The organism is Streptomyces sp. NPDC002206, assembly GCF_053593595.1.
Window position 1 is genome coordinate 1 of sequence record NZ_JBSFCW010000022.1, and the last position, 55942, is coordinate 55942.

The window sequence follows — 55942 nt, forward strand, 5'->3', positions numbered from 1 at the left end:
TTCCGCCGTGGTGAGGTCGTGGGACTCCGCTGGGAAAACCTCGACCTCGACAAGCGAGAGATCCGCGTCCGCACCCAACGCCAGCGTGTCCGTGGTGAGGCGTACGAAGACGATCCGAAGGGACGACGCAGGAAGCAGACACTCCCCCTGCCCGCGATCTGCCTCGCTCCCCTGCGCTGGCAAAGGATGCGGCAGACAGCCATGCGCAACGCTGCCGGTGACCAGTGGAAGGAAACCGGTTACGTCTTCACCACCCGCACCGGCCGGCCGATCGAGCCGCGCAACCTGTACCGCTCGTTCACCCGAGTCGCCGGGACCGCCGGGCTCCGCGTGATCCGGCTGCACGACGCCCGCCACGGCTGCGCAACCCTGCTGACCGCCGCCGGGGTCGCTCCCCGCGTCGTCATGGAGATCCTCGGACACAGCCAGATCGCCGTCACGATGAACATCTACGCCCACGTCGTCCAGGACACACAGCGCGAGGCCGTGAGCCACCTGGACCGCATGCTCAAGCGGCGTCCCGACCGTGAGTGACCGCACCCGTTGATGTCAAAACTGGATGTCAAAGGCCCCCAACCATGATCGGTTGGGGGCCTTTGTACTGGTGGGCGCGGACGGTTTCGAACCGCCGACATCTGCTTTGTAAGAGCAGCGCTCTACCCCTGAGCTACGCACCCGTGGATGAAGGAACAGCGTACATGGCGTATGGCCCATGCTCACAAACGGTTGACCGGGCCGGCGAAGAGCGGGGGATTCGGGGGATATCCCCACCCCGCATACGGTAGCCGTCCGGATTCTCCCCGGGCTGCCACGCTCCCTACGGTGGTCCCACACCGGTGGGAGAGGCCCCCCGGACCGGACGGGGGATCGATCATCGTGGCACTCCATACCCGCACTCGCACACTCGTCGCGTCCGTCGGCGCCGTAGTCGTCGCCCTGGGTCTGTCCGGTTGCGGAAGTGCGGATGTGGATGACGCACCGGTCGAGCACAAGTCGTTCGCGTTCGAGGGGAAGTCCCTGACGATCGACTCCGGCGATACAGCCGTGGAGCTCGTACCGGCCGATGTGGACAAGGTCGAGGTGACGCGTCGTGTCGACGGGTGGGTGGTGCTCGGGAACGGGCCCGACGCGCGTTGGACGATGCGGGACGGCAAGCTCACCCTCCGGGTGAAGTGCACGGCGGTCGTCAGCAACTGCGAGGCCCTGCATCAGGTGAAGGTGCCGCGTGGGGTCGCGGTGACGGTGGACGGTGACAACGGCAGGGTCGTCGCCTCCGGGTTCGACACTCCTCTCACCCTCCGCTCCGACAACGGGAAGGTGACCGTCCGTGACTCCAGTGCGCCGCTGAAGCTGGAGAGCGACAACGGGGACATCGTCACGGAGCGGATCTCCAGCACGTCCGTCTCCGCGCAGTCGGACAACGGGGAGGTCCGGCTCGGGTTCACGGCCGTGCCGGATCGGGTGGACACCGTCAGTGACAACGGTCGGGTGACCATCGAGCTTCCGAAGGGGTCGCAGGCGTACGCGGTGACCGCTGTCGCCGACAACGGGGACATCTCGGTGCGGGTGCCGCGCAGCGACAGCAGTCCGCATGTGGTGAAGGCCCACAGCGACAACGGGGAAATCACGGTTCGAAGCGCGAACTAACGGGCCCGTGTGTTCGTCCTTACCTGGTGGGAGAATGAACCGGGCAAGGCGATACGGCACGGGAGAGGGATGTGACGGCGACACACGCGCGGCCGCAGGCAAGAGCGGGTGGCAGAACCGCCGTCAGGGACGTCCTCGGATTGATGCTGCTGCCGGTGCCGTTGCTCGCCGCGGCGTTGCCGGCTGCCTTCGCCGGTGGTGGTACGCGGCGCTGGTTCGGCGGTCGCGGGGAGAGTCAGCGCGCCGATGCGCAGGCGGCGAAGGACGCGGCCGCGGAGGCCTTCTACGAGCTGGACACGGCTCAGCGCGATCTGCAGATCTCGATCGAGACGATCACCGCGGTGGACAGCTCGCCCGCCGCGCGGAAGGCCGTGGACGATTTCGCCGCGCTGGGGCGGCGGATCGACGAGGCCAGCCATACGTACATCACGGCGGTCGACGCCCACGACCTCGATCGCGACGATCTTGAGCCGGCGGTCGCGGCACGTGCCCGGACGGAGCTGACCGGCGCCAAGGACGAGCTCGTGCGGGTCAAGGGCGAGCTGGAACGGTTCGCGCAGGGACTCGGTCCGCTCCTGGGGAACGCCGAGACGCAGCTCGCCCGGCTCGCCCCCGCCGTCGAACGGGCGCGACAGGCGCTCCTCGGTGCGAGCAATGCTCTCGATGCAGCGCGCGTGTCCGGACTGCGGGCGGACGATCTCGCCGCACGCCTGGCGGCCCTCGCCCCCGAACTGACCAAGCTCAACCAGGGCGCCGGCCGGCACGGCGTACCGGAGACGCTGCAACGCGCCGATCACGTGCTGCGTGGCGCCGAGGCCGTGCGGGCCGAGGCGGCGCAGCTTCCCGAGCGCGCCGCCGAGATCGACCACCGGCTGGTGTCGCTGCGCACGCGCGCCCAGGCGCTGACGACACGCGCGGGCACGGTGGAACCGGTGCTGAGCGAGCTGCGGCGGCGGTTCACCGCTGCCTGCTGGCAGGACCTCCAGACCGTGCCCGAGCAGGCCGCGGTCAATGTGCGGCAGGCCGAGGAGAAGCTCAAGGAGGCCACCAAGGCGCGGGACGAGCAGCGCTGGGCCGATGCGACGTCGCGACTGGCCACCGTACGGGCCCTGCTGAACGCGACGGACGAGGCCGTGTCCGCAGCCGGTGACCGGCTGCGCCGCCTCGACGACGTTGCCAAGGACCCCCAGCACGAGATCCAGCGGACCAGGTTCGCCATCCGCGACGCCCAGCGACTGGCCATGGCGGGGCGCAACACACCCGAGCCACGCCACGCCCGGCCGCTGGACGATGCCGTGGCCCGGCTGGAGCACGCGATCGCCGGGCTGGAGGGTCGTCACCCCGACTACTGGCACTTCCTGACCGAGACCGAAGCCGTGCGGCAGACGGCGGCGCGGGTGGTCTCGGATATCCGTGAGGAGCGGGGCGCCGGCGGCTGAGCCGAGTTGTCGCGGCCGTGCGCGGGGCGGATCCTGGTGGTATCGCGAAGGAGGGCGCCATGGCCACCCATGCAGTGCATCCCCCGCGGCGACGTGCACAGAAGCCCGCACGGCGCAGCAGAGCCGCCCGGCTCGACGACCATCTCCCGGTCGATCACCGGCTCAACAGCGTCTACCGCATAGGGGCGGGGTTGATGGGGCTGGTGCTGCTGGCCTTCGGGATCCTGGGAGTCATCGACGAAATCGGCTTCTTCAACACGGGTGACGCCACTGTCGCGGGCCTGAACACGAACGGGGCGCTCAGCGTCCTCTCCATCTGCGTCGGCCTGCTCCTGTTCGTCGGGATGGTGATCGGCGGCAACTTCGCCTCGACGGTCAACATGGTCCTGGGCATCGCGTTCATCCTCAGTGGCTTCATCAATCTGGCGCTGCTCGACACCGACTTCAATTTCCTCGCTTTCCGCATGCAGAACGTCCTGTTCAGCTTTGTCGTCGGGCTGATGCTGATGATGTTCGGGATGTACGGAAGGGTCAGCGGTGGGCTCCCGCACGACAACCCGTACTGGCGCGCCCGCCATCCCGAGGAGGGCGCCGTGGCACAGCGCCACGGCCGGAGTTCGTCGATGCCGGTCGCCGGCCGGAGCCGTATGACGCGGTAGCCGTGGTGCCCACCGGTTAGCCTGGGGCCATGCCTCGTTACGAATACCGCTGCCGCTCCTGCGGAGACACGTTCGAACTCAGCCGTCCGATGGCCCAGTCGTCGGCCCCTGCCTCCTGCCCCGCCGGGCACGAGGACACGGTGAAGCTCCTCTCCACGGTCGCCGTGGGCGGGGCGTCGGCCAAGTCCGCGCCCGCCGCCCCGTCGGGCGGCGGCGGATGCTGCGGTGGAGGCTGCTGCGGCTGACCCGGCCGGGCGGGCGGCCGCTACCGCTTACGGGAGAGGGTCAGTCCGTCCGCCACGGTGAGCATCACGCTGTCCATCCGCGGATCCGCGGCCACATGCTCGTTGAACTCCTTGATGGCCGCCGCTCCACCGGTCGCCCGTGGGTCGGTCACACCGCCGTGGAACAGCACGTTGTCCGTGACGATCAGGCCGCCCCGGCGCATCCGGGGCACCAGCTCTTCCCAGTACGGGATGTAGTTGCCCTTGTCCGCGTCCAGATAGGCCAGATCGATGTGCGGCTCGGACGGCATCGCTCCCAGGGTGTCGAGAGCGGGGGCGATGCGCAGCTCGATCCGGTCGGCGACGCCCGCCTTCTCCCACGCCTCGCGGCCGTAGGCGGTCCACTCCTCCGAGATGTCGCAGGCGATCAGCCGTCCGTCGGCGGGCAGTGCCTGCGCCATCGCCAGGGCCGAGAATCCGGTGAACGTCCCGACCTCGACGATGTGCCGGGCACCCATCAGCCGTACGAGGAAGGCGAGCAGTGGGCCCTGCTCCTCGGCGGACTGCATCCCCGCCTGTTCGGGAAGGTGCGCGTACGTGGTCGCGACGAGTTCACGCTGTACCGCGTCGAGCGGCGGGTTGTGCGCCAGCATGTACGCGTACAGCTCGTCCGTGATCTTGGTTTCGTTTCCCTTGCTCATCGCGCACTCCCTCTGTGCCTGCCGGGCAGGCGGTCACCTGCCCGGCACGCTGGTCACCTGCCGGGCAGACCGGTCACGGCCTCAGGTACCACTGTTCCCTGCCGGAGGCCCTGCTGCGGGACGGAAGCCCGAAGGAAACGCCGGAGGATCTCCTCACCTGCCACCACACCGTTCTCCGTCAGTACGTCGATGTGCGGGGCGCTCCAGTCGGTGTCGGCGAGCTCGCCGTGGCCGGGGCGCCAGGCGTGGTCGGCGGCGAGAAGCAGATCGGCGTCGAGCAGCGAGTCACCGGCAGCGAGGGTGAGCGTGGCGCCGGCGCGGCGGGCGACTTCGTTCATCGCGGCGCTCTTGGTGAGCGGCTTGGGCACGGCGTAGATCTTGCGGCCCTGGAGCGACACGGTCCAGCCACGGGGTTCCGCCCACTCGGCCAGCTCCCTCACCCAGCCTGCGGGCAGCAGCGAGCGTTCGACGACGAGATAGGCGAAGAGGTCCTCGGCGACCCGTTCCTTGAGGAGCCAGGCAGGGTCCGCAGCGGCGACGAGGTGGGCGCGGACTTCGGCGAGCGAGGCGCATTCGTCGGCGAGCCGGCGGGCCACCTGTGTCTGCCAGCCGGGGTCGGACACCCCGTCGACCAGGAGGTGTCCCCCGTTGGCGCAGATGGCGAACTTCGGTGCGGGACCGGGGAGCCTGATGCGGTGGTACTGCTCACGGGTGCGGGTGGTCGTGGGCACGAAGACCGTGGTGCGGGCCAGCTCGTCGAGGAGTGCGGCGGCCGTCTCCGTGAGATAGGAGAGCGGCTTGTGGCCGTACACCTCGACGCAGAGCAGCCGGGGGGCTTCGGCGTCCGGCATGGAGAGCTGGAGCGCCGCTGTCGAATAGATGAGGGTGCGGTCCAGGTCGCTGGCGACCAGCGTCACGGGGCCGGCCCGAGCGATCGGGGCGGCCGTGGGGGCCGGGGCTGCCGTGGGCGTCGGGATGGTCACGGAGCCCGGGGTGGTCAGGGAGCTCGGGGTGGTCACTGTGACGCCACCGCCTTGCCGTCCGCGCCGGTCGCTCCCCGGGTGTACTTTGGGTGGATCAGTCCGACGCAGGTGTACGGGAGTTCGTCGACCTCTTCGACCGGCACTCCGCGCTGCTGGGCCAGCAGTCTGATGTGCTCGAGGTCGGGCCCGGCGCCGCGCTTGGCGAGGATCTTCCACGGGACGCGTCGCAGCAGTACGCGTGTGGTCTCGCCGACGCCCGGCTTGACCAGGTTCACATCGTGGATGCCGTACTCCTCGCTGATGCGCTCGACGGCCGCCCAGCCGTCCCAGGTCGGGGCGCGGTCCGCGGCGAGCAGCTCCTTGACCTCGGCGTCCACCGCGTCGACGACCTCGTCGAAGTGCTCGGCGACGGTGTCGAGGAAGTGGCCGGACGCATCGGCGTCCGCCAGCTCCCGGTAGAACTTCGCGCCGTGGAAGTCGTGCGGGCCGACCAGATCGGAACGGAGCACCGTGCGCGAGATCAGACCGGAGACGGTCGAGTTGAGGCAGGCGGACGGGATGAGGAAGTCCTCGCGGGTGCCATAGGTGCGGACGCAGCCGCCCGGGTCGGCCAGGACCGCGATCTCGGGATCGAAGCCCTCGAACTCGGCGAGCGCCGCCGACAGTTCACGGGTGATCGCCCCCTTGCCGGTCCAGCCGTCGACGAAGACTACGTCCGCCGGGTCGTGGTGGGCGGCCAGCCAGCGCAGGGCATTGGCGTCGATGCCCCGTCCGCGCACGATGGAGACGGCGTAGTGCGGCAGATCGAGTCCGTGCCGGTGCTGCGCCCAGCGGCGCATCAGCACACCGACCGGGGTTCCGGCCCGGGCGAGGGAGACGAGAACGGGACGGGGGCTGCGCTCGGCGAGAACCGTCTCGGTGACGGTGCCGACGGCCCGCGCGATGCGGGCGGCCGACAGGTCCAGGGCCGTCTTGAACAGGTCCTGGTACTCGGCGGACGGCTGGTATTCGACGGGCAGCGACTCGGCGTAGTGCGCGCCACCGCTCTGTATCGCTTCCTCCCGCTCCTCGGTGGGGGCCTCCAGCTCGGTGTCCGAGAGGTCCTGGAGCAGCCAACCGACGTCGTCCGGCTCGTAGGAGGAGAAAACGGGGCCGCGAAGGGGCTCGGGCAGCACGGGGGGTTCCTGCCGTTCGGGGGCGGGTGAGGGGACGTACGAGGGAACGACGGCCAGCAGGACGTGGGAGGTGTGCGCGGCGAGCTCCGCCAGCAGGCCGCCGGGGGCGTGCAGCTCCGGAGTGTCGGCAGCGGAGTCGACGACCACCACCACCGCGTCGAAACCGGTACCCGCGACGTTGTAGGCGAAGCGGTCGCCGGGGCCGTCGGCCGGGTTGTCATGGGCCGGGAAGACCAGACGGCTGCGTATCGCGTAGCCGGGGTCGTCGACGGCGAGAACGGGGGAACGCGTGGTGGTCGAGTACCGCACCTCGGCGTCGGTGTGGTCCTCCAGGGCCGTGCCGAGCCGGAGCGGTGCGTACATCAACTCCTCGAAGCCGAGGACCAGTACGCGGCGGGCGTCGCCGTCCAGGGCGTCGGCGATGCGGGCGGCCATGGCGGGAAGGGCCGATTCCAGGGTCGCGCGATGTGCGGGGGTGAAGCCGTGCCGGCCGCCGTCGGGCACCCCGGCCGGCCACTCCAGCTCCACTCGGGTGCAGAAGGTGTCGGCCTCTCGCCCCGGTACCGACGATCCGGCCCCGGCTGCAGCAGCCGCGCCGCCGTCGTCGCTTGCCTCGGCGGCCCGCTCATGGGCGGCGACCAGCGCCTGTCCCTTCTCCAGGACCCCGTCCGGGAGGCGGACCGTGCCCGTTCCCCTCGCCACCAGGTCGACGCGTGCGCCGATCTCCGCGGCGAACTCGGTCAGGCGTCCGCGGTCGGCCGGCGACCGCATGTCCACCAGGGCCACGATCACGTACCGGTCGCGCGGGTACAGCTCGTGCAGCGCGCGGATCGTGTTGAGCACGGTGTTGCCCGTGGAGAACTCGTCGTCCACCAGCACGAGCGGCTCTCCCGCCCGCCCGCTCCCACCGCCGGTCCCGAGCAGCGTCGGGTCCTCCGGCAGCAGCAGATGCGAGGTCGCGTGCGAGTGCGACTCCTCGAAGCCGCCCGCCCGGGCCACGCCCTCGACCGGGCGGCGCGTCGAGTGGAGATACGGCGCCACGCCCAGCCCGTCGGCGACCGCGTGGCCGAGACCGGTGGCCGTCTCCGCGTACCCGAGGACCACCGACCGGCGGGACAGCGCTTCCCCGAGGAGCTCGCGCACCCGCAGGCCGAGTTCGAAGCCCGCCCCGTACACCACGGACGGCCTCTGCGGCACGTGCTTGCCCAGCACATTGGAGACGAGCAGATGGGCCCGCTTGGGGTTGCGGCGCAGAGCGAGGCCCAACAGCTCCCGGAGCTCCCCGTCGCCTCCGGGCACCCCGTTGCCGACGAGCTCGACGCCCAGTCGCTCCGCCACCCAGCTACCCGACCACACCACGTTCGCCGTCTCTTTCCTTGATGCGCGCTCGCTCATCGAGACGCGCTCATTCCGCGAGGCCCGCGGCCAGCAGATCCACGAACCCGACGTCTTCCTTCGCCACGCCGAAGACCTCGGCCCGCAGCAGGGTGCGCTCGGCCCAGGCCCGGTGGGGCTTCACTTCGTTCATCTTGTTCGTGTACGCGGAGCGCATGACTCCACCGCCTCCCCGCTCCGGCCGCAGGATGTCCTGTGCATCACTGAACTCCTCGTGGCTGACCACGGACAGTGCGTGGACGGGCGCGACGTGCGTCGGGTGGATGCAGGTCTTGCCGAGCAGCCCGTTGGCCCGGTCGAGCTCGATCTCCCGCAGCAGCCCGTCCAGGTCGTGCTCGATCAGCTCCGTGCGCAGCTCCTCGGCCCGGCCCTCCAGGAAGGGGCTGCGGCGCAGCTGCGGCTTGAACATGCGCTCCTGGAGCCGGAAGTACTCCCACACCGGGCCGGTGATGGTGAAGCCGGTGCCGTCCGCCCGGCCCAGCACATTGACCACGTCGGCGATGACCGCGGCGACGAGCTGCACGTCGTACGCCGTCGTGTCGGGCGCCCTGCGCAGTCCGTACGCCGAGCAGAAGTCGGTGACCCCGAGCCGCAGTGCGAGCACCCGGTCCCGGTACCTGTCAACGGTACGGGCGATTCCCTGCAGCGTCGCGCTGCGGGACTCCAGATGCAGCAGCTCCGGGGATTCGAGGACGGGCATCGCGAAAAGCCGCTGGCTCCTGGCCGTCTCGGCCTTGGTGAGTGCCTCCATAAACGGCACACCACGCTCTTCCGTGAACTTCGGAAGTACAAAACCGGACAACAATCGGGCGGAGCTGCCGAGCCGGTTCACCAGGTCCGTTATCTGCTCCGGCTCACGGACCCGGATGAAGAGCAGCGGCACCTCGACGCCGCGCGCCGCGAGGTCGGCGAACTGCCTGACCAGGTTCTCCTCGGCCTCCGCCACCTCGGAGTCGTCGATCGAATCCTCAAGGCACAGCACCATCGAGACGACACCGCGCCCGGCCTGTTTGATGATGTCGTCCGCCAGCCGCGGCCGGGTGGCCGGGGAGTAAAGGGTGGCGCCCAGGGCAGCCGAAAGCATGCCGGCGGGCGAGTCCGCATCGAATTCGGCCGGCTCCTGGTGGAACAGGCCCTTCCGCGCAGCGGGCGAGATGTGCCCGAAATGACGCATGTGATTCCCCCGAACTGCCTGACCGGCCGGACAACGTATGGCCGGTAATAGTACGTACGGACTGGTGTCGACAGTTCCCTGCGCGCATGAATTTCGGGTAACTCGTCCATTTCCCGACGGTTCCACAGGCCGCGGAGGGCGTGGTTCCGACGCACTGCCGAGACATGGGTTGCGACCCCCGCGTTGTCTGCGCGGGCTGCCAGCAGGCAGGATGACCGCCATGACGCACGCGATGCTGAAGGGCTCGAACGTCCCCCTCGATGCCACGGCCGTACGGGCCGTGCTGCGCTGGACCCCGGGCGCAGGGGTCCCCGATGTGGACGCTTCGGCCCTGCTTCTCGGCACCGGTGGCCGTGTGCGCTCCGACGAGGACTTCGTCTTCTACAACCAGCCCAGGCACCCCTCGGGCCTGGTACGACGGCTGCCGAAGCGCAGTGTCGCCGAGGGGCTGACCGACACCATCGAGGCCGACCTGGGCGCGCTCGACCCCTCCGTCGAGCAGGTGGTCATCGCCGCGTCCTCGGACGGCGCGGCCTTCCAGCAGGTCCGCGATCTGCGCATCCTGCTGTACGACGCGGGCTCGGCGGGCGGGGATCCGCTCGCCGTGTTCGATGTGCGGCCGGAGACCGGTGAGGAGACCGCGATCATCTGCGGTGAGCTCTACCGGCGCGGCGATGGCTGGAAATTCAGGGCGGTCGGCCAGGGCTACCCGACGGGTCTGGTGGGTCTCGCGACCGCGTTCGGCATCTCGGTCGACGAGGCGGAGGCCGCGGCAGAGCCCGATGCGTTCGCATCGTCCAGCCCTTCGCCCGCCTCGGCGCCGGTCACCGGGCCGGCTGCCGCACCGCCCGCCCCTGTGTTTCCCCCCGCCCCGGCGCCCGGCCCCGACCCGCAGGCCACGGTCCAGCACCAGCAGCCCGCGTACGGCTACCCGCAGCCGACAGCGGTTGCAGCGCCCGTCCCGGCTCCCCAGCCGGCCTATGGCTACCCGCAGCCGGCCTCCGTACAGCCCGCGTACGGCTATCCGCAGCCCGCGGCGGCTGCGCAGCCCGCCCCGGACCCGAATTTCGTCCTGCCGCCGCAGGGCCCGCAGTTCGTCCGGTCCTGACCGGCCCGGCGCCGCGGGCCGGAGCCGGGTCCGAGGACCGGCAATCGGTCTCAGCCGGTACTCGGGGCCGGTACTCGGGTCTCAGGCCCGGGAGTCGAGGACAGCCGGCCTCAGGCCCGTGACTTGTAGCCTCGGCCCCACTGCATCCCCCAGCCGTACAGCCGGTCCAGCTCCGACTGGAAGCCGTAGACGAATTTCACCTCGCGCCGCACGATCAGCTCGTCCTTGACGTTCTCGACGGTGAACACGGCGCACGAGCGGGCCTGCGGGGCCCTCTCGTCGAGCTCGATCTCGATCCGCGGCCCGTTGCCCGGGTAGAGCGTCACCTTGGCGTGCGTACGGTCGAAGGCCGGCGTCTGGTCGTAGATGTAGACGAAGAACAGCAGCCGCTTGATCTGGTCCCGCTGATCGAGGTTGACGTACACGGTCTCCCCCGACGGCGCCCCGAAGCGGTCGTCCCCGCTGAGCCTGATGTACGGCGGCCCGTTCAGGTCGCCGATCAGGTTGCCCAGCGGCTGCACGACGCCCTTGGTGCCGTCCTTCAGCTCGTACATGCAGCCCAGGTCCAGGTCGACGTTGACCACGCCCTGGGTGTGCGCCTGGACCACATCGGGCTGGAAGAGCTTGAACGGCCGCAGCAGCCGGCCGCTCTGCCGCGATCGGCCCTCGATGTCGGACGTACGCATCCGCCAGGAGAGATTGACCCGGAGGTTGCCGGTCAGCGCGCCCTGTTTGGTCAGCGAGACCGTGGCGTGCCGCTTGGAGAGCACGATGGAATTGGTCGCCGCGTTGCCCGACTCGAACTGCGCTTCGCGCCTCGGCCACAGGCCGTCCCAGAACGCCATCCCCAACCCCCACACGTCTCGGTACTGCCCGGCCCCGTGCGCATCACTGCGGGGCGGCCCCCGGGCCGGCTCCGGGTGTCCCCGGGGAACCGTCGCCGTACGGACCGCCCCGCTGAGAGCGTTCCTCAATCCCTACCGGGTCACACCCCGGACGGGACTTCCGCCTTGGAGCCCGAGTTGGCGTCGCCGCCTCCGGCCTCCAGCGCCTTGTTGCGCCGGACCGAGGACCAGAAGGACCAGGCGATCAGCACCACGCCGACGAGGCCGGTGATGATCTCGTTGATCTGGTACTGGATGGTGACGAGCAGGATGACGGACAGCGCACCGATGGCGTAGTGCGCGCCGTGCTCCAGGTAGACGTAGTCGTCGAGGGTGCCCTGACGGACCAGGTAGACCGTGAGCGACCGGACGTACATGGCGCCGATACCAAGGCCGAGGGCCATCAGCACGATGTTGTTGGTGATGGCGAAGGCGCCGATGACACCGTCGAACGAGAAGGACGCGTCGAGGACCTCGAGGTAGAGGAACATGAAGAACGCGGCCTTGCCGGAGAGGACCACCGCGGAGAGCTTCTTGCCGCTCTTCCTGGCCTCTTCCTCGGCCTCGTGCTCGCGCTCCTCCTCTTCCTCGAGCTTGTTCTCGAAGTAGCCGGAGAGGCCGCCGACGATGAGGTACGTGATCAGACCCGCGACACCCGCGAGCAGAACGGTCTCCGCCTTGTCCGCGTGACCGCCGCCGTGCTGGTGCGCCTGGGTCGCGAAAGTAATGGCCGAGATCAGCAGCACGACGAGCGCGATGCAGACCGACAGCATGTCGACCTTGCCGAGCTTGGCGAGCGGACGCTCGATCCAGCGCAGCCACTGGATGTCACGCTCCTCGAAGATGAAGTCGAGGAAGATCATCAGCAGGAACATGCCACCGAAAGAGGCGATCGCCGGGTGGGCGTCCGTGACCAGTTCCTGATAGCGGTCGGGCTGGTTGAACGAGAGATCGACCGCCTCGATGGGACCCAACTTGGCGGTGATGGCCACGATCACGACAGGGAAGACCAGCCGCATACCGAAGACCGCGATGAGGATGCCGACGGTGAGGAAGATCTTCTGCCAGAAGGCACTCATCTTCTTCAGGATTCCGGCGTTGACTACCGCATTGTCGAAGGACAGCGAGATCTCCAGGACGGAAAGGATCGCGACCACCCCGAGGGCCTCCCACCCCCCGTAGAACACCGCTGCGACCAGGCCGAGCGCGGTAATCGCGAACGACCAGCCGAAGGTTTTCAGAAGCACTGGCTACCCCATCGTGTGTGTAACGGGTCTCCCCCGGGTGTGTGCGGGGCTCCCCCGCGCCGTGCGCGGCTTTACGAAACGTTGACCCCGAAGTCTAGAGCGATGCCTCGCAGCCCCGACGCGTACCCCTGTCCCACCGCACGGAACTTCCATTCGCCGTTGTACCGGTAGAGCTCGCCGAAGATCATCGCGGTCTCCGTCGAGGCGTCCTCACTGAGGTCGTAGCGCGCGAGTTCCTGGCCGTCCGCCTGGTTCACCACACGGATGAACGCATTGCTGACCTGGCCGAAAGTCTGCCCGCGGTTGTCGGCCTCATGGATCGAGACCGGGAAAACGATCTTGTCGCAGTGGGCGGGCACCTGGGTGAGATTCACGATGACCGACTCGTCGTCGCCCTCGCCCTCACCGGTGAGATTGTCGCCCGTGTGCTCCACGGAGCCGTCGGGGCTCGTGAGGTTGTTGTAGAAGACGAACCACTCGTCGCCCAGCACCCGGCCCGACTGGCACAGCAGCGCGCTGGCGTCGAGGTCGAAGTCGGCTCCGGTGGTGGATCGCGCGTCCCAGCCGAGGCCGACGAGCACCTGGGTGAGGTTGGGTGCGGCCTTGGAGAGGGAGACATTGCCTCCCTTGGCGAGCGTGACGCCCATGGTGTGTGTCCTCCCCGAGTCGATGAACCGTCTGTCAGTGACCGTCTATCGATGAACCGACCGTCGACGGACCGTCTGTTGTGCGCGTCCGGCGCCGCACTGGGTGCGGCGCCGGACGGGGACGTGCTGGACGTGGCCCGGGCAGTGCCTTCGCAGGCGCCGCCCGGTCACGCCTTCTGGGCCGTGCTCAGACGTTGACGCCGAAGTCCTGCGCGATGCCGCGCAGGCCCGAGGCGTAACCCTGACCGATGGCACGGAACTTCCACTCCGCACCGTTGCGGTACAACTCGCCGAAGACCATGGCGGTCTCCGTCGAGGCGTCCTCGCTCAGGTCGTACCGCGCGAGCTCGCTGTTGTCGGCCTGGTTGACCACGCGGATGTACGCGTTGCGCACCTGGCCGAAGCTCTGCTGGCGGGACTCGGCCTCATAGATCGAGACCGGGAAGACGATCTTGTCGACATCGGCCGGAACGCCGGCCAGGTTCACCTTGATGACCTCGTCGTCGCCCTCGCCCTCACCGGTGAGGTTGTCACCGGTGTGCTCGACGGAGCCGTCGGGGCTCTTGAGGTTGTTGAAGAAGACGAAATTCCCGTCGTTGCCGACCTTGCCCGCCACGTTCGTCAGCAGGGCGCTGGCGTCGAGGTCGAAATCTCCGCCGGTGGTGGTACGGGCATCCCAGCCGAGACCGACGATGACCGCGGTCAGGTTGGGCGCGGCCTTGGTCAGCGAGACGTTGCCGCCCTTGCTGAGGCTGACTCCCACGAGTCCTCCCATTGGTTTCATTAGAGGCCGACAGGTGCCGGCGCCTCCATCGTGCGTTGGCATCGGATCAACGAGTGGATCCTAGTGACCGGTTCCCGGCCAAAACAGGCTTTTGGCCGGGAGGCCGGGAGATCGCCCGGATCGTCGCCGGAAGACCCGCCGGATCCGGATCAGATCGCGTCGAGGGCCTTGATGTAGTCGTTGAGGTCGCGCGCGTCGGGCAGGCCGTTGACGACGGTCCAGCGCACCACGCCCTCCTTGTCGATGATGAAGGTGCCGCGCACCGCACAGCCCTTCTCCTCGTCGAAGACGCCGTAGGCCCGCGAGGTCTCGCCGTGCGGCCAGAAGTCCGAGACCAGCGGGTACTCGAGGCCCTCCTGCTCGGCGAAGACACGGAGGGTGTGGATGGAGTCGTTGGAGACGGCGAGGAGCTGCGTGTCGTCGTTCTCGAACTTCGGCAGCTCGTCGCGGAGGGCGCAGAGCTCACCCGTGCACACGCCGGTGAAGGCGAACGGGTAGAACAGCAGGACCACGTTCTTCTCGCCGCGGAAGTCGGAGAGCTTCACGGTCCGGCCGTGATTGTCCTTGAGCTCGAAATCCGGGGCCTTGGTGCCGACCTCGATCGCCATGGATACGCGTCCCTTCACTGCTTCACCGGGCTGGGCTGTCCGGGTGGACTCCCACCCTACGCAGAGCCCTCCCGCAGGGACCTGGGCGGGCCACGCGCCGCCCACGTACCGGTGCCTGCGGGCCCGCTCCCGGGCATACGAAGGCCCCCGCCGGTGCACGACCGGCGGGGGCCTCGTGGTGAGTGCGGTTCAGCGCTTGGCTTTGGCCGACTTCGGGGTGACAAGACGGCTGCCCGTCCAGTCCTTGCCCGCATTGATGCTCTTGGTCTGGGAAAGACCGGCTGTCTGTGCAGCCTCGTTGATGTCGCTCGGTTCGACGTATCCCTCGCGGCCGGTCTTCGGCGTCATCAGCCAGACCGCACCGCCGTCCTCGATCAGACCAATGGCATCCACCAGCGCGTCCGTAAGGTCGCCGTCCTCGTCGCGGAACCAGAGCAGAACGACGTCAGCGACGTCGTCGTAGTCCTCATCGACGAGTTCCTGGCCGGTAGTGGCCTCAATGCCCTCACGGAGCTCCTGCTCGACGTCGTCGTCGTAGCCGATCTCCTGGACCACCTGTCCGGGCTCGAACCCCAGCCGTGCAGCCGAGTTGGTCCGTTCCTCCGCGTGGTCCGCGGTCGCGCTCACGGGTTGCCTCCTGATCATGTTTCGGAAAATGCTTCAGCCACGCGCGTGCGCGGGGCGTTGGCCGTAGTCCACACGGGCGCGGCGGATCGCGCAAGTACCCAGCGTGCGAGACCGCCTAAACGGTGACGTTCCCTGCCACGTCGCCGCACGATCGGCATGTCCCTTGCGGGGCCCGGCGCTGCCGTCCGCACCCTTTACGTGCTTGAACAGCATTACGTCCTTGAACAGCTTATGCCGTTTCGGTCCGCCAATCGGTGTCGAACAGCCTTTGGGAACGCTTGGACGGGTTGGGCGTATGGTTGCGGTTTGGTCCCACCCGTCTGCCGCACCGTCCTCGCGTACCGGACGTGATGTCTCACAACCTGACGGTTACCCCTGGGTAGAGATGACGTTTGCGTCCTCGCGGTACACGATGGTGATGACGTACATGCATACATCCCGGGGGCATGCCTCCCGTTATCAGGCCCCGTAGAGCACCACCGAACAGCGAAGGAACAGCGTGGCTTCCGGATCCGATCGCAACCCGATCATCATTGGCGGCCTTCCGAGCCAGGTCCCGGACTTCGATCCCGAAGAGACCCAGGAATGGCTCGACTCCCTCGACGCCGCCGTCGACGAGCGCGGCCGTGAGCGGGCCCGCTATCTGATGCTCCGGCTCATCGAGCGCGCGCGCGAGAAGCGTGTCGCCGTGCCGGAGATGCGCAGCACGGACTACGTGAACACGATCGCCACGAAGGACGAGCCGTTCTTCCCCGGCGACGAGGAGATCGAGCGCAAGGTCCTCAACGCGACGCGCTGGAACGCGGCCGTGATGGTGTCGCGCGCCCAGCGCCCGGGGATCGGCGTCGGCGGCCACATCGCCACGTTCGCCTCCTCCGCCTCGCTGTACGACGTGGGCTTCAACCACTTCTTCCGGGGCAAGGACGACGGCCTCGGCGGCGACCAGATCTTCTTCCAGGGGCACGCCTCCCCCGGTATCTACGCCCGCGCGTTCCTCCTCGACCGGCTGAGCGAGGCGCAGCTCGACGCCTTCCGCCAGGAGAAGTCGAAGGCGCCGAACGGCCTGTCCAGCTACCCGCACCCGCGGCTGATGCCGGACTTCTGGGAGTTCCCGACCGTCTCGATGGGCCTCGGTCCGCTGGGCGCGATCTACCAGGCCCGGATGAACCGGTACATGGAGGCGCGCGGCATCGCCGACACCTCCCAGTCGCACGTCTGGGCCTACCTCGGTGACGGCGAGATGGACGAGCCCGAGTCGCTCGGCCAGCTCTCCATCGCCGCCCGTGAGGGCCTGGACAACCTGACCTTCGTGGTCAACTGCAACCTGCAGCGCCTCGACGGCCCGGTGCGCGGCAACGGCAAGATCATCCAGGAACTGGAGTCGCAGTTCCGCGGTGCCGGCTGGAATGTCATCAAGCTGGTCTGGGACCGCTCCTGGGACCCGCTGCTGGCGCAGGACCGCACGGGCATCCTGGTCAACAAGCTGAACACCACGCCGGACGGCCAGTTCCAGACGTACGCCACCGAGTCCGGCTCGTACATCCGTGAGCACTTCTTCGGGGACGACCCGCGGCTGCGCGACATGGTCAAGGACATGACCGACGACCAGATCCTGCACCTGGGCCGCGGCGGACACGACCACAAGAAGGTCTACGCGGCGTACGCGGCGGCCAAGGCCCACAAGGGCCAGCCGACGGTGATCCTCGCGCAGACGGTCAAGGGCTGGACGCTCGGACCGAACTTCGAGGGCCGCAACGCGACCCACCAGATGAAGAAGCTCACGGTCGAGGACCTCAAGCGGTTCCGCGACCGGCTGCACATCCCGATCACGGACAAGCAGCTGGACGAGGGCTACCCGCCGTACTACCACCCGGGCCGCGACTCGGAAGAGATCCAGTACATGCACGACCGCCGCAAGGGTCTGGGCGGCTATGTGCCGACCCGTGTGGTGCGCGCGAAGCCTCTGGTCCTCCCCGAGGACAAGACGTACGCGACCGCGAAGAAGGGTTCGGGCCAGCAGTCGATCGCCACGACCATGGCGTTCGTCCGCATCCTGAAGGACCTCATGCGGGACAAGGAGATCGGCAAGCGTTTCGTGCTGATCGCGCCCGACGAGTACCGCACCTTCGGCATGGACGCGTTCTTCCCGAGCGCGAAGATCTACAACCCGCTGGGGCAGCAGTACGAGGCGGTGGACCGCGATCTGTTGCTCGCGTACAAGGAGTCGCCGACCGGTCAGATGCTGCACGACGGCATCTCCGAGGCCGGCTGCACGGCGTCGCTGATCGCCGCGGGTTCGGCGTACGCCACGCACGGCGAGCCGCTGATCCCGGTGTACGTCTTCTACTCGATGTTCGGTTTCCAGCGCACCGGTGACCAGTTCTGGCAGATGGCCGACCAGCTCGCGCGCGGCTTCGTACTGGGTGCGACCGCGGGCCGCACGACGCTGACCGGTGAGGGTCTGCAGCACGCGGACGGCCACTCGCAGCTGCTCGCCTCGACGAACCCGGGCTGCGTCGCGTACGACCCGGCCTTCGGGTACGAGATCGCGCACATCGTCAAGGACGGTCTGCGCCGGATGTACGGCGAGAACAGCGAGGACGTCTTCTACTACCTCACCGTCTACAACGAGCCGATCCAGCACCCCGCCGAACCGGAGAACGTGGACGTCGAGGGCATCCTCAAGGGTGTCTACCGCTTCAAGAGCGGCGAGCGGGGCATGATCCCGGCCCAGATCATGGCGTCCGGTGTGGCGGTCCCGTGGGCGGTCGAGGCGCAGCAGATCCTCGCCGACGAGTGGAGCGTCAAGGCGGACGTCTGGTCGGCGACCTCCTGGAACGAGCTGCGCCGCGAGGCCGTGGAGGTGGAGCAGTACAACCTGCTGCACCCGGAGGAGGAGCTGCGTGTCCCGTACGTCACGCAGAAGCTCTCCGGCTCCGAGGGCCCGTTCGTGGCGGTCTCGGACTGGATGCGTTCGGTGCCGGACCAGATCGCACGCTGGGTGCCGGGCGCGTACCAGTCGCTGGGTGCGGACGGCTTCGGCTTCGCCGACACCCGTGGCGCGGCCCGCCGGTTCTTCCACATCGACGCGCAGTCGATCGTCCTCGCGGTGCTCACCGAGCTCGCAAAGGAGGGCCGGATCGACCGTTCGGTGCTGAAGACGGCGATCGACCGGTACGAGCTCCTGGATGTGGCCGCGGCCGAGCCCGGCGCGGCCGGCGGCGACGCGTAGGCACGACCGGCGGACGAGCCGAGTCGAAGGGCGGCGGACCTCTCGGTCCGCCGCCCTTCGGCATTCTCCGGTCGGTTCCCCGTTCGGCTCTGCGGTCAGTTCTCCCAGATCTTGAATGCCCTGACCTGGTACGGGGACTGCGGCACCCAGGTCCCGCTGCCCGGATACGTCTCGAACTCGCCGGTCTCGGCGCACTCCGCGGACTGGTAGGTGGTGACGGGACGGCCGGTGCGGTTGGCGAGCGCCTGGGCCTTGCTGCCCGGCGGCAGCGGGACACAGCTCTCGATGTCGGTGCCGGACAGTTCATGGATCTGCCGGGCGCCGGTGAAGTCCGGCTTCGCCCAGAAGCAGAGCTGACCGCTCTCGCATGTCCCGAGGCGGACCGGCGCCGCGTGCGCGGCCGGTGCGGTCTGTGACGCCGAAACGGCCGGCGGGATCAGGGCGGTGGCGGTCAGTACGGCGGCAACAACGGTCGTACGCATATCAATCAACCCCCGTGGTGGTGCGGATCAGTTGCACGCACCCTGACCTGCGGGGCAGCTTCACCGGAAGGGGCTCCGGACCACACCACCCGGATAGGCGACAGCCCCGCCGGAGAGGTCCGGCGGGGCTGTCGTATGCGCTGTGTTGACGCTCGGGCGTCATCGGCGCGATGGGCCGGCGAGGACCGGCAGCGGGGTCAGATGTGGCCTGCGCCCGCGCCTGCCTCGGCGTTCTCACCGCGCTTGGTGAGCGTGGCGACCAGCGCCGCGACCACCGCGACGATGCCGGCGACCATGAACGCGGTGCTCATGCCGGACACGAACGTGTCATGTGCGACGCTCGTGATCTTCTCCACGACCGGCGCGGGCACGCCGGATCCCACCGGCGGAATGCCGACCTCGACGGCCGAGGACGCCTGGTCCAGCTGCTGGGGCGAGAGCGGTGGAAGCTTCGCGTCCGCCCAGTTGCCGGCGAGGTGGGAGTCGACCTGGGAGGCCATGACCGCGCCCAGCACCGCCGTACCGAGACTGCCGCCGACCTGCATGGAGGCCTGCTGCAGACCGCCCGCGACACCGGAGAGCTCCATCGGGGCGTTGCCCACGATGACCTCGGTGGCGCCGACCATCACCGGGGCGAGGCCGAGGCCGAGCAGACCGAACCAGATGGACATCGTCGCCGTGCCGGTGCCGGTGTCCAGCTGCGACATCCCGAACATGGCGACCGCGGTGCACACCATGCCGCCGACGAGCGGGACGCGCGGGCCGAACTTGGTGATCAGCACGCCCGCGAGCGGGGAGCCGACGATCATCATGCCGGTCAGCGGCAGCAGGTGCAGACCCGCGTCGACGGCCTTCATGCCGTGCACGTTCTGCAGGTAGAAGGTGACGAAGAACAGTCCGCCCAGGAAGGCGAATGCCATCAGCACCATCAGGACCACACCCGCGGACAGCGGCACCGAGCGGAACATCGCCAGCGGGATCAGCGGTTCCCTGACGTTCTTCTGCGAGAAGGCGAACACCGCGAACAGGCCCACGGCGGCCACCAGGAAGGCGACCGTCTTGAAGTCGCCCCAGCCCCACTCGGCACCCTTGATGAGGGCCCAGATCAGGCAGAACATCGCCTGCGACAGCAGCACGATGCCGCCGATGTCGAAGGAGCGCGGGGCGTTCTCGGCCCGGTGGTCCTTGAGGATCACCACGCCGAGCAGGAGTGCGATCACACCGACCGGCACGTTGATGAAGAAGACGGACTGCCAGCTGACGTGCTCGACGAGCACACCGCCGAGGATCGGGCCGCCCGCGGTCGAGGCACCGATGACCATGCCCCAGATACCGATCGCCATGTTCAGCTTCTCGGCCGGGAAAGTGGCGCGCAGCAGGCCGAGCGCGGCCGGCATCAGCAGGGCGCCGAAGAGGCCCTGCAGCACCCGGAACGTGATCACCAGGGCCACGCTGTCGGAGAGGCCGATGGCCCCCGAGGCCGCGGCGAAGCCCACGACCCCGATCAGGAAGGTCTGGCGGTGGCCGAACCGGTCACCGAGCTTGCCCGCGGTGATCAGGGAGACCGCGAGTGCGAGCATGTAGCCATTGGTGATCCACTGGACCTGGGCGAGCGAGGCGCCCAGGTCCTGCTGGATGGCGGGGTTGGCGATCGCGACGATCGTGCCGTCGAGCGCGACCATCATCACGCCGATGGCCACGGAGAAGAGCGTCAGCCAGGGGTGGCCGCGCAGCCCCTTGGCCGGGGCGGGAGCGAGGGTGTCCTGCGGCTCCCGCGACGCCTTTTCTACGGTGGTCTGACTAGTCATGCCCGGGAGATTAGTGTCAGTCGCTGACAGTTGACAAACCATTTCACAAGTCGGTAACTGTCTCGTAGCTCACAGGTTCACCGAGTTGGACAAAATACCAGAAAGAGGACCAGTTCAGTGACCGACGGGCAGCGAGCCGTGGAGCATCCGACCGGGCTGCGCGAGCGCAAGAAGCGACGCACCCGGGACGCCTTGCTGCATGCCGCTCTCGAGCTCTTCACCACCCAGGGGTACGAGGAGACCACCGTCGACGAGATCGTCGACGCCGTCGACGTCTCCCAGCGCACCTTCTTCCGCTACTTCGCCAGCAAGGAGGAGACCACCTTCGCCGTCCAGGAGATGGTGGAGTCGCGTTTCCTCTCGGAGCTGCGCCAACGACCTGCCGCGGAAAGCCCGTTCGAAGCCATGCGCAGCGCGGTGCTGTGCGCCTGGGACAGCATCGGCGAGGCGATCGAGGAACTCGTCACGGTCGAACTCCACATGCGTACGTACCGGATGATCGAGTCGACCCCCTCCCTGCTCGCGGCCCATCTGCGCCGCAGCATCGATCTGGAGAACCAGATCGCCGAGGTGATCGCCGCGCGCGAGGGTCTCGACATCGAGACGGACCCGCGGCCGCGGGTCGCCGTCGCCGCATTCTCGGGGGTGATGCGGGTGACCGGGCAGCTGTGGGGGCAGGGGCGGGAGACCAGCGTCGACTCGCTGCGGACGCTGACCGAGACCTACCTGGACCATCTCGGAGCGGCGCTCGCGGGGAACTGGCGCACACCGGTCGAACGGACGGCCGAGACACCTCACACCTCCACGGGGTAGTTCCGCACCCCGATGTGCCGAATACCTCAAAGAGGAAGATGACGGACTTCACAACAGCCGTGCCACGACTGCCACATGCGGCGTCCGCGAGGCGTGGGAGTTCGCCGGAGCGTGCGCGACGCGGCCACGGAGCGTAAGGAAGCGCCCCTCCAATTCCCCATCGGCGGGTGACGTGCGTCACCCGCTTCACAGCTGCCGTCGCGCGTCTCCTAATGTGGGCGGCAGTGACTTCCTTCGACTCCTCCCCCACGCTCACCGCATGGCGCGCACTTCTCGCCGTCGCGGTCGTGTTTGTGATGCTGGCGACCACAGGCTGGACCGCCGTACGTCACCAACGCTCCGACGAGCCACGCGACATCGCACTCACCTCCTGGGCGCGGGGCCGGATAGCGGGTCACCCCCTGCCGGACGTCGATGCATCCCCGTACCGGCTGGCCCATTTCTTCGCCTCGCTCACCGCCGCGCAGCGCACCGCTCTCGCCGACAAGTACCCCTTGGTCGTCGGCAATCTGAACGGCGCCCCGGTCACCCTGCGCTACCACGCCAACCGGCGGGCCCTGGTGCAGGCGCGGGCGGTCGAGCAGCAGCGCATGCACGACGTCCGGCTCTCCCCCGACGGCCGCAGCGACGCGCTCCGTCGGATGGAGCGCTTCCGGTCGATGCTTGCCCACGGCCGGCACTTCCTGGCCTTCGACCCGTCCGGGAAGGGCCACGCCGCCGAGGTGTTCGGCGACCTCGACAAGGCCGAGCGGGTCTCGCTGGTCGTGCCCGGTGTCGACACCAGCCTGCTGACGCTGGAGCGGACCGGGCCCAAGGTCAACGCCGCACCCGTCGGCATGGCGAAGTCGCTGTACGCGGCGGAGCGCGCCGCGAGCCCCGGCACCCGGACCGCCGTCATCGCCTGGGCCGACTACACCGCGCCCGCCGGCATCGGGATGGACGCGGCCCTGGGGAACCTCGCCCGGCGCGGGGCCGTCCGGCTCACCGCGCTGGTCGACGCCCTGCCCGGCACGTCGAAGATCTCGTTGTTCTGCCACAGCTACGGCTCCGTGCTGTGCGGTGTCGCCGCCAACGAACTGCCGTCCAGAGTCGCCGACATCGCGGTCGCGGGCAGCCCCGGCATGCGGGCGAAGAACGCCGCGCAGCTCCACACCACGGCCGATGTCTGGGCGATGCGGGACCGCGACGACTGGATCCAGGACGTGCCGAACATGGAGGTCGGCGGGCTCGGCCACGGCGCGGATCCGGTGGACCGCGGCTTCGGTGCGCGCATCCTCTCGGCGGGCGACGCGATCGGACACAGCGGCTACTTCGAGCCGGGCACCGAGAGCCTCAGCAACTTCGCCGCCATCGGCGTCGGTGCATACGGTTCGGTGACCTGTGCGAGCGCCGACAGCGCCTGTCGCGACGGAATTTCCGGCAGCGAGGTCGTCTGACGCGCGTAGAGCACCGCAACCGCCGGTGAATTGCGGTCCGCTCGGAGGGGGGACGTGCGGACGAGTGCCGCATACGATGAGGCACATGGGTGATGTGCTGGCCGGAATTCATGCCACCTGGGAGTTCGACACCGACTCCGTGCTCATCCGCTTCGAACGGGGAATCCGCACGCCGAAGCTCTTTCAGAGCCTGCGTGAACGCCGCATCCCGCACGCGGCGTTGTCGTCGGTGACACTGACCCCGGGCAAGCGAGGCACGGTGGTTCTGCATGCGGTGCCGAGACCCGGTGCCGATCCACTGCTGGAGGCCGCGGCCGGGCAGCTGAAGGACGGCAGCGATCCGTACCGGCTGGTGCTGCCCGCAGAACGCGAGACGCTCGCCGAGTACTACGCGGACGAGCTGCGCGCGCTGCTCGGCCCGGGCGCGGCGGAGCCCGCCGAAAGGTTCCTGGTCGCGGCCCCCGAGGCGCCGATGCACTTCAAGGCGTACGACGGCAGGGCCAGCTTCGACGGGCACCGGATCTCCTTCCGGTGGTTCTGGACGGGTGCCTCCACGGCGAAGTGGAAGGCGGGCGACCAGACGTTCCCGGTCGGCGAGCTGAGCGGGGTCGAGTGGCGCTCGCCGGAAGCCTTCGACGGCTATCTGCGGCTGGTGCCACGGGGCGCTCGGAGCACGGACGCCGGGGCGGGCACGGGCCTGTCTCCCGTTGCGGGCAACGGTGCGGCGGTGCTCCGTACGGACACTGCGCCACCCGGTCCGCAGGCGCCGGCCCCACGGCCCACCCAGGCCGACCAGGACCCGGCCGCGGTGATCTTCGGGCTCGGCTACGGCCCGGTGCACGAGTCGCTGCCGTTCGCCGCCGCCGTACTGGAGTCCGTGCGCAGGAAACAGTCCACGCCCGTCGCCGTGCCGGCGAGTGCGGTGCGGCGTGATCCGGCGGACATCGCCGAGCGGATCCGGCATCTCGGGGAGCTGCACCAGGCGGGTCTGGTGACGGACGACGAGTTCAGGGCCAAGAAGGCCCAGCTGCTCGCGGAGCTGTAGCCGGACGGACGGGAGAAGACCAGCCCGTCCGGCACTTACGGAGAGAACGGGTCCAGGGCCGCTCCGGACCTCCGGAAACGGCTACTCGCGCGCCGCCGATGTCGAGCTCATGTCCGGGTAGCGGTCGCCCGCCACCTGGCCGGCGACCGGCTCCAGCACGGCCAGTTCCTCCGGCGTGAGGGTGAGCCGGGTCGCCCCGACGTTCTCCAGCAGCCGGCTGCGCCTGCGGGTGCCGGGGATCGGAACCACGGTCAGACCGTGCACCTCGGCGCGCTGCTGCACCCAGGCGAGCGCCACCTGCGCGGCCGTCGCCCCGTGCGCCGCCGCGATCTTGTGGACGGGTTCCAGGAGGGCGGCGTTCGTCTTCGCGTTGTCGCCGGTGAAGCGGGGCTGGTACCGACGGAAGTCGCCCTTGGACAGGTCCTTGGCGGCGTCGGCGAACGCCCCGGTCAGGAAGCCGCGGCCGAGCGGCGAGTAGGGCACGAAGGTGACCCCGAGTTCGACCGCCGCGGCCACGGCGCTGCGCTCGACGTCCCGGCTGAAGAGCGACCACTCCGACTGCAGGGCGGCGATCGGGTGCACCGCGTACGCCTCACGCAGCTCCGCGCCGGTCACCTCGCTCAGCCCGAGCTGCTTGACCTTGCCCTGCTGCACGAGCTCGGCCATCGCGCCGACGGACTCGGCCAGCGGCACGGAGGGGTCGCGACGGTGCATGTAGTACAGGTCGATGACGTCGGTGTTCAGTCGGCGCAGGCTGTCCTCGACGGCCTGGCGGATGTACGCGGGGTCGTTGCGCACCGCCCGGTACTGCGGGTCGTCGTCCTTGCGCTCGATGGCGAACTTCGTGGCGAGCGTGATCTCGTCCCGGTGCGCCCCGACGAACGGGGCGAGGAACGTCTCGTTGGCACCGCTGCCGTAGATGTCCGCGGTGTCGAAGAGCGTGACGCCCGCCTCCAGTGCGGCCTCCAGGGTGTCCCGGGCGGCCGCTTCGTCGGTGTCCCCGTAGAACTCGCTCATGCCCATGCAGCCGAGTCCCTGGACGCCCACCTGCGGGCCGCCGTTGCCGAGCTCCACAGTTGCGATCTTGTTGTCGGTCATCAGGTTCAAGGCCTTTCCGACGCCCGCCGGGCGCCCGCATAAAAGTCGATCTTGTAATCGAGGACGGCGAGGGTGTCCTGGAGCTCCGCGATCCGCGTCTTCACATCGCGGCGGGTCGCCTCCAGCAGCTCCTGCCGCTCCTCGAAGGTGTGCTCGCCCTCGCGCAGCAGCTCCGCGTACCTGACCATGTGGGCGACCGGCATCCCGGTCAGCCGCAGCTTGCCCACGAAAGCAAGCCAGTCCAGATCGCGATTGGTGAACCGGCGCTGGCCGGTGTGCGACCGGTCGACGTGCGGCATCAGGCCGATCCGCTCGTACCAGCGCAGAGTGTGTGCGGTGAGCCCGGTGAAGGCTGCGACCTCGCTGATGGTGTAGCGGTCCTGGCCCTCGGGGCGTGGATGCGCCCGTGGAGCCGATGCACAGGCGTCGGTCGTCGCGGTAGTGCTCTCCATCACCGTCATGACCTCCACGCTAGAACCTTGGAGTGCACTCGAAGCAAGCGCCATCAGCAACAGGTTTTCCGGCCACCGGCCGGATGACGGGTGTTCGGCGGCAGGTCTTAGTCTCGTAGTCATGCAGAGCCTGGCGATGATCGAGAACTGGCCCGTCCCCACCGCGGCGGCCGCCGTCGTACGAGCGGACGGCACTGTCGTCGGCAGTCACGGGCCGACCGCGCACCGTTTCCCGCTCGCCTCCGTCACCAAGCCGATCGCCGCCTATGCCGCGCTCGTGGCGTACGAGGAAGGCGCGGTGGAGCTCGACGAACCGGCCGGACCCGAGGGTTCCACGGTCCGGCATCTGCTCGCGCACACCAGCGGGCTCGCCTTCGACGAACACCGGGTGACGGCCGCTCCCGGAACCCGGCGGCTCTACTCCAACGCGGGGTTCGAGGTGCTCGGCGACCACATCTCCAAGGCCACCGACATCCCGTTCCCCGAGTATGTGCGCCAGGCGGTCCTGGAGCCGCTGGGCATGGCGTCGACGACGATGGACGGCTCGCCCGCCCGGGACGGCGTCTCGACCGTCGACGACCTGGTGCGGTTCGCGGCGGAGGTGCAGGCCCCGCGGCTGCTCGATCCGCGTACGGTGCTGGCCGCGCGGACCGTCGTACACCCCGGCCTGAAGGGCGTCCTGCCGGGTTACGGCCACCAGAACCCCAACGACTGGGGGCTCGGCTTCGAGATCCGGGACCACAAGTCGCCGCACTGGACGGGCGGTTCCTCGTCACCCGCGACCTTCGGGCATTTCGGACAGTCGGGAACGTTCCTGTGGATCGATCCGGCCGCGGGTGCGGCGTGCATCGCCCTGACCGACCGGGCCTTCGGCCCGTGGGCGGCCGAGGTCTGGCCGCCGTTCACGGACGCGGTGCTCGCGGAGCTCGTACGTTCAGCGGGGTAGTGCCCTCAGCCGGCTCCGGCCGAGGTCTCGCTCAGCCCGACAACTCCCACACCAGCACCTGCGCCGGCACCTCGGCCACCAGCTCCAGCCCCACCGCCCCGGTGATCCGCGCCGCGTCCCCCGGACCGAGCGTCTCGCCGTCGAGCCGCACCTCGCCGCCGATCACGTGCACATACGCCCGCGCCGCGTCCGGCACCGCCGTGCGCTCCCCGGCGGCCAGCCTGCGCACATGCAGCATCGCTCCGGCTTCCGGGAGGGCGTACGGGGTGGAGTCGGCGATGCCGGGGACGGTCGTGTACGAGGGTTCGCCGCCCGGTTCGAGCGGCGCCAGCCACATCTGAAGAAACGTCAGCGGTATGTCCCCGTCGTTGCGCTCGACGTGGCGTACCCCGGCCGCCGAGCTGAGGTGCTGGACGTCCCCGGCCCGTACGACCGTGGCGTGACCGGCCGAGTCACGGTGGGTCAGCTCGCCCTCGACGACCCAGGTGACGATCTCCGTGTGGCTGTGCGGGTGTTCGTCGAAGCCCGCACCGGGCGCCAGCCGCTCCTCGTTGCAGGCCAGGATCGCGCCGAAGCGCAGGTTGTCCGGGTCGTAGAAGGAGCCGAAGGAGAAGGCGTGCCGGGACAGGATGCCCGCGGCCCCGTCGCCGCCCGTATACCGGTCGTCCGCGCGCTGTACCGAAATCACGGGTCCACGGTAGCCCGGCCGGGCGCCCCTGTGTCCCGGTCGGGACACGGCCGAATCCCGGTCCGGGACCGGCCGTGTCCCGGTCGGAAACCGGCCGTCCGCTACTCGGCAGTACGACCCGCGGCCGCCCCGGCCCTCCGTGCCCGTGGTCCGATAAGGCAGTCTTGTGTTCGTGCCCCGATCCGATCCTGAGCAGCCCGCTGCGAATGACGCCCACCTGCATGCCGCGACCCTGAAGCGACTGGAGCAGTCCTCCGGCCGGCTGGCCGCGAACGCGATCGCCCGCATGGACGAGTCGCTGCCGTGGTACCGGGCGATGCCACCGGAGAACCGGTCCTGGATCGGCCTGGTGGCCCAGGCCGGAATCGCCGCCTTCACCGAGTGGTTCCGCCACCCGGAGACCCCGCAGGCCATCTCCACCGATGTGTTCGGTACGGCCCCGCGCGAGCTGACCCGGGCGATCACGCTGCGCCAGACCGTCGAGATGGTGCGGACGACGATCGAGGTGATGGAGGCCGCGATCGAGGAGGTCGCCGCGCCCGGCGACGAGTCGGTGCTGCGCGAGGCGCTGCTCGTCTACGCGCGGGAGATCGCCTTCGCGACCGCGCAGGTGTACGCGCAGGCCGCCGAGGCGCGCGGCGCCTGGGATGCCCGGCTCGAATCACTCGTGGTGAACGCGGTGTTGTCCGGCGAGGCCGACGAGGGCGCCGTGTCGCGGGCCGCCGCACTCGGCTGGAACTCCCCCGAACATGTCTGTGTGGTCCTCGGCACGGCCCCCGACGGCGACAGCGAACTGACCGTCGAGGCGATCCGGCGGGCCGCCCGGCACGCCAAGCTCCAGGTGCTGACCGGGGTGCTCGGCAACCGGCTGGTCGTCATCGCGGGCGGCAGCGACAACCCACTGCATGTCGCGAAGGCCCTGATCGGCCCGTACGCGGCCGGTCCCGTCGTGGCCGGACCGGTGGTGTCGGACCTCCTTGCGGCCACCCGGTCCGCGCAGGCCGCCGCCGCCGGGCTCAAGGCGTGCAGCGCCTGGCAGGACGCCCCGCGGCCGGTCCTGGCCGACGATCTGCTGCCGGAGCGCGCCATGGCGGGCGACCCTGCCGCGCGTGACCAACTGGTGGAGGAGATCTACAGACCACTCGAAGAGGCGGGCTCCGCGCTGCTGGAAACGCTGAGCGTGTATCTGGAACAGGCGAGCAGTCTGGAGGGCGCCGCCCGGATGTTGTTCGTCCACCCCAACACCGTGCGCTACCGGCTCCGACGTGTGACGGACGTCACCGGGTGGTCGCCTTCTGATGTCCGCTCCGCGTTCACTCTGCGCATCGCCCTGATTCTGGGGCGTCTGGCCGACAGAGATCCCCAGTCCTAGACTTTTGTCGGACATCAACAATTCCCCCTACGGTTCTTCGTCCCTGTCCCCACGGGTGTTCCGGACCGTTCACAAGAGAGAGTGTGAGGGTGCTCGTACTCGTCGCTCCCGGCCAAGGCGCTCAGACGCCCGGCTTCCTGACTCCCTGGCTCGACCTCCCCGGTGCCACCGACCGCATCGCGGCATGGTCCGACGCCATCGGGCTCGACCTTGCCCACTACGGCACCCGGGCCGACGCGGACGAGATCCGCGACACCGCGGTGGCACAGCCGCTGCTGGTCGCCGCGGGTCTGCTGTCCGCCGCCGCGCTTGACGCGTCGCCCGGTGTCGTCGCAGGTCACAGCGTCGGTGAGATCACCGCCGCAGCTCTCGCGGGCGTTCTCGACGACGAGGCCGCGCTCCGTCTCGTACGCACCCGTGGGCTCGCCATGGCCGATGCCGCCGCGATCACCGAGACCGGCATGGCCGCGCTGCTCGGCGGCGAGCCCGAGGTGACGGTCCCTCACCTGGAGAAGCTCGGTCTGACCCCGGCGAACGTCAACGGGGGCGGACAGATCGTCGCCGCCGGCACCGCCGCGCAGATCGCCGCGCTGATCGAGGACAAGCCCGAGGGCGTGCGCCGCGTGGTGCCCCTCAAAGTCGCCGGCGCCTTCCACACGCACCACATGGCCCCTGCGGTCGACCGGCTCCGCGAGGCCGCCGCGGCGCTGACGGTCGCCGATCCGACCGTGACATATGTCTCGAACGCCGATGGAAAGACGGTCGCCACGGGCGACGAGGTCATCTCCCGGCTGGTCGGCCAGGTCGCCAACCCGGTCCGCTGGGACCTGTGCATGGAGACCTTCAAGGCGCTGGGCGTCACCGCGCTCATCGAGGCCTGCCCGGGCGGGACCCTCACCGGTCTCGCCAAGCGCGCACTGCCCGGGGTACAGACCCTCGCGCTGAAGACCCCCGACGACCTCGACGCGGCCCGCGCGCTCATTTCCGAGCACGCAGACGCCTAAGGAGCCCGAGAGCATGTCGAAGATCAAGCCCAGCCAGGGCGCCGCGTACGCACGGATCATGGGTGTCGGCGGCTACCGCCCGACCCGTGTCGTGCCCAACGAGGTGATTCTCGAGAAGATCGACTCGTCCGACGAGTGGATCCGCTCCCGGTCCGGCATCGCCACCCGCCACTGGGCCTCCGAGGAGGAGACCGTGGCTGCGATGTCCGTCGAGGCGGCCGGCAAGGCCATCGCCGACGCCGGGATCACGCCCGAGCAGATCGGCGGGGTCATCGTCTCCACCGTCTCGCACTTCAAGCAGACCCCGGCCGTCGCGACCGAGATCGCCCACAAGGTCGGCGCGGGCAGGCCCGCCGCCTTCGACATCTCCGCCGGCTGCGCGGGCTTCGGCTACGGCCTGACCCTCGCCAAGGGCATGATCGTCGAGGGCTCGGCCGAGTACGTGCTGGTCATCGGCGTGGAGCGGCTCAGCGACCTGACCGACCTGGAGGACAGGGCAACGGCCTTCCTCTTCGGCGACGGCGCAGGCGCGGTCATCGTCGGCCCCTCCGATGTGCCCGCCATAGGCCCGACGGTCTGGGGCTCCGAGGGCGACAAGTCCGACACGATCAAGCAGACCGTGGCGTGGGACGAGTTCCACGCCGAGCGTCCCGAGAAGTTCCCGGCCATCACGCAGGAGGGCCAGGCGGTCTTCCGCTGGGCCGTCTTCGAGATGGCAAAGGTCGCCCAGCAGGCGCTGGACGCGGCCGGGATCGCTCCGGAAGACCTGGACGTCTTCATCCCGCACCAGGCCAACATGCGGATCATCGATTCGATGGTGAAGACCCTGAAGCTGCCGGAACACGTCACGGTCGCCCGCGACGTGGAGACCACCGGCAACACCTCCGCCGCCTCGATTCCGCTCGCTATGGAGCGGCTTCTGGCGACCGGTCAGGCGAAGAGCGGCGACACCGCGCTCGTCATCGGCTTCGGGGCGGGTCTCGTCTACGCCGCGACGGTCGTTACTCTCCCCTAGGCACACCGGACCTTCCGGTCCGGACGTCCGAACCCTGCTGAAATACATCGAAGGAGCGCCAACATGGCCGCCACCCAGGAAGAGATCGTCAACGGTCTCGCCGAGATCGTCAACGAGATCGCCGGTATCCCGGTCGAGGACGTCCAGCTGGACAAGTCCTTCACCGACGACCTGGACGTCGACTCGCTGTCCATGGTCGAGGTCGTCGTCGCCGCCGAAGAGCGCTTCGACGTGAAGATCCCCGACGAGGACGTCAAGAACCTCAAGACGGTCGGCGACGCTGCCGACTACATCCTGAAGCACCAGGCCTGATCCAGCCGGCTCGTGTGTCGCCACCCGGCGGTGGCGCCGCTGATTCACGACCCTCTACACGTGGAGAAGATTTTCCAGTGAACTCGACCAATCGCACCGTGGTCGTCACCGGTATCGGCGCAACCACTCCGCTGGGTGGCGACTCCGCGTCGACCTGGGAAGGTCTGATGGCCGGTCGTTCCGGCGTCAAGCCTCTCGAGGGCGAACGTTTCGCCGAACTGCCCGTCCGGATCGCTGCCCTCGCGGCCGTCGACCCGGGCGACGTACTGCCCCGCCCTCTCGCCCGCAAGCTGGACCGCTCGGCGCAATTCGCGCTGATCGCGGCCCGCGAGGCATGGGCGGACGCCGGCTTCACCGGCAAGGCCGGTGAGGACGACGCGATCCAGCCCGAGCGGCTCGGCTCGGTCATCGCCTCCGGCATCGGTGGCGTGATCACCCTGCTCGACCAGTACGACGTGCTGAAGGAGAAGGGCGTACGCCGCGTCTCCCCGCACACCGTGCCCATGCTCATGCCCAACGGCCCGGCCGCCAACGTCGGCCTGGAGGTCAACGCGCAGGCCGGTGTCCACACCCCGGTCTCCGCCTGTGCATCGGGTGCCGAGGCCATCGGGTACGCCGTCGAGATGATCCGCACCGGCCGTGCCGATGTGGTCCTCGCCGGTGGCACCGAAGCGGCCATCCACCCACTGCCGATCGCGGCGTTCGCCAACATGATGGCGATGTCCAAGAACAACGACGAGCCCCAGAAGGCGTCGCGTCCGTACGACACGGGCCGTGACGGCTTCGTGCTCGGCGAGGGTGCCGGTGTCGTCGTCCTGGAGTCGGCGGAGCACGCGGCCGCGCGTGGTGCCAAGGTCTACTGCGAGGTGCTGGGCCAGGGCCTGTCCGCGGACGCCCACCACATCGCCCAGCCCGAGCCGACCGGTCGCGGGATCGCTGCCGCCATGCAGAACCTGCTGGACCAGACGGATCTCAAGCCGTCGGAGGTCGTGCACCTCAACGCGCACGCCACGTCGACGCCGCAGGGCGATGTCGCGGAGCTGAAGGCTCTGCGCAAGGTTCTGGGCGACGACCTCGACCATGTCGCGATCTCCGCGACGAAGTCGATGACCGGTCACCTGCTCGGTGGCGCGGGCGGCATCGAGACCGTCGCGACGGTTCTGGCGCTGCACCACCGGATGGCTCCGCCGACGATCAACGTGGAGAACCTCGACGAAGCGGTGGAGGCTGACATCGTGCGCGATGAGCCGCGGCCGCTGCCGGAGGGATCGATCGCTGCGATCAACAACTCGTTCGGGTTCGGGGGGCACAACGTGGTGCTGGCGTTCCGCAGCGTCTGATCCCCACCGCCCAGGCTGTACGACGAAGCCCGCCTCCCCGCTCGACCGGGGAGGCGGGCTTCGTCCGCTTGGTTCTCGGCCTCGCCGGCGTTCGAGGCGCGTGGTCCCGGTTCGGGAAGGAGCGGCTGGGGGAACAGGCCCGCCCGCAGGCGCCCCTCACCGCAGGCGCCCCTCACACCACCTGGTGGAGCCAGCGGACCGGGGCGCCCTCGCCTGCGTGCCGGAAGGACTCCAACTCGTCGTCCCACGGCTTGCCGAGGAGTTTGGCGATCTCCGCCTCCAGGTCCGTCTCCCCGCGCACCGACCGCGCCAGCGCAGCCCGCAGCCGGTCCTCCGGCACCAGGATGTCGCCGTGCATGCCGGTGACCGCGTGGAAGATGCCCAGCTCGGGCGTGGAGCTGTAGCGCTCGCCCTCGGCCGTGGCACACGGCTCCGCCGTCACTTCGAAACGCAGCAGATCCCAGCCGCGCAGCGCGGAGGCAAGCTTCGACGCGGCGCCCGCGGCGCCCTTCCAGGAGAACTCGGACCGCCAGGTACCGGGCGCGGCCGGCTGTCTGATCCAGTCGAGCTGGACCCGCGCACCGAGGACACCCGCCACCGCCCATTCGACATGTGGGCAGAGCGCGCGCGGTGCGGAGTGAACGTACAGAACTCCACGTGTCGTCACCGGGACCTCCAGTGTGGGACGAGCTTCGCCTTCCCCAGCGGCCTCGCGCCCGTACCGCCTCTTCCTGGCCGGCTCCCGAGGTTGCCATCAGTAAACAGCATCGGGAGTGAATATCCTGAAAAGGGACAGTATGTGACGTGATGTGATTTTCCGATACCACCCAATTGGAGCCGGATGGCGGAACGTGGCGCTGGTTCGACGGGGAAAAGCTACCGTGCGGCGGCGCCCCAGGTGTGACGTACTGTCGGTCCCGGTCCCATGATTCGCTCAGCATTCACCCGGCAGGGCGCCCGGGCCTGCCGCCTGGGGCTACGAGGAGTTGCCGGGGGCATAAACGGGAGGGCACGAGGGATGCAGAATCGTTTCGCAAGCCACCGCTCGCGCACCGCTGCCGCCGTGCTGACGGTGCTTCCGGTCATCGCCGTGGCCGCGCTGACCGGCTGTGACGCCGGGCAGGACGGGACGACGAAGGGGACGGCCGCCGCGAAGCACCGCTCCTCCGCTGTGCATGCCCCCGTCTGGGACCGCAGTCCCGAGTCGGTCGCCGCCGTCGGGGACTCCATCACACGGGGGTTCGATGCCTGTTCGGTGCTGACCGACTGCCCGGAAGTGTCCTGGGCGACCGGCACGGACAGCGAGGTCCGGAGCCTCGCGGTGCGGCTGCTCGGCACCTCGCGCGCGGCCGCGCACAGCTGGAACCACGCCGAGACGGGAGCCCGGATCGCCCAGTTGCCGGAGCAGATGGCCCTTGCCGCGCAGCAGAAGCCGGATCTGGTGACGGTGATGATCGGCGCCAATGACGCCTGCCGGGACTCGGCGGAGATGATGACGCCGGTGGCGGACTTCCGGGCGTCGTTCAAGGCGTCGATGCGTCAGCTGCGCAGCAGGGCGCCGAAGACGCAGGTCTACGTGTCGAGCGTGCCGGATCTCAAGCGCCTCTGGTCGACGGGGCGCGGCAACCCACTGGGCAAGCAGATCTGGAAGCTGGGGATCTGCAGGTCGATGCTGGGCCAGGCGGATGACATGAGTGCCGCGGCCGTGGCACGCCGCGCCTCGGTGCAGAAGCGGGTCGTCGCCTACAACAAGGTGCTGCGGGACGTGTGCGCGAAGGATCTGCGCTGCCGGTACGACGGCGGTGCGGTCTTCGGCTACCGGTTCACCGGCAAGCAGCTCAGCCAGTGGGACTGGTTCCATCCGGGGCGCAACGGACAGGCCCGGCTGGCGGAGATCGCGTACCGCAATGTCACGGCGCGGAGGCCCCCGGCGTAGCACAGCCACGTGGTCTAAGGTCCGTGATCATGGAAACGGGTTTGAGCACGGCGATACGTACGGAAGTCTTCGGCACCCTCGTGGACGGCACCGCCGTCCACCGCTGGACGCTGGAACGGGCCGGTACGCGCGTACGCGTCCTGACGTACGGCGGCGTCGTGCAGTCGGTCGAGGTGCCCGGGCGGGACGGCATACGGGCACCGGTGGCGCTCGGGCTGCCGGATCTCACGGCGTACGAGAAGTCCTCCGGTCCGTACTTCGGGGCGCTGGTCGGGCGGTACGCGAACCGGATCGCGCGCGGCTCCTTCGTACTCGACGGGCAGACCCACCGGGTGACCCGGAACGAGGGGCGCAACCATGTGCACGGCGGGGCCCGTGGCTTCGACAGACGTGTGTGGGAGGCGCGGGAACTCACCGACGGTGTGGAGCTCTCCCTGATCGCGGAGGACGGCGAGGAGGGCTTCCCGGGGCGGCTGGCGGTCTCGGCCGCGTACACCCTGGACGAGGACGGGGCGCTGCGCATCGCATACCGGGCGACGACGGACGCGCCGACCGTGCTGAACCTGACCAATCACACGTACTGGAACCTGGCCGGCGCCGACAGCGGCAGCGCGGTCGGGCACACGCTGCGGATCGCGGCGGGGCGGATCACGCCGACGGACGCGGAGTCGCTGCCGACGGGTGAATTCCTGCCGGTGGACGGGACCCGGTTCGACTTCCGGGAGCCGAAGACCGTCGGTGGGGGGTACGACCACAACTTCGTTCTGGACGCCGCCGCCGACGGTCCGGTCGCCGAGCTGTGCGACCCCGTGTCGGGGCGCGTCCTGACCGTCACGACGACCGAGCCGGGGCTGCAGCTGTACACCGCCGACCACTTCGACGGGCGGCCGTACGGGCCCTGCGACGGGATCGCGCTGGAGACGCAGCACTTCCCGGACTCGCCGAACCGGCCGGATTTCCCGAGCACGGTGCTGCGGCCGGGCGAGGAGTACGTGTCGACGACGGTGTACGGGTTCTCGGTGCGCTGACGCGGGAACGCGGCGGTCGACGGGCAGGGGAAGGGCCCCGGGGCCGGGTCAGGTGCCGCTCCGGGGCCCTTCCGTCCGAGTGGCGTTACCCCTTGATCTCCGTCGTCGCCGTCAGGCGTTCGTCGCCGAGCGAGCGTGCCGCCTGCACCTCGTAGTTGCCGGGCACGAGGGTCCGCGGGTGCGGTGCCCGGCCCGCCTTCTCCCAGGCCCGGTAGCCGACGAAGACACCCTCGTCGTAGTGGAGTTCTCCGTCGGTGGGAGTGGTGGTGGAGACCGGGACGTCGGCGAGCGCGACCGGCCAGGTGGTGGGCAGGCGGCCGCCCGGTTCGGCGGCACCGGGCCAGGACGTCGGCGAGGGCAGCGCCGCCCTCCTGGCCCGGGAACCGGCTGAGCAGCACCGCGACGACCGCGTCGCGTCAGGGAAGCTCCACCGGGGAGCCGGAGTTGACGACCACCACGGTGTTCGGGTTGACCGCGGCGACGGCCCGGACCAGGTCGTCCTGGCGGCCGGGGAGCCTCAGGTCGGTGCGGTCGAAGCCCTCGGATTCGACGCGTTCGGTGGTGCCGACCACGACGACCGCGGTGTCCGCGGCGCGGGCCGCTTCGACGGCCTCCTGTTATGCACGGGGATGGCGTACGGTCCTGCTGGCAGGGACGAACAGCACCGAGTGGCTGCTCGACCCCGGAGCGGTGGACATGCCGGCCGCGTTCCAGGACTTTCTGCGACTGTTGCGGCCGGAGCCCGCGGACGCCCCGGACGAGCCCGACGTGCACAGCGGCTGACCGGTATGCGGCGGGCGTCGCTCAGCGGGCGAGGCCCAGCGTGACGCCCAGCCCGATGAGCACCGAACCGATGCCGCGGTTGAGGACCTTCTGCCACCGCAGCATCGCGGTGCGCAGCTGCTCGTGCGAGAAGAACAGCGCGACCAATGCGAACCAGCCGAGGTGGGCGGCGGACATGAAGAGCCCGTAGCCCGCCTGCTGCCACAGGCCGGTGTCCTCTCCGACGACCTGGGTGAAGGTCGACACGACGAAGAGTGTGGTCTTGGGGTTCAGCGCGTTGGTCAGGAAGCCGGTGCGCAGAGCCCCGAGCCGGGTCAGGGCCGGCTTCGACTCCAGATCAACGACGAGATCGTTACGGGCGAAGAACGTCCGTACCCCGATGTAGACGAGATACGCCGCGCCGGCCAGCTTGATCGCAGTGAACAGAGCGGTCGAGGACGCGATCAGCAGCCCGACGCCGAGCATCGTGTACGTGACATGGACGAGGACGCCCGCGGCGACTCCGGTGGCCGCGAGGAGACCGGTCGTCCGGCCGTAGAGGTAGCTGTTGCGCACGACCATCGCGAAGTCGGCGCCCGGGCTGATGACGGCGAGGACGGTGATGACGGCGACGGCGATGATCTCGGTCATGGCTCGGGGTCCCCTCGGTCCTCAGTCCTTGTTGAGGGTGTACGGGGAAGGGGCCGCGTCCTCGTCGTCGGCGGGCGGCGCCGTCAGGTCCCGCGCGAGCAGGGTGGCTCCGGCGACGGCGCCCGGCATCAGGAACACCGCGACGAACGGGAGCAGGAAGGCGAGTCCCAGCGGTACTCCGAAGCCGAGGGTCAGCATGCGGCGGCCGCGCAACAGGACGAGCCGGTCCGCCAGGACCAGGCCGCGGCGCTGGAGCGCGACCGCGGTGAGCTCCTCGGCGAGGAAGTAGCCGGTGACACAGAATCCGATCGCGGGGACCACGGTCTGGCCGACGACCGGGACGAACCCGAGGGCGAAGAGCAGTACGGCGTACAGCGAGACGCGCATGAGAATGCGGAGGCTGTCACGGGCGGAGATCCATAGTTCACGCCAGAGCGGCAGCCCGGACTCGGGGACGTCGCCGCCCTCCGACCGGTCCACCTGCTCGGAGAGCGACTCGTAGAACGGCTGGCCGACCAGCAGCGTCACGGCGGTGAACGTGATCACGGCGAGGAACAGCCCGAGGGCGAAGACCAGCACGGTGAGCGTGACCCGGAGCAGGCCGAGCCAGGGCGAGGACCAGTCGTCGGCGAACGGGGTCGCCCAGGCCACGAAGTCGTCGGCGCCGTAGCCGAGGCCGACCAGCACTGCCGCGTACACGACGAGCGTGACGAGGCCGGGGATCAGGCCGAAGCCGAACCAGCGTCCGTGTCGGCCGACCCAGCGTTGCCCCTTGATCAAATAGCTGAAACCCACCCCTAGATCGCGCATGGCGTCAGCGTAACGGGGGCGGTAGGGGTTGCGTTGACCGGGGAGTTGGGGCCGGCCCGGACTCCCCGGACGTTCTGTCCGCGATCTCCGGGCGGTCGGATCCGTCCGCGGTCAGGTCAGGCGGATCACGTTCCAGGACATGGGTTCCGGTGTCGCCCTCAGCACTGAACGTCCGACATGCCGAACGAGGTTGAGGGCGGTACGCAAGTGAGGGCCGCACCCCGGCGGGGTGCGGCCCTCACTTGCGTGCAGGCAGTGCGGGCGATCAGACGACCGACAGCTCGACCTTGATGTTGCCGCGCGTGGCGTTCGAGTACGGGCACACCTGGTGGGCCTTCTCGATGAGCGACTGCGCGGTGGCGGTGTCGACGTTCGGGATGGTCGCGGAGATCGCGACCTCCAGGCCGAAGCCACCCTCGGCGGTCTTGCCGATGGAGACCGCGGCGGTCACGGTGGAGCCGGAGATGTCGGCCTTCTCCTGACGGGCCACCACACCGAGCGCGCCCTGGAAGCAGGCGCTGTAGCCTGCCGCGAAGAGCTGCTCCGGGTTGGTGCCCGCGCCGTTGCCGCCCAGCTCCTTCGGCGGGTTGACGACGACGTCGAGCCGGCCGTCGTCGGAGGAGACGCGGCCGTCACGGCCGTTCTCCGCGGTGGCGACAGCGGTGTACGCGACGGTTATGTCCTGAATGGCCATGCTGAGGTTTCCTCTGCTGTAGCGCCGCAACTCGCGCCCACGATCGCGACGGCCTGCGGATGAGACTAACGGTGACGGCGAACCGCTGTCAGCCGAGGGAGACGATCATCTTTCCGGTGTTCTCGCCGCGCATCAGGCCGAGGAACGCATCGAAGCCGTTCTCGATGCCCTCGACGACGGTCTCGCGGTACTTCAGCTCACCGGAGGCCAGCCAGCCGGCGACCTCCTGGACGAACTGCGGCTGGAGCGCGGCGTGGTCGCCGACGAGCATGCCCTGCAGACGCAGCCGCTTGCCGATGACGAGCGCGAGGTTGCGCGGGCCGGGGGTCGGCTCGGTCGCGTTGTACTGGGCGATCATTCCGCAGATGGTGGCGCGGCCGTGCACATGGAGCGAGGAGATCGCCGCTTCGAGGTGCTCGCCACCGACGTTGTCGAAGTAGACGTCGATGCCGTCGGGGGCGGCCTGGCGCAGCTGCTCGGCAACCGGGCCGTTCTTGTAGTTGAAGGCGGCGTCGAAGCCGTACTCCTCGACGAGGAGCTTGACCTTCTCGTCGGATCCGGCCGAGCCGATGACCCGCGAGGCACCCCTGAGCTTCGCCATCTGGCCGACCTGACTGCCGACGGCACCGGCGGCACCGGAGACGAAGACGGCGTCGCCCTCCTTGAAGGACGCGACCTCGAAGAGGCCCGCGTAGGCGGTGAGCCCGGTCATGCCGAGCACGCCGAGGTAGGCGGAGAGGGGGGCCAGGTCCGGGTCGACCTTGACGGCGTGCTGAGCCGGGACGTCGGCGTACTCGCGCCAGCCCAGACCGTGCAGGACGTGGTCACCGACCGCGATCCCCTCGGCGTTGGAGGCGATGACCTCGCCGACCGCGCCGCCTTCCATGGGGTGATCCAGCTTGAAGGGCGGGGTGTACGACTTCACGTCGTTCATCCGGCCCCGCATGTACGGGTCGACCGAGAAGTGCAGATTGCGGACGAGGACGCGACCCTCGGCGGGAGCGGTGACCGGGGCCTCACGCAGCGCGAAATCCTCGGCCTTCGGCCAGCCGTGGGGGCGGGCTACAAGGTGCCATTCACGACTCGACGTGGGAAGTGCTGCAGACATGGGCTCGGGTTCTCCTCGATGTCCTACGAGTGGGGGAAGCGATCCGCCGGGTCCCGCCGGGTTCGGTCCGCCGGGTTCCGTCGCAGAAAAGCTTCATAACATGAAACAACCATGCTCCTGAATATTTCATGTTGTCAAGTAACTGGCTATCCTGGGTGTCATGGCCACCACTCGAACAGACCCACTGACCCTCGAAGTCGTCGAGCTCATCGGCACGGTCGTGGCGCGCTACTACGAGGAGTACGACCGGGCCGCGGCCGCGCACTCGCTCACCGGCGCGCAGGCCCGGGTCCTCGGGCTGCTCTCCCTGGAGCCGACGCCGATGCGCAAGATCGCCCAGAAGCTGAAGTGCGAGCCGTCGAACGTGACGGGGATCGTCGACCGGCTGGAGATGCGTGGGCTGGTGGAGCGTCGGCCCGACCCGGCCGACCGGCGGGTGAAGCTGGCCGCCGCGACGGAGAAGGGTGCCCGGACCGCGCTGCAGCTCCGCGAGTCGCTCGGCTTCGCACGCGAGCCGCTCGCCGAGCTGTCGCACGCGGAGCGTGCGGTGCTGCGGGACCTGCTGCGACGGATGCTGGGCGTGGACGCGGAGTCCTAGAGCCGCAGGCCCAGGGACTGTTCCGTAATCCGTGCCGGGCGCACGACGACAGCCACGGCACCTCACCGCACTGTCGGAACGCCCGAATACGCCCCGCACGATGACGCCCCTCCGCCTTGCGATGCACCGCACCTGACGCCGCGCGCCGATCCACCGGGGATTACGGAACCGCCCTCAGAAGCAGAAAATGAGCCAGCACGACTCGGTCTTGGTCGGGCTGGGCTTGGGCGGCGCGGGGTTCGGGGGCTGTGACGGGTTGCCGGTCGGGGTACCCGCCGGGTCGCGAGGCGATCCGGAAGGACTCGGTCCGGACGACGGATCCGTGGAGGACGTGGCGCCGCCGGAGGGCGTGGTGGTGGCCGCGGGCGGGCCGGAGCCCGCACCTCCGGGGGCACCGGCGCCGGCGCCGGTGCCGGTGCCGGTGCCGGTCTCGGTGCCCGGCCGGCCGGTGCCGGAGGTGTGCGCGTCGGTGGAGGGGACGGTGGAGGGACTGTCCACCGGTCCGGGGCTGTCGATGTCGTGGCTCGACGAGGGTTTCGGCGCCGGCGCGGTCGTGACGTCGGTGGCCTCGCGCACGTAGTCCGAGGCGCCGTCGTCCCCCTTCGGTTCGATGGCCAGCTCGGCGAGGCTCAGCGCCCCGGCGGCGAGCACGACACCGAGGACGGCGAGCAGGGCGGTACGGCCGCGACGGCGGTGCGAACGGCGGCCACGCCCTCCCCGGCCGCCACGTTGCCCCCTGGCGCCTCGTTCTTCCCGGCCGCCACGCTGATCCCTGGCGACAAGCTCATCCCTGGCGACAGGCTCGTCCCCGGCAGCACGCTCGTCCATGCCGCCTCGCTCGTCCCGGCGCGCCCGACGCGAGCCGCCCGACGCGCGTGCATTCGCGGACCCGCGTCTGCTCCCGGACCCGCGCGGACCGCGGCCGCCCGGGGCAGGCTCGGCGGCGCCGCGGGACCGGCGGCGACGTCCGCCCGGCGCTGACGGCAGGGCTTTCACACGCTCCGCGTCCGGTTCGTGGCCGGAGAGGGCGGGCGTGGCGTAGTGGCTCAGCGCCTCGACGGGGGTTCCGCACCCGGCACAGGCGAGGGCGCCGTTGAGATGCCGCTGACACGGGTGGCAGTAATCCATGGCGCCCGAAGATTAAGTGCCGATAGGACAACAGAGAAAGCCGCTCACGTGAGGATCCTGTGTGGAAACGTTAATTCCATGAGCGCCGCCCCTTTTGGTCCACTCGAGTTCCAGCTCGTCCTGCTCCGCCGGATGGCCGACCACCAGCCCGGCCTCGTCGAGGACGCCCGGCACGAACTCAGCGCCTCACTCGCCGAGATGCGAGAGGCCAACCGCCGCTGGCAGGCGATGGTGCGGGCGCCCCGCGGCCGCGGATCGTTGCGCCGCTACCGCTCGGCGCTGGGCGAACCCGAGTCCTCCGTACACCGCCGGATCGGCGATCTGGAGTGCGACGCCCTGCTCTGGCCGGTGCCGCTCTGGCCGGAGCTGCGGTTCGAGGTGATGGTCGCACCGGGCGGGGCCGTATGGAACGAGTGGCTGGTCAGAGCCCCGGGGGCGACCGGCCCCGAGCTCCGTACGATCGACGATCTGCACCCCTGGTCGTGCACCGTCGACGAGGTCGCCCGGGCCTTCCCGCCGGCCCGCCCGATGGAGGGCAGCGCGCCGACCCGGTGGGCGCTCGCGATCACCGACCCCGGGACGGGTGCGCCGTACGTCGCCGAGTTCACCTGGGGACTGTTCCAGCGAATGCTCCAGGGCACACCCCAGCCCTGACCTGGCAGTCCGCCGGCTCCGCGCCCCCTGATGGCCCATCCCAGCGGGCGGCGGCACCGCCCGCGCCGCACGATGCGAAGAGGGCCGGCCGCCGCCGGCACCCCCCATCAGCGCTCCCGGGAGACCTGCCGTGACCGTCAGTCTTGAGCAGTTGCGCCGCTGCCACGTCGCCGTCGACCTCGGGGCCGCCCGGACCCGCGTGTACATCAAAGGGCTCGGGCTCGTCGTCGACGAGCCGAGTGCCGCCGCCATCAACACCCGCAGCGGTTCGCTCATCGCCGTCGGTGAGCTCGCCGAGAAGATGACGGGCCGCACCCCCGACTACATCCGGGTGGTCCGCCCGGTCTCCGGCGGGTCTGTCATCGACATCGAAATGGCCCAGCGCATGCTCCGCCATCTGCTCGGCGAGAAGCTCCGCCGTCAGCTGCGCCGCAAGCCGCGGCTGCGCGCCGCCGCCTGCACCCCGCACGACAGCGATCCGCTCGCCCAGCGCGCCACCATCGAGACCCTGGTCGGGCTCGGCGCCCGGCGGGTCGAGCTGGTCGACACCCTGCTTGCCGCGGCGGTCGGCTGCGACCTCCCGGTCGAGCAACCGGTCGGGAGCATGATCATGGTGTGCGGGGCGGCGACCACCCAGATCGCCGTGCTCTCGCTCGGTTCGATCGTGACCGCCGTACGGATCCCGATCGGCGGCGACGCCATCGACCACGCGGTGATCCAGCATCTGCGCCAGCAGCACGAGCTGATGCTGGCGAGCCAGTCGGTACGCCCGTTGCAACTGGCCCTCAGCGGCAACGGCCTGACCCCGCACGGACCCGCCGTGACCGAGATCCACGGCCGTGACGTGGTGACCGGTCTGGCCCGCTCGGTGCAGGTCGACACCGCCGCCGTGCGGCTCGCCATCCACGCCCCGCTGACCGCGGTCCTCGACGGCCTCGGCAAGGTGCTGCGCCACTGCCCGCCCGATCTGGTGGCCGACCTCGCGGACTGCGGGATCATGATGGTCGGCGGCAGTGCGCTGCTGCCCGGGCTCGACCAGATGCTGCGCGATGCGACGAGCATGCCGGTGCACATCGCGGAGCGCCCCGATGTGTGCGCCGTCCTGGGGCTCGGCGCCATGCTGGACGGCAAGGTCGAGCCGATGGTCCTCAACCCGCTGGCCGCCTGACGACCGTCGGGGCGGCGGATGACTTACGAGAGCGAAGGCCGGGGTGCGGCGGGCGGGCCCCCGAGCAGCAGACCCCGCAAGCTGCCGACACTCCTGGATGCGGTGCTCAGCGTCGGCACCGATCTCGAACTGCGGGCCACCCTCCAGCAGATCGTGGACACCGCCACCGTGCTCACCGAGGCCCGGTACGGCGCGCTCGGTGTCCTCGGCCCCCACCGCAACACCATCACCGAGCTGTTCACCTCCGGTCTGACCGATGCCGAACGGCGGCGCATCGGCCGCTTCCCGGACGGGCACTCGGGGCTGCTCGGCGTGCTCGTCGAGGAACCCGAACCGCTGCGCTCGGACGATCTGACCGCCGACCCGCGCTCCAGCGGCGTGCCGCCCGGCCATCCACGGATGCGTTCCTTCCTCGGGGCACCCATCCGGGTGCACAGCGAAGTGTTCGGCAATCTCTATCTCACCGAGAAGCGCACCGGGCACTTCACCGATACGGACATGGCGCTGCTGCAGGTCCTCGCCGCTCAGGCCGGGATCGCGATCGGCAACGCCCGGCTGTACGAGACGGTCTGCCAGCGGGAGCGCTGGATCGAGGGCGCGGCGGCCGTCACCACGGCCCTGCTGGGCGGCACGAACGCGACGGACGCGTTGATGACCGTTGCCGAGCGGGCCCGCATTCTCGCCGATGCCTCGGCCGGGGTGATCCTCCAGCCGACCGGGGACGGCGGGATGGAGATCGTCACCGCGTCCACGCTCGACGACCCGGCCGGACTCGTCGGCACCACCATCGAGCCGGGCTCCCCCGTGCTGGTGCAGCTGCTGGGCGGTGAGCCGGTCTTCATCGACGACTCGGCGACCGATCCGCGGATGACGACGCACGTGCGGACCCGGTTCGGTCCCAGCATGATGCTGCCGTTGCAGAGCGGCGGCAGGCTCATCGGGACCCTCGCACTGCCCCGGCGGCGCGGCGGCCGCCCGTACACGGCCGTGGACCGGCTGCTGGCCTCCCAGTTCGCCTCGCAGGCCGCGCTCGCCCTGGTACTGGCGGACGCCCAGCACAACAGGGAACAGCTCGCGGTGTACGAGGACCGCGACCGGATCGCCCGCGATCTGCACGATCTCGTCGTCCAAAGGCTCTTCGCGACCGAGATGATGCTGGAGTCGACCCGTCGCCGGGCGGCCGCCCCGGAGACGGACGAGCTGCTCACCCGGGCCGTCGACGAGCTGAACTCCACCATTCAGGACGTACGGACCGCGATCTTCGCCCTCCAGCAGCCGCCCACCGAGGCACCCAGCACCTTCCGCGGCCGGGTGCTCCGGGAGACCGGGGGCGCGGCCTCCGTTCTCGGCTTCCAGCCGTCGGTGCAGTTCACCGGGGCGGTGGACTCACTCGTGCGGCAGCCCGCGGACCGGCAGCTCCTCGCGGCACTGCGCGGCGCGCTCGCGGCGGCGCACCGGCGGACCGGGGTGTCGGCCATCGAGGTGGAGGTGGACGCCACGGCGCGGCTGCCCGACGGGCGGGCCGCAGTCCGGCTGGCGGTCGCCGACGACGGCCGGAGCGACGACGGATCGCGCTCCACGACGTTCACCTGGCAGGCGCCGCTCTGAGCGCGACCCGGGTGCTGGAGTGGGCGACGCCCGCTTCCCGCTTGAGCCGGCGCAGCAGTCCGTCCAGGGCGGCGGTGTCGGCGACCGTGGCCCGTACGAGATAGTCGTGCCCGCCCGTCACGTGCACCACTTCGGTGATGCCGGGCAGGGCGAGAACCGCCCGTTCGAACACTTCGTTGGTCGTATCGATACGCAGCGTCACATCGATGAAGACGACCAGGCCCGTTCGGGTGTCGGCGGCCGGGTCGATGATCACGGTGAAGCCGCGGATGACGCCGTCGCGGCGCAGCCGCCGCACACGGTCGGCCGCGGCGTTGGCACTGAGGCCGACCCGTACCCCCAGATCGCGGTACGAGATCCGCGCGTCCTCCTGGAGGACGCTGAGGATTTCCCTGTCCAGACGGTCCATACCGCGATTGTCGCAGCTTGTGCCGGATTATGACTGCGGAGACCGCGTCGGCCGGACCGGTGGCCCGGTGACCCGCCTGGCGTAGGCCGACGGGCCCACCGGCACCGCCCGGCCTTCACTTGCAGGGTGGAAGCCGTCAAGCAGTCTCCCACTCCGGCAGGCCGGCCGTCCGCGGCCGCATACCGCAACCTTGTGGTGGCCACGATCGGCTTCGGACTCACGTTCTGGGCCTGGAACCTGATCGCACCGCTCTCCGGGGACTACAAGGAGCGGCTCGGGCTGAGCTCGTTCGAGCAGTCACTGCTGGTCGCCGTGCCGGTGCTGGTCGGTTCGCTGGGCCGGATCGCGGCGGGGGCGCTCACCGACAAGTACGGCGCCCGGCTGATGTTCCCGCTGGTCTCGGCGCTGACCATCGTCCCCGTACTGCTGCTGATCCCGGCGAGGAACTCGTACGGGGCGATGCTCGCCGTGGGCTTTCTGCTGGGACTGGGCGGCACGACGTTCGCGATCGGCATCCCGCTGGTCAACTCGTGGTTCCCGCCCTCCGATCGAGGGCTGGCGCTGGGTGTGTTCGGCATGGGCATGGGTGGTGTCGCACTCTCCGGTTACTTCACCCCGCGGATCGCCGAGCACGGCGACAACCTTCCGTTCCTCGTCGTCGCCGGTGCGCTGGTGGTGTACGCGGCACTGGCCGCGGTGCTGATCAGCGACCACCCGGACCGGAAGGTACCGACCGACTCGCTCGGCCACCGGCTGGGCGACGCCGGGCGGCTGCGGGTCACCTGGGAACTCTCCGCGCTGTACGCGATCGGCTTCGGCGGCATCGTGGCGTTCGGCGTCTATCTGCCGACCTATCTGAAGACCTGGTACGACCTCTCACCGACCGACGCCGGCACGAAAGCCGCCGGGTTCGCCCTGGTCACGGTCGTCTTCCGGCCGATCGGCGGCTGGCTCTCGGACCACATCCACCCGGCGCTGGTCACCTCTGCGGCACTGGGACTTGCCGCACTGATGGCGATCGTTCAGGCCTTCGACCCGAAACTGGCGCCGGGCGGCACGATCGCACTGCTCTGCATGGCGGCCGGACTGGGCACGTCGAGCGGCAGCATCTTCGCCCTCGTCTCGCAGGTGACACCGCAGCCGAAGGTGGGCAGCGTCACCGGAATCGTCGGCGCGATGGGCGGACTCGGCGGCTTCGTCCCGCCGTTGGTGATGGGCGCGATCTACAGCGCGAAGGGCTCGTACTCGATCGGCTTCATGCTGCTGTCCGATCTGGCACTGGCCGGGTGCGTGTACGCGTACGGGCGGATGCGGAACATTCAGCGGGACCGGAGGATGCCCGAGCCGGCTGCCTGAGGGCTGTGCCGTAATCCCTGGTGGATCGGCGCGCGGCGTCAGGTGCGGGGCATCGCGAGGCGGATGGACATCCTCGTACGGGGCGCGTGTTCACGCGTTCCGACAACGCAGCGAGGTGCCGTCGCTGTCGTCGTGCGCCCGCCCGGGATCACGGGACAGCCCTTAGGGTCGGAGGGTGACTTCTCTTCTGCCTGCGCTGCATGACGGAACCGGCCCCGCGGCCGCCCGGGAAGCCGTCCGATTCGGTGAACACACCCTGACGTACGCACAGTTGGCCGCGGCCTCCGACGCACTCGCCGCGCGGCTCGCGGGCGCGGGAAGGGTCGCCGTCTGGGCCACGCCGACCGCCGAGACCGTCGTCGCGGTGGTGGCGGCACTGCGGGCCGGGGTGCCCGCCGTCCCCCTCAACCCGAAGACCGGCACACGCGAACTGGCGCACATCGTGGCCGACAGCGCCCCGTCGGTGGTGCTGGCCCGGGCGGGCGACGTGCTCCCGCCGATGCTCGCCGCGCTGGACCGTACGGATGTCGACACGGCAGCGGTGGCGGCCGACGGCGTCGTCTTTCCCGAACCCTCCCCCGAGTCCCCCGCCCTGATCGTCTACACCTCCGGCACCACGGGTCCGCCCAAGGGTGCGATCCTGCCCCGCCGCGCCATCGCCGCCTCCCTGGACGCGCTGGCGGACGCCTGGCAGTGGACCGGCGACGACGTCCTTGTGCACGCCCTGCCGCTGTTCCATGTGCACGGCCTGATCCTGGGCGTGCTCGGGCCGCTGCGCCGGGGCGGATCGGTGCGGCATCCGGGGCAGTTCTCCACCGAGGGTGTGGCCCGGGAGCTGTCGTCCGGCTCCACGATGCTGTTCGGCGTTCCGACGATGTACCACCGGCTCGCCGAGGCGCTCGGTACGGCGACACCGGAGGCAGCCCAACTGGCGAAGGCGCTCGCCGGGGCCCGGTTGCTGGTATCGGGGTCGGCCGCACTCCCGGTCCATGACCACGAACGCATCGCGGCGGCGACCGGCCGCCGGGTCATCGAGCGGTACGGCATGACGGAGACCCTGATGAACACAGGCGTCCGGGCGGACGGCGAGCCTCGCCCCGGGACGGTCGGCGCACCGCTGCGGGGCGTCGAACTCCGTCTCGTCGAGGAGGACGGCACGCCCCTCGACGATCCGACGTCCGAGGATGCGGTGGGCGAGATCCAGGTGCGCGGCCCGAACCTCTTCGCCGGCTATCTGAACCGCCCCGACGCGACGGCGGCCGCCTTCACCGAGGACGGCTGGTTCCGTACCGGCGACATGGCCGCCCTCGACGCCGACGGCTATGTACGGATCGTCGGCCGCAAGGCCACCGACCTGATCAAGAGCGGCGGCTACAAGATCGGCGCGGGCGAGATCGAGAACGCGCTGCTGGACCACCCGGGCGTCCGCGAGGCCGCCGTCACCGGGGAGCCGGACCCGGATCTGGGCGAGCGGATCGTCGCCTGGGTGGTGCCGGCAGACCCGGCCGCACCGCCCGCGGAGGCCGAGCTCGCGGACCATGTGGCGGCCCAGCTGACCCCCCACAAGCGCCCCCGTACGGTCCGTTATCTGGAGGCGCTGCCCCGCAACGACATGGGCAAGATCATGAAGCGGTCGCTCGGTGCGTAGGCGCCTGACGGCGCGGCAGGCGATCGCGGCGGTCACCGACGACTTCACCGAGTCCGCCACCCCGTCCGGCGCGGAGATACCGGCGGACGGTCCGCTCTCCTGGTCCGGTTACGCGGACTCCCGGGCCCGCGCCACGGCACGTACCGGCGAGGAGGAGTCCGTCGTCCACGGCCTTGCCGCGGTCGGCGGCCGACCGTGTGTGCTGGTCTCGTTCGAGTTCGGCTTCCTGGGCGGATCGCTGGGGCAGCGCACCGGGGACCTGCTGGAAGCCGCCTACGGGACCGCGCTCACCCGGCGGCTGCCGCTCGTCTCGATCGTCGCTACGGGCGGCAGCCGGATGCAGGAGGGCATGATCGCGCTCACCCAGCTCCAGCGGGTGGCACGCGCCTCGGCACGGCTGCGGGCGGCGGGTCTGCCGCAGCTCGCGATCCTGCGCGATCCGACGACGGGCGGCGGCTGGGCCACGCTGGGGGCGGGCGCCGATGTGATCCTGGCGCTGCCGGGGGCCCAGATCGGGTTCGCCGGATCGCGGGTGCGGCCGGCGGACGCGGATCCGTCGGCGTACGCGGCGGAGGGCCAGCTGGCGGCGGGCCAGATCGACGCGGTCGTCCACCCGGACGAGCTGCCACGGACGCTGGGGCGGTGGCTGGGCGCGCTGGGGGCGGCAGGCGCCGACGGGTCCCGCGTCCCCGCACCGGTCCCGGGCGCTCTCGCGGTCACCGGGCTGCCGGCGACCGGCTGGGACGCGGTGCAGCAGGCCCGTTCCTCGGCCCGGCCGCGTGCCGGGGCGTATCTCGACGCGTACTTCGACCACCTGCTGCCGCTCAGCGGTGACCGGTGCGGCGGTACGGATCCGGGGCTGCTCTGCGGGGTCGGGGTGCGCGGCGGCCGGCCGATCGCGTACGTCGCCCAGTGCGGCACCGCGACCCGCCCGGCCGGCTACCGCACCGCGGCCCGGGTGATCCGGCTCGCGGACCGGCTCGGCGTGCCCGTCCTGACTCTGATCGACACCCCGGGGGCGGCGAACGACGCCGAAGCGGAACGGGCGGGCGCCGGGGCCGCCATCGCCGATGCGTTCGCGGCGATCGCCGAGGCCCGGGTCCCGGTGACGGCCCTGGTGATCGGCGAGGGCGGCTCGGGCGGCGCACTCGCCCTGGCGGCGCCGGAGAACACATACGTCACCCAGGACAGCTACTTCTCCGTCATCGCCCCGGAGCTCGCGGCAGCCATCCTCAAGCGCTCTCCCGACGCCGTGCACGCCACGGCCGACCAGTTGCGCCTGCGCCCCCAGGACCTGGTGGAGCTGGGGGTCGCCCGCGGCATCGCGGGCCCGGAGGCCACGGCCGCCGACGGGTAGTTCGGCGTGCGGGACGGCTGGCTAAGAGGGCTGTCCCGTAATCCCTGGCGGGCGCACGACGACAGCTACGGCACCTCGCCGCGTTGCCGGAACGCCCGAATGCGCCCGGTATGAGGATGCCCCTCCGCCTTGCGATGCACCGCATCCGACGCCGCGCGCCGATCCACCAGGGACTACGGGACAGCCCTTAGCGTGAAAAACCGGACCGAATCACCGAGTCAGGAGCACTGAACCATGGCTGTGGAACCAGAGGGCACCCCGTGCTGGGCGGACGCGATGTTCACCGATGTCGAGGGGGCGAAGAGCTTCTACGGTGACGTGCTGGGGTGGACGTTCGGCGAGTCGTCGTCGGAGTTCGGCAACTACACGCAGGCGTACGCGAACGGCAAGGCGGTGGCCGCCGTCGTACCCCCGATGCCCGGTCAGGAAGGCCAGTCGGCATGGTGTCTGTACCTCGCGTCGCCGGACGCCGCCGCCACCGCCGCAAAGATCCGTGACAACGGTGGCGAGGTCCTGATGGAGCCGATGAAGGTCGGCGACTTCGGCTCGATGGCGCTGGCCCGCGACCCGGGCGGGGTGGTCTTCGGTGTGTGGCAGGCGGGGCAGCACGAAGGGTTCGAGGCCAGGGCCACACCGGGCGCGTACTGCTGGGCCGAGGTGTTCACCCGGGACCCGGCGAAGTCGGACGCATTCTTCCCCGGCGTCTTCCCGTACCGTGTGAAGCAGATGCAGGACGACGCGATCGACTTCGCGCTCTACGACCTGGGCGCCGACCCGGTCCTGGGGCGGATGAAGATGACGGACGACTTCCCGCCCGAGGTACCGCCGTACCTCAATGTGTACTTCACCGTCGAGGACTGCGACGCGGCGGTCGCAAAGGCGACGGAGCGCGGGGCGATTCTCCGGTTCGGCCCGATGACCAGCCCGTTCGGCCGGTTCGCGGCGCTGAGCGACCCGCAGGGCGCGGCGTTCTCCGTGATCGACGTCAAGACGACCGAGGGCGAGATGCCGAAGTTCTCCGACGCGACCGCCTGAGCGGAGGACCCGCGCCGCCGGGGGCCGCTCGGCCCGCGTGACCGGCCCCACGCGACCGGCCGGCCCGGGCCACGGACCCGCTCCGGCCTGTCAGGGCTGCGGATACCGGGCGTCGTACCGGGCGAATCCCCGCCACTTCAGCGCGAGCAGCGACACCGCGACCACGCATGCGATGCCGCCCCCGGTGGCCGCCACCGTCGGGGACGCCAGATCGGCGACCGAACCCGCGAGGAAGTCCCCGAGCCGCGGCCCACCGGCCACCACCACGATGAACACGCCCTGCAGCCGCCCCCGCATCTCGTCCGGCACCGCCGCCTGGAGCATGGTGTTCCGAAAGACCATCGAGACGGTGTCCGCGCAGCCGGCGAGCGCCAGCAGGACCAGCCCGAGCCAGAGCTGACGGGTCAGCCCGAAGACGGCGATGGCGCTGCCCCAGCAGGTCACGGCGGCGATCACCGCGAGCCCGTGCCGTCTGATCCGGCTCAGCCAGCCGGAGAACACCCCGCCCAGAAGTGCCCCCAGCGCCGGAGCCGCGACCAGCAGCCCGGTGGTCTTCGCGTCACCGCCGTACCAGACCACGGCGACGACCGGGAAGAGCGCCCGTGGGTGGGCGAGGACCATGGCGCACAGATCGGTGAAGAAGGTCATCCGCAGAATGGGCCGCGCCGCCAGGAACCGCAGCCCACCCACCACGGACGCCCGCTTCTCGCTCCCCGCGTCGTCCCCGCGCTCCGGAAGCATCGAGGGCAGCCGCCACATCGCGTACAGCGCGGCGGTGAAGGTCACGGCGTCGACGGTGTACGCGGCCCGGTACCCCCACCAGCCGACCATGAGTCCGCCCAGCATCGGCCCGACCAGCGCACCGGTGGTGCTGGTGATGGAGCTGAGCGCGTTTGCGGCGGGCAGCTGCTCGGCCGGCAGGAGGCGCGCCACCATCGAGCTGCGGGCCGGTGAGTTGAGCGCGAAGCAGACCGCCTGCAGGGCGACGACCGCGTACAGCAGCCCCAACTGCTCGACCCCGGCGACGCTCGCGGCGACCAGTGCTACGGCGAGCACGAACGAACCGGAGGAGCTGGCCAGCCCCAGTTTGCGCCGGTCGACGGTGTCCGCGATGGCTCCGCCGTACAGCCCGAAGACGACCAGCGGCAGAAACGAACAGAACCCGATGAGCCCGACCGAGAAGGCGGACCCGGTGATGTCGTACACCTGGAGCGACACGGCGAGCGCCGTCATCCCCTGACCGATCCAGGAAACCGTGTTCCCGAACCAGAGCCGCCGGTAGTCGGGCGAGGTCCGCAGCGGAGTCAGGTCGGCGAGTATGCGTGTGCGATGTACAGGTTCTTCGGTCGTTTCGGTCACAGCGGATGGTAACGACCGGTCCGGAGGGCTCCCCCCAGGGCCCTACCGCCAATGGATTCCCGATGGGCGCGCATGCTTGGCGTGTGCGTTCACAGTGCCGTTGCGACGCGAGGGCTTGGCGTCGAACAGCGTGGCGTACAGGCCGCTCCGGTCGAGCAGTTGGGCGTGCGTGCCCGACTCCACCAGACGCCCCTCGTCCAGCACCAGGATGCGGTCGGCGTCGGCGGCAAGAGCCAGGTCGTGCGTGATGACGATGGTGGTGCGTCCCTCGGCGAGGCGCCGCAGCGGGCCGAGGATGCGCTGTGCGGCCAGTGCGTCCAGGCCGGTGGTGGGCTCGTCGAGAAGGAGAACGGGCGCGTCGCGGACCATGGCACGGGCGATCGCGATGCGCTGCAACTGACCTCCGGAGAGCCGGGACGTGCCGGGTGAGACAACGGTGTTGTAGCCGTCGGGAAGCGCACAGATGAAATCGTGCGCGTCGGCTGCCCGCGCGGCCTCCTCGATGTCACGGAGGGTCGTATCGGTGCGCCCGCACGCGATGTTCCGCTCGATGGTGTCGTGCAGGACGAGGGTGTCCTGCGGCAGCAGCGTGATGTTCCGGCGGAGGTAGGTCAGCGGCAGCCGGTCCACGGATGTGCCGTCCAGCCGGATGATGCCGGAGTCCGGGTCGTAGAACCTCAGCAGCAGAGCGGCCAGGGTCGACTTGCCGGCTCCGCTGGGGCCGGTGACGACCAGCAGTTCGCCGGGGACCGCGGTGAACGAGAGACCGCGGAGAACCGGCTCCGGGTTGCCGGGGTAGTGGAAGTCGACCTCCCGCGCCTCCACCTCGCCGACAGCGCGCCGCCGGGCCGGGGGCGCGACGGATGCGCCCGGGTCGGTGACGGTGGGCTCGGTGTCGAGGATCTCCAGAAGCCGCTCGGCTCCGGCGGTCGCGGCGGTGGCCGTCAGACCGAGCTGGCCCAGGGAGCGGATCGGCGGGTAGAGGGAACCGATGAAGGCGGCGAAGGCGAGGAGCTGCCCGAGTGTGATCCCGCCCGTGGAGATCTGCCACACCCCCAGACCGATGATCACCAGGACGCACACCGTTTCCAGGACCTCAACGAGTTGCTCGTAGAGCTCTGCGAGCCGGGTGCCTCTCACCGCCGCCTTGAACCGGGCACGCGCCTTGCCGAGGAGCCGTTCCTCCTCGTCGTGCTGCCTGTTGTACGCCTGGGTCATGACGACGTTGACCAGCGTCTCCTCGACCACGGCAGTGATGGCACCGTCCGCCGCACGTCCGCGCCGGGACACCGCGCGCAGAGGGCCCGTGAACACGCGGGTGACGAGGTAGAAGAGCGGGATCATGGTAAAGGTGGCGAGGGCCAGTTTCCAGCTCAGCCACACAGCGGCGGCAGCGTAGAAGAAGGTGTTGAAGAGAGCGGTCGCAGCCCCGACGATGCCGGAGACCACGAGGGCTTCGATGGCTTCCACATCGCCGGTGAGCCGCTCGACCAGGTCACCGCGACGATTGCGCTGGTAGAAGTGGGGCGGCAGCGTCTGCAGATGACTGAAGACGCGGGCCCGCAGCCGCATCACGAAGCGTTCGGCGGTCCAGACCGCGAGCGAGCTGCACAGATACCCCACGATCGCACCGATGATGGCCACGGTGAGCCACTGACCAGCAGGTTTCCAGAAGGCACTGACGGATCCCTGTTGCAGAGCGTTGTCGGTCAGTTCCGCGAAGAGAAGGATGGTGATGGTCTCCGCGACCGCGGTCACGCTGGCGAGGGCGCAGATGAGCAGGAGCCAGCGCCGGTCGCCGTAGGTAAGCGGCCAAAACCGTCGGAACGACCGCACCACGCTGATGGGGTCGGTACGGATCGGAACGTCCGTCACCGATTCCGGGAGCGGCTCGTCGGGGCGCGCGAGGGGGCCGAGAAGGCGCATGGGCCTCACATCACTGAGGAGTGCGGAATGCGGACCGCCGCCGGAGCCTGTTCCCGGATCGGGGCCGAATCACGGCGCGATCTGCGATGCCGTCGTGATTCAAGCCTTGAAGTGCGCCTGCGGAACGCCTGCCAGGGGGCCGCAGGTCGACATGATCCGAACGGGAGGCCCCTGGGGCGCGGGCCCCAAAACCACGAGGCGTGACCCGCGCGGTTGCGCGGGCCAGCCTCGTGTAAGGGGTTTGGGGATTCTGGGTGGTCGGGTCAGTAGCGGAAGCCGCCGTAGCCGCCGTAGCCGCCGTAGCCGCCGTAGCCGCCGTATCCACGCCGGCCGTAGCCGTAGCCGCCGCGTCCACGCCGGCCGTAGCCGCCGTAGCCGCCGTAGCCGCCGTAGCCGCCCCAGCCGCCCCAACGACCCCTGCCACCCCCATGGCGGAAGATGTCACGAACGTTCATCTTCGCCTCCTTTGGGAAGTAGTTCGGTATGCCGCTCCCTGTTTCTGCCGCGGCACTACCGACACTACGACGCCTCAATGGGACCAACAAGTCGTACGCGTACGAATTCGGGCAAAAGTCGCATTTCCTGGCAAATATTCGAGGCACCGCCCTGTACGACACGCAGGCACAAAGGGGTCTGCAGGGCGCCTCATCGGCACAACGGGGCCCACCCGCAGCACCCCTGGCGAAATCCGGCCGCAGCAGCCCCGCGCCCCCGCAGATCCAGGTCTACCAGTCGGCAGATGCCCACAGGCGCGGGCGGGGCGCGACGGAGCGGCCCCGGAGCGTGACGGCGGGCCACTGCCGTTCGAGGGCTCGCCGCGGAGTCGCGATGAGCCAGATGCGTTGCTAACGCAAAGAAAATTGCCCGTACTGGACGCCGCGGCTTCCGCACGCCCTCTCAACGCCGGTGACAGTCGGCCCACTTGACGTATGCCCGGACGAAACCGGTCGGTGCGTGCGGAATTCGGGCTCCGCGGGAGGCCTCGCACGGAGCCCCGGCCGCATGTGCGGCCGGGGCTCCGTCCTGCTCCGATCCGTCGGCCTCTGAGCCGACAGGGGGCCCTCGAAGGGCCTTCAGCGTGTCTTGCACGTTCGACGCTGCCGCGTGTGCATCCTTGTTTCCAGGAGGCTGGAACGTTCCTGCGCTGCGGCCGTCGTGGTGGGGCGGGTGGGACTCGAACCCACGGCCGACGGATTATGAGTCCGCTGCTCTAACCGGCTGAGCTACCGCCCCTTTTCGGCGTGGCGCGCACACGTGTGCGCGCCGTCTGCCGCAGCATAGCCGGTCATACGATCTCTCGCTCCGGATGGTCGGCTTCGCCTGACCTTGAGGACTGCGCTACCGGCTGCCCGGTTCCGGACAGTGCGCCGTAGACACGAAAGAGTCCGGCACCGGCCGTCGAATCAGCCTCCGGCCCGGCATGCGAAAAAGGACCCCGAAGGGTCCTCTTCCGTTCCGCTCCCCCGACTGGACTCGAACCAGTAACCCTCCGGTTAACAGCCGAATGCTCTGCCAATTGAGCTACAGGGGATCGCGCTCCCCCGACTGGACTCGAACCAGTAACCTGCCGGTTAACAGCCGGCTGCTCTGCCAATTGAGCTACAGGGGATTGCTGCGTTTGCACCGAACCCTACCTGCCTGGCTGCTGCCGGGCGGCGCGCGTTCGCTGCGACACATACATTAGCGCAAGCAGGGGGGTGCTCCGCCAATCGGTATCGCCCCGGGTGATCTCGGGCCCCGGCGGGTAGGCGGGCAGCACACGTCGCACCGACCACATACGCAGCAAGCACGGAGCAGGAGAAGGGTGGCAGCCATGCGGTACCGGCTCACGTTCATCGCCGGCCTGGCCCTCGGTTACGTCATCGGCACTCGGGCCGGACGCGAGCGCTACGAGCAGCTGAAGAAGTCCGCACGCCAGATCGCCGAGAACCCGGCCGTGCGCAATACCGCCGAGTCCGCGGCACAGAGCAGCCGCGAGTTCGCCGGCAAGGCGTACCACGCGGTGAGCGTCAAGGTCGGTGACAAGGTGCCCGCCTCGGTGGTCGAGCGGGTGCGGTCGGTGCGGGAGCGGAGCCAGGGCCAGGGTGTCGAGGACGACTGGGGCACCAGCAATACGTAACAGGGGTGGCCACCCGCCTTCCGTACGGGAAAGCTCCGGCGGTGCGGCAGAATCCTCATCATGGGCATAGTCGCCGGCTTGGACAGTTCTTCGGCCTTCACACACATCGTCGTCTGCGATGCGGACACGGGTGCCGTGCTCCGGCAGGGGTACGCCGCGCATCCCGTCGAGGCGAAGGCCACCGAGGTCGATCCGCAGGTATGGCTGCTCTCACTCGGTGAGGCAGCCACCGGCGGGTTGCTC

General features: G+C 69.9%; 54 protein-coding genes, 4 tRNA genes and 2 pseudogenes (1 of these 60 cut by a window edge). 29 read left to right on the forward strand and 31 right to left on the reverse strand.

Annotated elements, in window-relative coordinates; translation table 11 throughout:
* Positions 1–534: tyrosine-type recombinase/integrase (locus tag ACWCP8_RS29300; RefSeq protein WP_451119093.1), on the forward strand; the 534-nt coding region annotated here is incomplete at its 5' end.
* Positions 535–602: 68 nt separating this feature from the next.
* On the opposite strand, the gene ACWCP8_RS29305 is transcribed toward ACWCP8_RS29300, so the two are convergent.
* A tRNA-Val gene (locus tag ACWCP8_RS29305) sits at positions 603–677 on the reverse strand.
* Between the two features lie 199 nt (positions 678–876).
* On the opposite strand from ACWCP8_RS29305, the gene ACWCP8_RS29310 reads away from it, so the two are divergent.
* From ACWCP8_RS29310 to ACWCP8_RS29325, 4 genes are all read left to right on the forward strand, one after another.
* The gene (locus tag ACWCP8_RS29310) at positions 877–1647 is read left to right on the forward strand and encodes a DUF4097 family beta strand repeat-containing protein (protein ID WP_352261895.1); all 771 of its coding nucleotides are present in this window, start codon (positions 877–879) and stop codon (positions 1645–1647) included.
* Between the two features lie 71 nt (positions 1648–1718).
* On the forward strand, positions 1719–3086 hold the full coding sequence (locus ACWCP8_RS29315; protein WP_451119096.1) for a hypothetical protein: 1368 nt from the start codon (positions 1719–1721) through the stop codon (positions 3084–3086).
* A gap of 59 nt (positions 3087–3145) precedes the next feature.
* Positions 3146–3745: a DUF4383 domain-containing protein gene (locus ACWCP8_RS29320; protein ID WP_352261898.1), complete on the forward strand. Its 600-nt coding sequence runs from the start codon at positions 3146–3148 to the stop codon at positions 3743–3745.
* A gap of 29 nt (positions 3746–3774) precedes the next feature.
* Positions 3775–3990 (forward strand): FmdB family zinc ribbon protein, encoded by a 216-nt coding sequence (locus tag ACWCP8_RS29325; RefSeq protein ID WP_382840798.1) that lies wholly within the window; start codon positions 3775–3777, stop codon positions 3988–3990.
* A 20-nt stretch (positions 3991–4010) separates the two neighbouring features.
* On the opposite strand, the gene ACWCP8_RS29330 is transcribed toward ACWCP8_RS29325, so the two are convergent.
* The 4 genes from ACWCP8_RS29330 to ACWCP8_RS29345 are packed head-to-tail and all read right to left on the reverse strand — an operon-like array spanning position 4011 to position 9397.
* On the reverse strand, positions 4011–4670 hold the full coding sequence (locus tag ACWCP8_RS29330; protein WP_352261902.1) for an O-methyltransferase: 660 nt from the start codon (positions 4668–4670) through the stop codon (positions 4011–4013).
* A 53-nt stretch (positions 4671–4723) separates the two neighbouring features.
* Positions 4724–5689 carry an HAD family hydrolase gene (locus tag ACWCP8_RS29335; protein ID WP_352261904.1) on the reverse strand — a complete coding sequence of 322 codons (966 nt, stop codon included), beginning with the start codon at positions 5687–5689 and terminating at the stop codon, positions 4724–4726.
* The gene (locus tag ACWCP8_RS29340) at positions 5686–8223 is read right to left on the reverse strand and encodes a phosphoribosyltransferase (RefSeq protein ID WP_451119098.1); all 2538 of its coding nucleotides are present in this window, start codon (positions 8221–8223) and stop codon (positions 5686–5688) included. Before ACWCP8_RS29340 ends, ACWCP8_RS29335 begins: the two co-directional genes overlap by 4 nt.
* Before the next feature lie 10 nt (positions 8224–8233).
* Positions 8234–9397, reverse strand: a complete 1164-nt coding sequence (locus tag ACWCP8_RS29345; RefSeq protein ID WP_352261907.1) for an HpcH/HpaI aldolase/citrate lyase family protein — start codon at positions 9395–9397, stop codon at positions 8234–8236.
* A 220-nt stretch (positions 9398–9617) separates the two neighbouring features.
* Between ACWCP8_RS29345 and ACWCP8_RS29350 the strand changes: the two genes are divergently transcribed.
* On the forward strand, positions 9618–10505 hold the full coding sequence (locus ACWCP8_RS29350; protein ID WP_352261909.1) for a TerD family protein: 888 nt from the start codon (positions 9618–9620) through the stop codon (positions 10503–10505).
* 110 nt (positions 10506–10615) lie between these two features.
* Here the strand turns inward: ACWCP8_RS29350 and ACWCP8_RS29355 are convergent, their stop codons facing one another.
* From ACWCP8_RS29355 to ACWCP8_RS29380, 6 genes are all read right to left on the reverse strand, one after another.
* Positions 10616–11350, reverse strand: coding sequence for a TerD family protein (locus tag ACWCP8_RS29355; protein WP_030925925.1), 735 nt, complete (start codon positions 11348–11350; stop codon positions 10616–10618).
* A 140-nt stretch (positions 11351–11490) separates the two neighbouring features.
* Positions 11491–12636, reverse strand: a complete 1146-nt coding sequence (locus tag ACWCP8_RS29360; protein ID WP_352261911.1) for a DUF475 domain-containing protein — start codon at positions 12634–12636, stop codon at positions 11491–11493.
* A 71-nt stretch (positions 12637–12707) separates the two neighbouring features.
* Positions 12708–13283, reverse strand: coding sequence for a TerD family protein (locus ACWCP8_RS29365; RefSeq protein WP_266733268.1), 576 nt, complete (start codon positions 13281–13283; stop codon positions 12708–12710).
* 187 nt (positions 13284–13470) lie between these two features.
* Positions 13471–14046, reverse strand: a complete 576-nt coding sequence (locus tag ACWCP8_RS29370) for a TerD family protein (protein WP_352261913.1) — start codon at positions 14044–14046, stop codon at positions 13471–13473.
* Positions 14047–14216: 170 nt separating this feature from the next.
* Positions 14217–14675: a peroxiredoxin gene (locus ACWCP8_RS29375; protein WP_277326039.1), complete on the reverse strand. Its 459-nt coding sequence runs from the start codon at positions 14673–14675 to the stop codon at positions 14217–14219.
* 189 nt (positions 14676–14864) lie between these two features.
* Positions 14865–15302, reverse strand: coding sequence for a DUF3052 domain-containing protein (locus tag ACWCP8_RS29380; protein WP_030925917.1), 438 nt, complete (start codon positions 15300–15302; stop codon positions 14865–14867).
* A 499-nt stretch (positions 15303–15801) separates the two neighbouring features.
* On the opposite strand from ACWCP8_RS29380, the gene aceE reads away from it, so the two are divergent.
* Complete coding sequence (aceE, locus tag ACWCP8_RS29385; RefSeq protein ID WP_352261915.1) at positions 15802–18534, forward strand: pyruvate dehydrogenase (acetyl-transferring), homodimeric type; 2733 nt, start codon at positions 15802–15804, stop codon at positions 18532–18534.
* A 95-nt stretch (positions 18535–18629) separates the two neighbouring features.
* Here aceE and ACWCP8_RS29390 read toward each other — a convergent pair whose 3' ends face one another.
* Together ACWCP8_RS29390 and ACWCP8_RS29395 are read right to left on the reverse strand one after the other, a co-directional pair.
* On the reverse strand, positions 18630–19016 hold the full coding sequence (locus ACWCP8_RS29390) for a peptidase inhibitor family I36 protein (protein WP_352261917.1): 387 nt from the start codon (positions 19014–19016) through the stop codon (positions 18630–18632).
* A 197-nt stretch (positions 19017–19213) separates the two neighbouring features.
* Positions 19214–20824, reverse strand: coding sequence for an MFS transporter (locus ACWCP8_RS29395; RefSeq protein ID WP_451119103.1), 1611 nt, complete (start codon positions 20822–20824; stop codon positions 19214–19216).
* 117 nt (positions 20825–20941) lie between these two features.
* Between ACWCP8_RS29395 and ACWCP8_RS29400 the strand changes: the two genes are divergently transcribed.
* From ACWCP8_RS29400 to ACWCP8_RS29410, 3 genes are all read left to right on the forward strand, one after another.
* Positions 20942–21637 (forward strand): TetR/AcrR family transcriptional regulator, encoded by a 696-nt coding sequence (locus ACWCP8_RS29400; RefSeq protein ID WP_356001095.1) that lies wholly within the window; start codon positions 20942–20944, stop codon positions 21635–21637.
* A 224-nt stretch (positions 21638–21861) separates the two neighbouring features.
* Entirely contained in the window at positions 21862–23073 is a 1212-nt protein-coding gene (locus ACWCP8_RS29405) for an alpha/beta hydrolase (RefSeq protein WP_451119105.1), read from the forward strand.
* A gap of 85 nt (positions 23074–23158) precedes the next feature.
* Positions 23159–24118 (forward strand): DUF4429 domain-containing protein, encoded by a 960-nt coding sequence (locus ACWCP8_RS29410; protein ID WP_451119107.1) that lies wholly within the window; start codon positions 23159–23161, stop codon positions 24116–24118.
* A gap of 81 nt (positions 24119–24199) precedes the next feature.
* Here ACWCP8_RS29410 and ACWCP8_RS29415 read toward each other — a convergent pair whose 3' ends face one another.
* Together ACWCP8_RS29415 and ACWCP8_RS29420 are read right to left on the reverse strand one after the other, a co-directional pair.
* Positions 24200–25216, reverse strand: a complete 1017-nt coding sequence (locus ACWCP8_RS29415; protein WP_352261926.1) for an aldo/keto reductase — start codon at positions 25214–25216, stop codon at positions 24200–24202.
* Positions 25217–25221: 5 nt separating this feature from the next.
* Entirely contained in the window at positions 25222–25677 is a 456-nt protein-coding gene (locus tag ACWCP8_RS29420; protein WP_030925902.1) for a MerR family transcriptional regulator, read from the reverse strand.
* A 112-nt stretch (positions 25678–25789) separates the two neighbouring features.
* On the opposite strand from ACWCP8_RS29420, the gene ACWCP8_RS29425 reads away from it, so the two are divergent.
* On the forward strand, positions 25790–26614 hold the full coding sequence (locus tag ACWCP8_RS29425) for a serine hydrolase domain-containing protein (RefSeq protein ID WP_451119110.1): 825 nt from the start codon (positions 25790–25792) through the stop codon (positions 26612–26614).
* A 31-nt stretch (positions 26615–26645) separates the two neighbouring features.
* Here the strand turns inward: ACWCP8_RS29425 and ACWCP8_RS29430 are convergent, their stop codons facing one another.
* Positions 26646–27302, reverse strand: a complete 657-nt coding sequence (locus ACWCP8_RS29430) for a pirin family protein (protein ID WP_352261930.1) — start codon at positions 27300–27302, stop codon at positions 26646–26648.
* Between the two features lie 172 nt (positions 27303–27474).
* On the opposite strand from ACWCP8_RS29430, the gene ACWCP8_RS29435 reads away from it, so the two are divergent.
* From ACWCP8_RS29435 to fabF, 5 genes are all read left to right on the forward strand, one after another.
* On the forward strand, positions 27475–28674 hold the full coding sequence (locus tag ACWCP8_RS29435) for a PucR family transcriptional regulator (RefSeq protein WP_267005324.1): 1200 nt from the start codon (positions 27475–27477) through the stop codon (positions 28672–28674).
* A gap of 89 nt (positions 28675–28763) precedes the next feature.
* Positions 28764–29678 carry an ACP S-malonyltransferase gene (locus tag ACWCP8_RS29440; RefSeq protein ID WP_328627902.1) on the forward strand — a complete coding sequence of 305 codons (915 nt, stop codon included), beginning with the start codon at positions 28764–28766 and terminating at the stop codon, positions 29676–29678.
* A 13-nt stretch (positions 29679–29691) separates the two neighbouring features.
* Positions 29692–30693 carry a ketoacyl-ACP synthase III gene (locus ACWCP8_RS29445; RefSeq protein WP_352261933.1) on the forward strand — a complete coding sequence of 334 codons (1002 nt, stop codon included), beginning with the start codon at positions 29692–29694 and terminating at the stop codon, positions 30691–30693.
* Between the two features lie 63 nt (positions 30694–30756).
* Positions 30757–31005: an acyl carrier protein gene (locus tag ACWCP8_RS29450; protein WP_030925892.1), complete on the forward strand. Its 249-nt coding sequence runs from the start codon at positions 30757–30759 to the stop codon at positions 31003–31005.
* 77 nt (positions 31006–31082) lie between these two features.
* Positions 31083–32345: a beta-ketoacyl-ACP synthase II gene (gene fabF / locus ACWCP8_RS29455; protein WP_030925891.1), complete on the forward strand. Its 1263-nt coding sequence runs from the start codon at positions 31083–31085 to the stop codon at positions 32343–32345.
* Positions 32346–32517: 172 nt separating this feature from the next.
* Here fabF and ACWCP8_RS29460 read toward each other — a convergent pair whose 3' ends face one another.
* Complete coding sequence (locus ACWCP8_RS29460; RefSeq protein ID WP_451119113.1) at positions 32518–33012, reverse strand: DUF3145 domain-containing protein; 495 nt, start codon at positions 33010–33012, stop codon at positions 32518–32520.
* A gap of 351 nt (positions 33013–33363) precedes the next feature.
* Here ACWCP8_RS29460 and ACWCP8_RS29465 point away from each other — a divergent pair, with 351 nt between their 5' ends.
* Together ACWCP8_RS29465 and ACWCP8_RS29470 are read left to right on the forward strand one after the other, a co-directional pair.
* Complete coding sequence (locus tag ACWCP8_RS29465; protein WP_356320677.1) at positions 33364–34281, forward strand: SGNH/GDSL hydrolase family protein; 918 nt, start codon at positions 33364–33366, stop codon at positions 34279–34281.
* A gap of 29 nt (positions 34282–34310) precedes the next feature.
* On the forward strand, positions 34311–35309 hold the full coding sequence (locus ACWCP8_RS29470) for an aldose epimerase family protein (protein ID WP_451119115.1): 999 nt from the start codon (positions 34311–34313) through the stop codon (positions 35307–35309).
* A 181-nt stretch (positions 35310–35490) separates the two neighbouring features.
* Here the strand turns inward: ACWCP8_RS29470 and ACWCP8_RS29475 are convergent.
* A pseudogene (locus ACWCP8_RS29475) lies at positions 35491–35923 on the reverse strand (glycoside hydrolase family 3 protein); the annotation flags it as partial.
* Between ACWCP8_RS29475 and ACWCP8_RS29480 the strand changes: the two are divergent.
* Positions 35871–36092, forward strand: a complete 222-nt coding sequence (locus ACWCP8_RS29480; RefSeq protein ID WP_352261936.1) for a hypothetical protein — start codon at positions 35871–35873, stop codon at positions 36090–36092. The pseudogene ACWCP8_RS29475 and the gene ACWCP8_RS29480 overlap by 53 nt on opposite strands.
* A 21-nt stretch (positions 36093–36113) precedes the next feature.
* Here ACWCP8_RS29480 and ACWCP8_RS29485 read toward each other — a convergent pair whose 3' ends face one another.
* The 4 genes from ACWCP8_RS29485 to ACWCP8_RS29500 all read right to left on the reverse strand — a co-directional run bounded on the left by ACWCP8_RS29485 (position 36114) and on the right by ACWCP8_RS29500 (position 39334).
* Entirely contained in the window at positions 36114–36722 is a 609-nt protein-coding gene (locus ACWCP8_RS29485; protein ID WP_267005318.1) for a LysE family translocator, read from the reverse strand.
* Positions 36723–36743: 21 nt separating this feature from the next.
* Positions 36744–37532 carry an EI24 domain-containing protein gene (locus ACWCP8_RS29490; protein WP_352261937.1) on the reverse strand — a complete coding sequence of 263 codons (789 nt, stop codon included), beginning with the start codon at positions 37530–37532 and terminating at the stop codon, positions 36744–36746.
* A 265-nt stretch (positions 37533–37797) separates the two neighbouring features.
* The gene (locus tag ACWCP8_RS29495) at positions 37798–38226 is read right to left on the reverse strand and encodes an organic hydroperoxide resistance protein (RefSeq protein ID WP_030970296.1); all 429 of its coding nucleotides are present in this window, start codon (positions 38224–38226) and stop codon (positions 37798–37800) included.
* Positions 38227–38314: 88 nt separating this feature from the next.
* Positions 38315–39334: an NADP-dependent oxidoreductase gene (locus ACWCP8_RS29500; protein ID WP_267005315.1), complete on the reverse strand. Its 1020-nt coding sequence runs from the start codon at positions 39332–39334 to the stop codon at positions 38315–38317.
* A 160-nt stretch (positions 39335–39494) separates the two neighbouring features.
* Between ACWCP8_RS29500 and ACWCP8_RS29505 the strand changes: the two genes are divergently transcribed.
* Positions 39495–39932 carry a MarR family winged helix-turn-helix transcriptional regulator gene (locus ACWCP8_RS29505; RefSeq protein ID WP_352261940.1) on the forward strand — a complete coding sequence of 146 codons (438 nt, stop codon included), beginning with the start codon at positions 39495–39497 and terminating at the stop codon, positions 39930–39932.
* A 174-nt stretch (positions 39933–40106) separates the two neighbouring features.
* Here ACWCP8_RS29505 and ACWCP8_RS29510 read toward each other — a convergent pair whose 3' ends face one another.
* Together ACWCP8_RS29510 and ACWCP8_RS29515 are read right to left on the reverse strand one after the other, a co-directional pair.
* Positions 40107–40760 carry a hypothetical protein gene (locus ACWCP8_RS29510; RefSeq protein WP_451119189.1) on the reverse strand — a complete coding sequence of 218 codons (654 nt, stop codon included), beginning with the start codon at positions 40758–40760 and terminating at the stop codon, positions 40107–40109.
* A 72-nt stretch (positions 40761–40832) separates the two neighbouring features.
* Positions 40833–41060: pseudogene (locus tag ACWCP8_RS29515) on the reverse strand (SCO2400 family protein); the annotation flags it as partial.
* A gap of 78 nt (positions 41061–41138) precedes the next feature.
* On the opposite strand from ACWCP8_RS29515, the gene ACWCP8_RS29520 reads away from it, so the two are divergent.
* The 3 genes from ACWCP8_RS29520 (at position 41139) to ACWCP8_RS29530 (ending at position 44490) form a co-directional block, all read left to right on the forward strand.
* Entirely contained in the window at positions 41139–41714 is a 576-nt protein-coding gene (locus tag ACWCP8_RS29520; protein ID WP_451119119.1) for a hypothetical protein, read from the forward strand.
* Between the two features lie 130 nt (positions 41715–41844).
* The gene (locus ACWCP8_RS29525) at positions 41845–42882 is read left to right on the forward strand and encodes a rod shape-determining protein (protein ID WP_451119121.1); all 1038 of its coding nucleotides are present in this window, start codon (positions 41845–41847) and stop codon (positions 42880–42882) included.
* A gap of 18 nt (positions 42883–42900) precedes the next feature.
* Entirely contained in the window at positions 42901–44490 is a 1590-nt protein-coding gene (locus tag ACWCP8_RS29530; RefSeq protein ID WP_356001069.1) for a GAF domain-containing protein, read from the forward strand.
* Here the strand turns inward: ACWCP8_RS29530 and ACWCP8_RS29535 are convergent.
* The gene (locus tag ACWCP8_RS29535) at positions 44468–44899 is read right to left on the reverse strand and encodes an Lrp/AsnC family transcriptional regulator (protein WP_030925866.1); all 432 of its coding nucleotides are present in this window, start codon (positions 44897–44899) and stop codon (positions 44468–44470) included. The genes ACWCP8_RS29530 and ACWCP8_RS29535 overlap by 23 nt on opposite strands.
* A gap of 126 nt (positions 44900–45025) precedes the next feature.
* Here ACWCP8_RS29535 and ACWCP8_RS29540 point away from each other — a divergent pair, with 126 nt between their 5' ends.
* The 4 genes from ACWCP8_RS29540 to ACWCP8_RS29555 all read left to right on the forward strand — a co-directional run bounded on the left by ACWCP8_RS29540 (position 45026) and on the right by ACWCP8_RS29555 (position 50295).
* The gene (locus ACWCP8_RS29540; RefSeq protein ID WP_352261948.1) at positions 45026–46255 is read left to right on the forward strand and encodes a nitrate/nitrite transporter; all 1230 of its coding nucleotides are present in this window, start codon (positions 45026–45028) and stop codon (positions 46253–46255) included.
* Between the two features lie 175 nt (positions 46256–46430).
* Positions 46431–47903: an acyl-CoA synthetase gene (locus tag ACWCP8_RS29545; protein WP_352261950.1), complete on the forward strand. Its 1473-nt coding sequence runs from the start codon at positions 46431–46433 to the stop codon at positions 47901–47903.
* Positions 47896–49260: a carboxyl transferase domain-containing protein gene (locus tag ACWCP8_RS29550; RefSeq protein ID WP_451119124.1), complete on the forward strand. Its 1365-nt coding sequence runs from the start codon at positions 47896–47898 to the stop codon at positions 49258–49260. The genes ACWCP8_RS29545 and ACWCP8_RS29550 overlap by 8 nt, the downstream gene beginning before the upstream one ends.
* 234 nt (positions 49261–49494) lie before the next feature.
* The gene (locus ACWCP8_RS29555) at positions 49495–50295 is read left to right on the forward strand and encodes a VOC family protein (protein ID WP_451119126.1); all 801 of its coding nucleotides are present in this window, start codon (positions 49495–49497) and stop codon (positions 50293–50295) included.
* Between the two features lie 90 nt (positions 50296–50385).
* On the opposite strand, the gene ACWCP8_RS29560 is transcribed toward ACWCP8_RS29555, so the two are convergent.
* The 6 genes from ACWCP8_RS29560 to ACWCP8_RS29585 all read right to left on the reverse strand — a co-directional run bounded on the left by ACWCP8_RS29560 (position 50386) and on the right by ACWCP8_RS29585 (position 55189).
* The gene (locus tag ACWCP8_RS29560; protein ID WP_451119128.1) at positions 50386–51654 is read right to left on the reverse strand and encodes an MFS transporter; all 1269 of its coding nucleotides are present in this window, start codon (positions 51652–51654) and stop codon (positions 50386–50388) included.
* 42 nt (positions 51655–51696) lie between these two features.
* Positions 51697–53580 carry an ABC transporter ATP-binding protein gene (locus tag ACWCP8_RS29565; protein ID WP_451119130.1) on the reverse strand — a complete coding sequence of 628 codons (1884 nt, stop codon included), beginning with the start codon at positions 53578–53580 and terminating at the stop codon, positions 51697–51699.
* A 263-nt stretch (positions 53581–53843) separates the two neighbouring features.
* Positions 53844–54035, reverse strand: a complete 192-nt coding sequence (locus ACWCP8_RS29570; RefSeq protein WP_451119132.1) for a hypothetical protein — start codon at positions 54033–54035, stop codon at positions 53844–53846.
* Positions 54036–54736: 701 nt separating this feature from the next.
* A tRNA-Ile gene (locus tag ACWCP8_RS29575) sits at positions 54737–54813 on the reverse strand.
* Between the two features lie 225 nt (positions 54814–55038).
* A tRNA-Asn gene (locus ACWCP8_RS29580) sits at positions 55039–55111 on the reverse strand.
* 5 nt (positions 55112–55116) lie between these two features.
* Positions 55117–55189, reverse strand: a tRNA-Asn gene (locus tag ACWCP8_RS29585).
* Between the two features lie 204 nt (positions 55190–55393).
* Between ACWCP8_RS29585 and ACWCP8_RS29590 the strand changes: the two genes are divergently transcribed.
* Both ACWCP8_RS29590 and ACWCP8_RS29595 read left to right on the forward strand, forming a co-directional pair.
* Positions 55394–55699, forward strand: coding sequence for a YtxH domain-containing protein (locus tag ACWCP8_RS29590; protein ID WP_352262756.1), 306 nt, complete (start codon positions 55394–55396; stop codon positions 55697–55699).
* Between the two features lie 60 nt (positions 55700–55759).
* On the forward strand, positions 55760–55942 hold the 5' portion of the coding sequence (locus ACWCP8_RS29595) for an FGGY family carbohydrate kinase (protein WP_352261961.1). 1263 nt of this gene lie beyond the right edge of the window; 183 of the gene's 1446 nt are visible here — the first part of the coding sequence; it begins with the start codon at positions 55760–55762; its stop codon lies beyond the right edge, outside the window.

Bases quoted from the DNA above. Each gene is read 5' to 3' on its own strand.
- ACWCP8_RS29320 (WP_352261898.1), top strand. From the start codon at position 3,146: ATGGCCACCCATGCAGTGCATCCCCCGCGGCGACGTGCACAGAAGCCC.
- ACWCP8_RS29325 (WP_382840798.1), top strand. From the start codon at position 3,775: ATGCCTCGTTACGAATACCGCTGCCGCTCCTGCGGAGACACGTTCGAA.
- ACWCP8_RS29330 (WP_352261902.1), bottom strand. From the start codon at position 4,670: ATGAGCAAGGGAAACGAAACCAAGATCACGGACGAGCTGTACGCGTAC.
- ACWCP8_RS29340 (WP_451119098.1), bottom strand. From the start codon at position 8,223: ATGAGCGAGCGCGCATCAAGGAAAGAGACGGCGAACGTGGTGTGGTCG.
- ACWCP8_RS29345 (WP_352261907.1), bottom strand. From the start codon at position 9,397: ATGCGTCATTTCGGGCACATCTCGCCCGCTGCGCGGAAGGGCCTGTTC.
- ACWCP8_RS29350 (WP_352261909.1), top strand. From the start codon at position 9,618: ATGACGCACGCGATGCTGAAGGGCTCGAACGTCCCCCTCGATGCCACG.
- ACWCP8_RS29355 (WP_030925925.1), bottom strand. From the start codon at position 11,350: ATGGCGTTCTGGGACGGCCTGTGGCCGAGGCGCGAAGCGCAGTTCGAG.
- ACWCP8_RS29365 (WP_266733268.1), bottom strand. From the start codon at position 13,283: ATGGGCGTCACGCTCGCCAAGGGAGGCAATGTCTCCCTCTCCAAGGCC.
- ACWCP8_RS29375 (WP_277326039.1), bottom strand. From the start codon at position 14,675: ATGGCGATCGAGGTCGGCACCAAGGCCCCGGATTTCGAGCTCAAGGAC.
- ACWCP8_RS29390 (WP_352261917.1), bottom strand. From the start codon at position 19,016: ATGCGTACGACCGTTGTTGCCGCCGTACTGACCGCCACCGCCCTGATC.
- ACWCP8_RS29395 (WP_451119103.1), bottom strand. From the start codon at position 20,824: ATGACTAGTCAGACCACCGTAGAAAAGGCGTCGCGGGAGCCGCAGGAC.
- ACWCP8_RS29410 (WP_451119107.1), top strand. From the start codon at position 23,159: ATGGGTGATGTGCTGGCCGGAATTCATGCCACCTGGGAGTTCGACACC.
- ACWCP8_RS29415 (WP_352261926.1), bottom strand. From the start codon at position 25,216: ATGACCGACAACAAGATCGCAACTGTGGAGCTCGGCAACGGCGGCCCG.
- ACWCP8_RS29420 (WP_030925902.1), bottom strand. From the start codon at position 25,677: ATGACGGTGATGGAGAGCACTACCGCGACGACCGACGCCTGTGCATCG.
- ACWCP8_RS29425 (WP_451119110.1), top strand. From the start codon at position 25,790: ATGCAGAGCCTGGCGATGATCGAGAACTGGCCCGTCCCCACCGCGGCG.
- ACWCP8_RS29445 (WP_352261933.1), top strand. From the start codon at position 29,692: ATGTCGAAGATCAAGCCCAGCCAGGGCGCCGCGTACGCACGGATCATG.
- ACWCP8_RS29450 (WP_030925892.1), top strand. From the start codon at position 30,757: ATGGCCGCCACCCAGGAAGAGATCGTCAACGGTCTCGCCGAGATCGTC.
- ACWCP8_RS29465 (WP_356320677.1), top strand. From the start codon at position 33,364: ATGCAGAATCGTTTCGCAAGCCACCGCTCGCGCACCGCTGCCGCCGTG.
- ACWCP8_RS29470 (WP_451119115.1), top strand. From the start codon at position 34,311: ATGGAAACGGGTTTGAGCACGGCGATACGTACGGAAGTCTTCGGCACC.
- ACWCP8_RS29485 (WP_267005318.1), bottom strand. From the start codon at position 36,722: ATGACCGAGATCATCGCCGTCGCCGTCATCACCGTCCTCGCCGTCATC.
- ACWCP8_RS29490 (WP_352261937.1), bottom strand. From the start codon at position 37,532: ATGCGCGATCTAGGGGTGGGTTTCAGCTATTTGATCAAGGGGCAACGC.
- ACWCP8_RS29495 (WP_030970296.1), bottom strand. From the start codon at position 38,226: ATGGCCATTCAGGACATAACCGTCGCGTACACCGCTGTCGCCACCGCG.
- ACWCP8_RS29500 (WP_267005315.1), bottom strand. From the start codon at position 39,334: ATGTCTGCAGCACTTCCCACGTCGAGTCGTGAATGGCACCTTGTAGCC.
- ACWCP8_RS29505 (WP_352261940.1), top strand. From the start codon at position 39,495: ATGGCCACCACTCGAACAGACCCACTGACCCTCGAAGTCGTCGAGCTC.
- ACWCP8_RS29510 (WP_451119189.1), bottom strand. From the start codon at position 40,760: ATGGACGAGCGTGCTGCCGGGGACGAGCCTGTCGCCAGGGATGAGCTT.
- ACWCP8_RS29520 (WP_451119119.1), top strand. From the start codon at position 41,139: ATGAGCGCCGCCCCTTTTGGTCCACTCGAGTTCCAGCTCGTCCTGCTC.
- ACWCP8_RS29530 (WP_356001069.1), top strand. From the start codon at position 42,901: ATGACTTACGAGAGCGAAGGCCGGGGTGCGGCGGGCGGGCCCCCGAGC.
- ACWCP8_RS29535 (WP_030925866.1), bottom strand. From the start codon at position 44,899: ATGGACCGTCTGGACAGGGAAATCCTCAGCGTCCTCCAGGAGGACGCG.
- ACWCP8_RS29555 (WP_451119126.1), top strand. From the start codon at position 49,495: ATGGCTGTGGAACCAGAGGGCACCCCGTGCTGGGCGGACGCGATGTTC.
- ACWCP8_RS29565 (WP_451119130.1), bottom strand. From the start codon at position 53,580: ATGCGCCTTCTCGGCCCCCTCGCGCGCCCCGACGAGCCGCTCCCGGAA.
- ACWCP8_RS29570 (WP_451119132.1), bottom strand. From the start codon at position 54,035: ATGAACGTTCGTGACATCTTCCGCCATGGGGGTGGCAGGGGTCGTTGG.
- ACWCP8_RS29590 (WP_352262756.1), top strand. From the start codon at position 55,394: ATGCGGTACCGGCTCACGTTCATCGCCGGCCTGGCCCTCGGTTACGTC.